This window comes from Eubacterium sp. AF36-5BH (genome assembly GCF_003460505.1).
Lineage (GTDB): Bacteria > Bacillota > Clostridia > Lachnospirales > Lachnospiraceae > Eubacterium_G.
The window spans coordinates 115,344-173,014 of sequence record NZ_QTVG01000006.1 but is presented as its reverse complement, the minus strand read 5'-3'; the positions used below and the strand labels follow the sequence as shown (position 1 = coordinate 173,014).

Annotated in this window: 49 protein-coding genes, 1 other RNA gene and 2 riboswitches (2 of these 52 cut by a window edge); of the genes, 8 read left to right on the top strand and 42 right to left on the bottom strand. The window is 34.0% G+C overall.

The window, feature by feature from the left end:
- From recR to DW006_RS07840, 7 genes are all read right to left on the bottom strand, one after another.
- On the bottom strand, window positions 1-295 hold the start of the coding sequence (gene recR, locus DW006_RS07870) for a recombination mediator RecR (RefSeq protein ID WP_022164848.1). It extends 302 nt beyond the left edge of the window; 295 of the gene's 597 nt are visible here — the first part of the coding sequence; its start codon is at window positions 293-295; its stop codon lies beyond the left edge, outside the window.
- Window positions 295-633: a YbaB/EbfC family nucleoid-associated protein gene (locus DW006_RS07865; protein ID WP_117999774.1), complete on the bottom strand. Its 339-nt coding sequence runs from the start codon at window positions 631-633 to the stop codon at window positions 295-297. Before DW006_RS07865 ends, recR begins: the two co-directional genes overlap by 1 nt.
- Window positions 634-2,199: a DNA polymerase III subunit gamma/tau gene (gene dnaX / locus DW006_RS07860; RefSeq protein WP_117999773.1), complete on the bottom strand. Its 1,566-nt coding sequence runs from the start codon at window positions 2,197-2,199 to the stop codon at window positions 634-636. It lies immediately after the preceding gene.
- Window positions 2,200-2,332: 133 nt separating this feature from the next.
- Window positions 2,333-4,282: a DUF6273 domain-containing protein gene (locus DW006_RS07855; RefSeq protein ID WP_117999772.1), complete on the bottom strand. Its 1,950-nt coding sequence runs from the start codon at window positions 4,280-4,282 to the stop codon at window positions 2,333-2,335.
- Window positions 4,283-4,489: 207 nt separating this feature from the next.
- Window positions 4,490-4,750, bottom strand: an RNA gene (ffs, locus tag DW006_RS07850) — signal recognition particle sRNA large type.
- A 60-nt stretch (window positions 4,751-4,810) separates the two neighbouring features.
- On the bottom strand, window positions 4,811-5,272 hold the full coding sequence (tadA, locus tag DW006_RS07845; RefSeq protein WP_117999771.1) for a tRNA adenosine(34) deaminase TadA: 462 nt from the start codon (window positions 5,270-5,272) through the stop codon (window positions 4,811-4,813).
- Window positions 5,273-5,380: 108 nt separating this feature from the next.
- On the bottom strand, window positions 5,381-7,168 hold the full coding sequence (locus tag DW006_RS07840) for a glycosyl hydrolase family 18 protein (RefSeq protein WP_158561090.1): 1,788 nt from the start codon (window positions 7,166-7,168) through the stop codon (window positions 5,381-5,383).
- A gap of 486 nt (window positions 7,169-7,654) precedes the next feature.
- Between DW006_RS07840 and DW006_RS07835 the strand changes: the two genes are divergently transcribed.
- On the top strand, window positions 7,655-8,368 hold the full coding sequence (locus tag DW006_RS07835) for an adaptor protein MecA (RefSeq protein WP_117999769.1): 714 nt from the start codon (window positions 7,655-7,657) through the stop codon (window positions 8,366-8,368).
- 177 nt (window positions 8,369-8,545) lie between these two features.
- On the opposite strand, the gene DW006_RS07830 is transcribed toward DW006_RS07835, so the two are convergent.
- From DW006_RS07830 to ftsH, 12 genes are all read right to left on the bottom strand, one after another.
- Window positions 8,546-9,328, bottom strand: a complete 783-nt coding sequence (locus tag DW006_RS07830) for an RNA methyltransferase (RefSeq protein ID WP_117999768.1) — start codon at window positions 9,326-9,328, stop codon at window positions 8,546-8,548.
- 38 nt (window positions 9,329-9,366) lie between these two features.
- A complete protein-coding gene (locus DW006_RS07825; protein WP_117999767.1) occupies window positions 9,367-12,852 on the bottom strand; it encodes a DNA polymerase III subunit alpha in 3,486 nt (1,161 codons plus the stop codon).
- 176 nt (window positions 12,853-13,028) lie between these two features.
- Window positions 13,029-14,324, bottom strand: coding sequence for a putative ABC transporter permease (locus tag DW006_RS07820; RefSeq protein WP_117999766.1), 1,296 nt, complete (start codon window positions 14,322-14,324; stop codon window positions 13,029-13,031).
- Between the two features lie 488 nt (window positions 14,325-14,812).
- Complete coding sequence (locus DW006_RS07815; RefSeq protein ID WP_117999765.1) at window positions 14,813-17,290, bottom strand: beta-1,3-glucanase family protein; 2,478 nt, start codon at window positions 17,288-17,290, stop codon at window positions 14,813-14,815.
- Window positions 17,291-17,631: 341 nt separating this feature from the next.
- The gene (locus tag DW006_RS07810) at window positions 17,632-17,886 is read right to left on the bottom strand and encodes an HPr family phosphocarrier protein (protein WP_117999764.1); all 255 of its coding nucleotides are present in this window, start codon (window positions 17,884-17,886) and stop codon (window positions 17,632-17,634) included.
- A 22-nt stretch (window positions 17,887-17,908) separates the two neighbouring features.
- Window positions 17,909-18,853 carry a DNA-binding protein WhiA gene (whiA, locus tag DW006_RS07805; RefSeq protein ID WP_022164682.1) on the bottom strand — a complete coding sequence of 315 codons (945 nt, stop codon included), beginning with the start codon at window positions 18,851-18,853 and terminating at the stop codon, window positions 17,909-17,911.
- A 26-nt stretch (window positions 18,854-18,879) separates the two neighbouring features.
- Complete coding sequence (gene rapZ, locus DW006_RS07800; RefSeq protein ID WP_117999763.1) at window positions 18,880-19,743, bottom strand: RNase adapter RapZ; 864 nt, start codon at window positions 19,741-19,743, stop codon at window positions 18,880-18,882.
- Window positions 19,744-19,761: 18 nt separating this feature from the next.
- Complete coding sequence (gene murB / locus DW006_RS07795) at window positions 19,762-20,652, bottom strand: UDP-N-acetylmuramate dehydrogenase (protein ID WP_278286613.1); 891 nt, start codon at window positions 20,650-20,652, stop codon at window positions 19,762-19,764.
- A gap of 21 nt (window positions 20,653-20,673) precedes the next feature.
- Window positions 20,674-21,612 (bottom strand): ROK family glucokinase, encoded by a 939-nt coding sequence (locus DW006_RS07790; protein WP_117999762.1) that lies wholly within the window; start codon window positions 21,610-21,612, stop codon window positions 20,674-20,676.
- Between the two features lie 23 nt (window positions 21,613-21,635).
- Entirely contained in the window at window positions 21,636-22,577 is a 942-nt protein-coding gene (gene hprK / locus DW006_RS07785) for an HPr(Ser) kinase/phosphatase (protein ID WP_347475104.1), read from the bottom strand.
- 74 nt (window positions 22,578-22,651) lie between these two features.
- Window positions 22,652-24,574, bottom strand: coding sequence for an excinuclease ABC subunit UvrC (uvrC, locus tag DW006_RS07780; protein ID WP_117999761.1), 1,923 nt, complete (start codon window positions 24,572-24,574; stop codon window positions 22,652-22,654).
- Window positions 24,575-24,787: 213 nt separating this feature from the next.
- Window positions 24,788-26,845, bottom strand: coding sequence for an ATP-dependent zinc metalloprotease FtsH (gene ftsH / locus DW006_RS07775; RefSeq protein ID WP_117999760.1), 2,058 nt, complete (start codon window positions 26,843-26,845; stop codon window positions 24,788-24,790).
- A 327-nt stretch (window positions 26,846-27,172) separates the two neighbouring features.
- On the opposite strand from ftsH, the gene DW006_RS07770 reads away from it, so the two are divergent.
- The gene (locus DW006_RS07770; RefSeq protein ID WP_117999759.1) at window positions 27,173-28,771 is read left to right on the top strand and encodes a CTP synthase; all 1,599 of its coding nucleotides are present in this window, start codon (window positions 27,173-27,175) and stop codon (window positions 28,769-28,771) included.
- A gap of 195 nt (window positions 28,772-28,966) precedes the next feature.
- On the opposite strand, the gene DW006_RS07765 is transcribed toward DW006_RS07770, so the two are convergent.
- The 15 genes from DW006_RS07765 to DW006_RS07695 all read right to left on the bottom strand — a co-directional run bounded on the left by DW006_RS07765 (window position 28,967) and on the right by DW006_RS07695 (window position 43,760).
- Window positions 28,967-30,070, bottom strand: a complete 1,104-nt coding sequence (locus DW006_RS07765) for a hypothetical protein (protein ID WP_117999758.1) — start codon at window positions 30,068-30,070, stop codon at window positions 28,967-28,969.
- A gap of 268 nt (window positions 30,071-30,338) precedes the next feature.
- The gene (locus DW006_RS07760; protein ID WP_117999757.1) at window positions 30,339-30,887 is read right to left on the bottom strand and encodes a transcription repressor NadR; all 549 of its coding nucleotides are present in this window, start codon (window positions 30,885-30,887) and stop codon (window positions 30,339-30,341) included.
- 70 nt (window positions 30,888-30,957) lie between these two features.
- Window positions 30,958-31,812, bottom strand: a complete 855-nt coding sequence (nadC, locus tag DW006_RS07755) for a carboxylating nicotinate-nucleotide diphosphorylase (RefSeq protein ID WP_022164672.1) — start codon at window positions 31,810-31,812, stop codon at window positions 30,958-30,960.
- A 127-nt stretch (window positions 31,813-31,939) separates the two neighbouring features.
- Window positions 31,940-33,262 (bottom strand): L-aspartate oxidase, encoded by a 1,323-nt coding sequence (locus DW006_RS07750; RefSeq protein ID WP_117999756.1) that lies wholly within the window; start codon window positions 33,260-33,262, stop codon window positions 31,940-31,942.
- Window positions 33,263-33,359: 97 nt separating this feature from the next.
- A complete protein-coding gene (locus DW006_RS07745) occupies window positions 33,360-33,827 on the bottom strand; it encodes a DUF2752 domain-containing protein (protein WP_117999755.1) in 468 nt (155 codons plus the stop codon).
- Between the two features lie 3 nt (window positions 33,828-33,830).
- A complete protein-coding gene (locus DW006_RS07740; protein ID WP_117999754.1) occupies window positions 33,831-35,279 on the bottom strand; it encodes an aminoacyl-histidine dipeptidase in 1,449 nt (482 codons plus the stop codon).
- 240 nt (window positions 35,280-35,519) lie between these two features.
- Window positions 35,520-35,861: a hypothetical protein gene (locus DW006_RS07735; protein WP_117999753.1), complete on the bottom strand. Its 342-nt coding sequence runs from the start codon at window positions 35,859-35,861 to the stop codon at window positions 35,520-35,522.
- Window positions 35,861-36,223 carry a PqqD family protein gene (locus DW006_RS07730; RefSeq protein WP_117999752.1) on the bottom strand — a complete coding sequence of 121 codons (363 nt, stop codon included), beginning with the start codon at window positions 36,221-36,223 and terminating at the stop codon, window positions 35,861-35,863. The genes DW006_RS07735 and DW006_RS07730 overlap by 1 nt, the downstream gene beginning before the upstream one ends.
- Before the next feature lie 170 nt (window positions 36,224-36,393).
- Window positions 36,394-38,316, bottom strand: a complete 1,923-nt coding sequence (locus tag DW006_RS07725; RefSeq protein WP_117999751.1) for an oligopeptide transporter, OPT family — start codon at window positions 38,314-38,316, stop codon at window positions 36,394-36,396.
- 332 nt (window positions 38,317-38,648) lie between these two features.
- Complete coding sequence (locus DW006_RS07720) at window positions 38,649-39,530, bottom strand: zinc ribbon domain-containing protein (RefSeq protein ID WP_117999750.1); 882 nt, start codon at window positions 39,528-39,530, stop codon at window positions 38,649-38,651.
- Window positions 39,531-39,708: 178 nt separating this feature from the next.
- Window positions 39,709-40,167, bottom strand: coding sequence for a hypothetical protein (locus DW006_RS07715; protein ID WP_117999749.1), 459 nt, complete (start codon window positions 40,165-40,167; stop codon window positions 39,709-39,711).
- Window positions 40,168-40,303: 136 nt separating this feature from the next.
- Window positions 40,304-40,813: a CarD family transcriptional regulator gene (locus tag DW006_RS07710; protein ID WP_117999748.1), complete on the bottom strand. Its 510-nt coding sequence runs from the start codon at window positions 40,811-40,813 to the stop codon at window positions 40,304-40,306.
- 336 nt (window positions 40,814-41,149) lie between these two features.
- Entirely contained in the window at window positions 41,150-42,172 is a 1,023-nt protein-coding gene (locus tag DW006_RS07705) for a DegV family protein (protein ID WP_117999747.1), read from the bottom strand.
- A 13-nt stretch (window positions 42,173-42,185) separates the two neighbouring features.
- Window positions 42,186-43,109 (bottom strand): homoserine O-succinyltransferase, encoded by a 924-nt coding sequence (metA, locus tag DW006_RS07700; RefSeq protein WP_022164662.1) that lies wholly within the window; start codon window positions 43,107-43,109, stop codon window positions 42,186-42,188.
- A gap of 183 nt (window positions 43,110-43,292) precedes the next feature.
- Complete coding sequence (locus DW006_RS07695; protein WP_117999746.1) at window positions 43,293-43,760, bottom strand: CinA family protein; 468 nt, start codon at window positions 43,758-43,760, stop codon at window positions 43,293-43,295.
- Between the two features lie 180 nt (window positions 43,761-43,940).
- Here DW006_RS07695 and DW006_RS07690 point away from each other — a divergent pair, with 180 nt between their 5' ends.
- The gene (locus DW006_RS07690) at window positions 43,941-44,846 is read left to right on the top strand and encodes a CorA family divalent cation transporter (RefSeq protein ID WP_158561089.1); all 906 of its coding nucleotides are present in this window, start codon (window positions 43,941-43,943) and stop codon (window positions 44,844-44,846) included.
- 19 nt (window positions 44,847-44,865) lie between these two features.
- On the opposite strand, the gene DW006_RS07685 is transcribed toward DW006_RS07690, so the two are convergent.
- The 4 genes from DW006_RS07685 to DW006_RS07670 all read right to left on the bottom strand — a co-directional run bounded on the left by DW006_RS07685 (window position 44,866) and on the right by DW006_RS07670 (window position 48,235).
- Window positions 44,866-45,702, bottom strand: coding sequence for a phosphatidylserine decarboxylase (locus DW006_RS07685; protein WP_117999744.1), 837 nt, complete (start codon window positions 45,700-45,702; stop codon window positions 44,866-44,868).
- Between the two features lie 66 nt (window positions 45,703-45,768).
- Window positions 45,769-46,485, bottom strand: a complete 717-nt coding sequence (locus tag DW006_RS07680) for a CDP-alcohol phosphatidyltransferase family protein (protein ID WP_022164658.1) — start codon at window positions 46,483-46,485, stop codon at window positions 45,769-45,771.
- Window positions 46,482-47,519 (bottom strand): lysylphosphatidylglycerol synthase transmembrane domain-containing protein, encoded by a 1,038-nt coding sequence (locus tag DW006_RS07675; protein WP_117999743.1) that lies wholly within the window; start codon window positions 47,517-47,519, stop codon window positions 46,482-46,484. The genes DW006_RS07680 and DW006_RS07675 overlap by 4 nt, the downstream gene beginning before the upstream one ends.
- A gap of 50 nt (window positions 47,520-47,569) precedes the next feature.
- A complete protein-coding gene (locus DW006_RS07670) occupies window positions 47,570-48,235 on the bottom strand; it encodes a phosphatidic acid phosphatase (protein ID WP_117999742.1) in 666 nt (221 codons plus the stop codon).
- A 182-nt stretch (window positions 48,236-48,417) separates the two neighbouring features.
- A riboswitch (ZMP/ZTP riboswitch) is annotated at window positions 48,418-48,503 on the top strand.
- Between the two features lie 44 nt (window positions 48,504-48,547).
- On the opposite strand from DW006_RS07670, the gene DW006_RS07660 reads away from it, so the two are divergent.
- From DW006_RS07660 to DW006_RS07650, 3 genes are all read left to right on the top strand, one after another.
- Window positions 48,548-49,261: an IMP cyclohydrolase gene (locus DW006_RS07660; protein WP_117999740.1), complete on the top strand. Its 714-nt coding sequence runs from the start codon at window positions 48,548-48,550 to the stop codon at window positions 49,259-49,261.
- Window positions 49,262-49,417: 156 nt separating this feature from the next.
- Window positions 49,418-50,593 carry a phosphoribosylaminoimidazolecarboxamide formyltransferase gene (locus DW006_RS07655; protein WP_022164654.1) on the top strand — a complete coding sequence of 392 codons (1,176 nt, stop codon included), beginning with the start codon at window positions 49,418-49,420 and terminating at the stop codon, window positions 50,591-50,593.
- A gap of 737 nt (window positions 50,594-51,330) precedes the next feature.
- A complete protein-coding gene (locus DW006_RS07650; RefSeq protein ID WP_117999739.1) occupies window positions 51,331-51,753 on the top strand; it encodes a CBS domain-containing protein in 423 nt (140 codons plus the stop codon).
- Between the two features lie 403 nt (window positions 51,754-52,156).
- Here DW006_RS07650 and DW006_RS07645 read toward each other — a convergent pair whose 3' ends face one another.
- Window positions 52,157-53,587, bottom strand: a complete 1,431-nt coding sequence (locus DW006_RS07645; protein WP_117999738.1) for a sodium:alanine symporter family protein — start codon at window positions 53,585-53,587, stop codon at window positions 52,157-52,159.
- Window positions 53,587-53,712, bottom strand: a riboswitch (glycine riboswitch). Its footprint overlaps the gene before it by 1 nt.
- Window positions 53,713-53,807: 95 nt before the next feature.
- Window positions 53,808-54,590 (bottom strand): ZIP family metal transporter, encoded by a 783-nt coding sequence (locus DW006_RS07640; RefSeq protein WP_117999737.1) that lies wholly within the window; start codon window positions 54,588-54,590, stop codon window positions 53,808-53,810.
- 280 nt (window positions 54,591-54,870) lie between these two features.
- On the opposite strand from DW006_RS07640, the gene DW006_RS07635 reads away from it, so the two are divergent.
- Complete coding sequence (locus DW006_RS07635; protein ID WP_022165992.1) at window positions 54,871-55,056, top strand: hypothetical protein; 186 nt, start codon at window positions 54,871-54,873, stop codon at window positions 55,054-55,056.
- A gap of 85 nt (window positions 55,057-55,141) precedes the next feature.
- Window positions 55,142-55,411, top strand: a complete 270-nt coding sequence (locus DW006_RS07630) for a spore coat protein (RefSeq protein WP_022165993.1) — start codon at window positions 55,142-55,144, stop codon at window positions 55,409-55,411.
- A gap of 355 nt (window positions 55,412-55,766) precedes the next feature.
- Here DW006_RS07630 and DW006_RS07625 read toward each other — a convergent pair whose 3' ends face one another.
- Together DW006_RS07625 and DW006_RS07620 are read right to left on the bottom strand one after the other, a co-directional pair.
- Window positions 55,767-56,303 (bottom strand): histidine phosphatase family protein, encoded by a 537-nt coding sequence (locus DW006_RS07625; protein WP_022165903.1) that lies wholly within the window; start codon window positions 56,301-56,303, stop codon window positions 55,767-55,769.
- Window positions 56,303-57,671 carry the 3' portion of a glycoside hydrolase family 16 protein gene (locus DW006_RS07620; RefSeq protein WP_117999735.1) on the bottom strand. The gene runs 551 nt beyond the window's last position, so the window shows 1,369 of its 1,920 coding nt (coding positions 552-1,920); its start codon lies off the right edge, out of view; it ends in the stop codon at window positions 56,303-56,305. Before DW006_RS07620 ends, DW006_RS07625 begins: the two co-directional genes overlap by 1 nt.

Below are 57,671 nucleotides of genomic sequence, written 5' to 3'. Positions count from 1 at the left end.
CTATTTTTTCATAGGCTGCCATATCCTTTGTTGTTTCAACCACCATAATTGTCTTGTGGTCTCTTTGATTACTGCTACAGATTGGACATACTTCCTGATCTGTAAGGGTACAACAGATTTTACAATATTTTACATTATTCTTTGCCTCTACAATTGCAGACGCTAAATCATGTACCTGTTCGCTAGGCATGTCTAATATGTGGAATGCAAGCCTTCCTGCTGTTTTGGGACCAACTCCCGGCAAAGCTGAAAGCTCTTCTATTAACTTTGTAATGTAACCACTGTAGTAATCCATTAGAATAGACCACCCATTCCACCGGTAATTTTAGACATTTTCTGTGCTGATACTTCTTCGATTTTTCTAATAGCTTCATTAACTGCTGCCATTGTTAAATCTTCAAGCATTTCAATATCATCTGGATCAACTACTTCCGGATCAAATTTAATACTTGTAATTTCTTTCTTACCTGATATTGTAACTTCAACGGCACCGCCACCTGATGTTGCAGTGTAGCTTGACTCTTCAAGCTGAGCCTGTGCTTCTTCCATCTGCTTTTGCATCTTCTGTGCCTGCTTCATTATATTATTCATGTTTCCAGGCATGCCTCCCGGAAATCCTCCTCTTCTTGCCATTTAGAAATCCTCCTCTTCAACTTCCATTTTTATTTTTGAGACTACTTCCATAAAATAATCACTAAAACTCTGATTATTTTCTAATATAGTCATTTCAATTCTTACCTGTTTTTGTATTTCTTCACTAATCACATTAGTAAGCATCTCTATTACCTCAGGTTTATTACAACCTTCATAACCAATTGAACCTGCGTTAAATACAATTAGCAAGGTGTCTTCACCTTTGACGCTAAATCTTGCATCATTTAAATAAATCTTATATGGATTAGAAATGTGTCTCTTGATTCTTCCCCAGTTATCCACAACTGCCTGTATGTCAGCCGGAACCGGTTTATCAAATACCTTCTTTTCCTTTGGTTTCTCCTGTGCCTGAACAGTAGGTTCAGAGGCCACCTGCTTTGAAACAAAATCACCATTTTCTATTTTCTTCTCCATTAAAGCAATTCTGTTATTTAATGAACTTATGTCTCTTTCCATGGCAGGTTTAGTTAATTTAATAAATGCAATTTCTATTAACACACGTTTCTGTGATGAATATTTGATTTGTCCTGCCAATTCAGAAAAAATTCTAATATATCTCATAATTACATCTGTATCCACCATATCCGCTTCTTCTTTAAGAGACTGTATTCTCTCCTGGGAAGCATCTATAATTTCACTTGCTTCATCAGATGTTTTAATAAGCATCAAATTTCGTAAATACCAAATAAAATCATTAACAAACTGTCCTAGTTCTCGTCCCTGCATAATTATTTCATCTAATAAATTAATACATGAAACAACATCACCGTTAATGATTTGTCTTGTAAGTCTGCTGAAAATCTCGTTATCAACAGCCCCTAAAACCTCTAGAACATTCTCGTATGTTAACTTCTGTCCTAAATAAAAGGCTATGCACTGGTCCAAAAGACTAAGTGCATCACGCATGGAACCATCTGCAGCTTTTGCCACATATCGAAGTGCCTTTTCTTCAACTTCAATATTTTCTTTTTCCATAAGTTCCGCAAGTCTGTTTACAATAGTATCGATGGAAATTCTTTTAAAATTATATCTTTGACATCTTGATAAAATTGTAATTGGGATCTTATGTGGTTCCGTTGTTGCCAATATAAACAATACATATGATGGTGGTTCTTCCAATGTTTTAAGCAAAGCATTAAAAGCTCCAATTGACAGCATGTGAACTTCGTCAATAATATATACAGTATATTTTCCACTTGACGGAGTATACTGTATTTCATCTCTGATTTGTCTTATGTTATCTACACCATTATTTGAGGCAGCATCAATTTCTATTACATTCATGGAACTGCCTGAATTAATCCCCTTACATACATCACATTCATTGCAGGGACTACCATCAACAGGATGTTCGCAGTTTACGGCTTTTGCAAAAATCTTTGCCACACTGGTTTTACCTGTTCCTCTTGTTCCACAAAATAAGTAAGCATGTCCTATTCTGTTTGCATTTATCTGATTTTTTAAAGTTTGCACAATATGATCCTGACCCTTTACTTCATCAAAAGATGTTGGTCTGAATTTTCTATACAATGCTGTGTAAGACATGTTTTCTCCTTTGCTGTAATATTTTTGGGCATAGTACACCCATTTGCACCTTTGGATACTATTATAAACTAAAAAAGTTTTCCATACAAGATGTTGGAAAACTTTTCTTTTTATAAAATATTTTAATTATAAATTAATACATTACATCAAGCCATGCAATATATCCCAGCTGTGTATGGGCAAATCCAAATTTGTTATTCACCTTGCCGTCCACTACCATTTTTAACATAACTTTTTTTGCGTCATTGTTTGACTTACATGCAGCAATACAATTTTTAAGTCCGGACTTTAACTGTCCACCTAAGACATAACCTAATCCATACTTACAGAAAAATTCTGGTGTTTTATTTGGCTTTTTCTTATAGTATCCAGATTTTTTATTGCCTGCATATTTTAAGAAAGCTTTTACTAATGAGTTTTTCCCCTGTACTCCGAATCCATTATATTTCGCTTTGCTCAGTTTCTTAAACTTCTTCTCCATTGATTTCTTTTTTGATTCTGTCAAAGTTATATCTACACCATATCTTTTGTATCCCCATTTCTTTGGTGCAACTTCTGTTACAAAATCTCCCGGATTTAAATAATTAAAAATATTCTCATATCCTTTTTTCTTTGCCAAGACAGATACTCTTGGTGTTGCAAATGTATATGCATACACGTTATTTTTTCCTACTACGCTATTCATATGTTTTGCAAATAAATTAGCTACCGCTGCTCCTCTGCTATGACCTGTAATCCAAACCTTCGTTTTAGAATTTTTATTCAGCCCTACTTTGTTGCTTGATAAATAACTTTTTATTTCTTTATACATCTTTTCTTCGGCAATGGAAAAACCTGTATGAGTATTTCCTTTTCCAAGATTCCAATTGCTAACCCACTCATAATCACCACCGGTACCTTTTACCCAAACAGCCACAATATTTGTGCCATCTACATTTCTAATACCAACTTCATATGATATGGTATCATTGTTATTTTTCTTTGGAGTCTTTTTTACATATTTGTATTTATTAAACTTGCAGGCTTTTATCAGCTTATTGGAATAATTTTTGTTATAAACTGAGGATGCCGCAAGCATTGACAATTTTGCAAGGCCTCCCTGAATTTTTGAGCTTGATTTTGTAAAATATCCATCTGAATACTTTTCCGTATCCCTTAACACTTTCTTTGTCTGACCATCTTTGTATGTTCCAGTTACATTTAATGTAATACTGTTACTTTTATTTGTAACATTCTTTACCTTATCTCTGTCAAATGGCTGGTCAGATAAAAGTACTGAATTTGCTTTTACTTTAATAACCGGTCTTACACCATATGAATATGTAAAATACTGGGTATTTATTTTTCCAGTAACTGAAACAAAACTTTGAACCATGTTTCCATAATGCCAGCCACCAGGACCTCGAAGCCACCATCTTACTGCCGGTTCATCATATCCTGCATATTTTGTTGTATATGCTATTCTTGTATCTGTGTCACTGTCTGTATCATCAAAACCATAATCTAAACTTTGAACTTCATCACTATCAAGTAAAGATACTTTGTCCTGTGTTTCAATATACTGCGCCGGTTTTTTATCTATATAAGCATCGTTATATGGATGGTATTTTGTAACATTTACAATTGCTTTCATATCTTTTTGTTCGTTTTTTGTAAATGCTGTATTATAAAAGTCATCGTTTAATTTGTCTCTTAATTGTGATTCTGACCAAAATCCCTGGTAATCACTCATAAACAAAACTTTCTTTGAAATAAGTGTGTAATATCCACCACTTTCACCTAAAACAAGCCATTCTATTGAATCATTTGCCTTGGCATAGTGAAATCTACCATAAGCTTTTGCTCTGGCATATTTTACACCTTTGTAGGTAACTGTGCCGTCTTTGTTAAAATCCGTATCATCTAATGTATAAATGATATCTTCATTTGTAATGAAATTCTGATAATAAGCACCAAAATATACAGATGTTCCAACAGCATATCCTGATGCTGCCTTTACGGAAACATTCCATAAATCAACTCCCGAAAACATTGACATAACCATAGTCAAAATCATTACCATACTTAAAAATTTTTTCTTCATTTTGCCCTCCTTTTTTCTTTTGTGTACTATTTATATTGTATTATATTCTGTAATATTTTTAAACTATTTTATATAAATGTATATTTTATATAAATCACATTGTCTCAAATTATCACTTTATTAAAGTTAAAACTTCTAAATTCAATTTGGAATAAAAAAGAAGCTGAAACTTCTAAATTAAAAGTTTCAGCTTCTTTTATTATTAATCCGCGCGATTTGCTTTGTGAATATCCCATAAGCGTTACCTTTACAGTTAGCTCGGTCTAGGCTTCCTCATGTCACACAAAACGATCTGCTTAGTGCTGCTTCATTCCTGACCTGACACGGTTCACAGGATTCTGTTGCATAAGACCCAAACGTCAACACCACTTATAAAGGGCAGCCCTACAAAATATCCCCTAGGCAAATCATCACCCCTGCTGTAGCGGATTGCAGGTACAGGGCGCCGCTATCTCCCCGGCTGCGCGGAAGTGTTATATCGTATTTTTTTACAATCGAGTTTAAGCATACCCTACAGGCATTTTTTTGTCAACCGCGATTCCTTAATTTTTTAAAAAAATCTTTCAACAATGTACTACATTCTTCTTTCATTATTCCTGACTCAATTTCAACCTGGTGGTTAAACTTATCTACCTGAAGAAGATTCATAATGGAACCTGCACAACCTGCCTTTGGATTCATGCAACCAATATAGACTTTTTTAATTCTAGCCTGAACTATTGCACCTGCACACATTTGGCATGGTTCAGTTGTTACATACATTTCGCAATCATCCAGTCGCCAATCATCCAGTTTCTTACTTGCCTTCTTTATGGCATTTAGTTCGGCATGACTTAATGTATTCTTATCTGTCATTCTTCTGTTGTAGCCACGTCCTATAACCTTACCATCATAAACAATAACACAGCCTATAGGCACTTCTCCAATTGCCAGGGCTTTTTTTGCCTGATTAATTGCCTGTTTCATATATTTTTCTTCCATTTGTAACATTCCTTACAGTTGTAATATTCCTTGCAGTTGTAGCATTCCCTACAGTTGTAATACTCCTTAAAGCTTATCCCAACATTCTCATGTGTAGTTTAATTACTTACGTTTAGGTTATTCAAAATACTGGTCTATTATGTTCCATATATCAGCTTTCTCCTGACCCAATGACCAATAAGCTGCTCCTGCTAAATTATATTTTTTCATCAATTCAAGTCTTGATTTAACTGATGTTTCATCTTCAAGCCAAATTGAAACTGTCGTATGTCCCTTTTGATATGTTACAAAATTCTGACCTGTTGTTTTATCAAAAGACGGCTTAACGCCTGCTCTATTATATGCTTTTTCTGCCGCTTCCATTCCAAGAGCCTCACTTGCCAAATAGTAATTACCATTTGCCGCATCTTCTACAAAAATGCCTGTTCCGTCGCTGTACTCTTCAGGAGTTTCCTTCCAAGCTCTTGTGTAAAATGGTATTGCCCCGACAATTCTTGAAGAATCCTTTGCCTGATTAATAGTCTCTTTAATTGAATTCTCAGCGTATGACATAGATGACACTGAACCTGCTTCTTTACTGCCTGAAGTATGTTCATCATAATTCATTATAATAAGATAGTCAGCTAATTTCAGTTGCTGTTCCCTGTCAAAATAACCACTCCACTCTGATGGTGCATAATTATCAATTGACAATACAATCTTATTTTTTCTACATTCTACTGAAAGTTCTCTTAAAAACTGCAAATAATCATCGATTATATCTTTTGATATATATTCAAAATCAATGTTGACTCCATCAAGTTCGTAACTGTCTACATAATACATAATGTTAGTTACAAGTCTTTGTCTAAGTTTTGTAGATGTAAGCACCTTTTTTGTTAAATTTCTATCTGTAAAATCATTAAACAATGCCCACACCTGTATATTTTTCTTATGAGCTTTTTCCACATAATCCAAATCTGCCAATGTTGATAAATTACCGTTTCTATCTACAAGAGAAAACCATGTAGGTGAAACTACATTTATATCTTTTGTTTTAGAAAGAAGTGATTCTAAATTCTTATTAGCTGTCTGGTTATATATCTGATTCCAGGCTAAACTTACTTTTCCATCCATAGCGATATGTTTATATTCACTGTCATCATTTTTGTAAGATACCTTTTTCTTACTTTTATCAGTTAATTCCTTAACCGGTACATAACCAATATAGCCGTCATCTGTTCTTACTTTATCCCAGTTTTTTCCTGAACCAAGAAGTGTAACAGTTGTGCCTTTTGAAAGTGTCTTAACAATAAGATTCTGATAATCACCTTTTGTTCTCATTTCAATTTCGCTATCTGTCTTAAAAGTAGTCTTCTCACCGCTTGTATATTTCAAACTGATAATTGCCGGTGCCTTGCCTGACTTCTTTGTTATCTTTGAGTCTAAATCAACGAACTTCTGGATAAACTGTAAATTAACATAACATTTCTTCTTTTCTTTTAAAAATACTTTGTAATTCACTGTTTCATCTGTATTGCCATGAATAACTGTGGGCTGGTTTTCATCTACATAATATACTTCTGTTGCATTTGTAAAAAACAGTTTCTTATCTTTCTTGTCCCAATAAAATCTTTTATCAATATTTGACTTAACAGTGTCAATATTAACATAAGCCGATGTATCCTTGATGATTCCGTATTCATCGCTGTATTTATCTTCCAAAGCTACTGCTACTACCTGGTCACCAACAGATGTCTTATAGGCAACGTCGTTCTTGCTGTCATCTTCATATGTAAGTCCCATGTACCATTTCAAGTCAACGCTTCCTTTATTAGTTTTTATAAATAAATCACATCCGCTTACTACAAACATAGACAAAGTTACAAGGGATGTAAGCAAAATCACTTTTATGTTTCTTTTCATTTCTTCCTCCTTCGTCATCCTACGTTTGTTATCATAACACATCAGCTAATGTATGTGAAGAAAATAGCTGTGGACAAATTGTAAAGATTCTTGAAAACTTTCTTAACATTCTCTTAAATCTATTCATGACAATCTGCTCACAGCTATAGCTTTCATAGGGAAACTCAACCTTATTAATTATTTAGTCAAGTTATGCTTTTCGTGAAAAATCCCCTAATGTATATGATGTTTTTTCATTATAACATATTGTTTTAATATTTCAACATATTTTTTTGTTATTTTGCTTTTTATGCTTTTTAATAATTATTTTTATAAATTTGTCATATTTTATACACTTTTAGAATATATATTGTATACTGTTATTTGTTATAATTTTTTATATACAAAGTAACTGTTATATATTACTAATTGAAAAACTTTACACTTCTAATTTTATTGGATATACTATTAGAAGGAATATAAGTAATCAAATGTGAGGTGATTTTTATGAAGATTGAAAAAATAAATGAAAATCAGATTCGCTGTACTTTAACAAAAGAAGATCTTGCTGACCGCGATATAAAAATTAGCGAATTAGCATATGGTTCGGGCAAGACCAGAGAGCTTTTTCAGGATATGATGAAACAAGCCAATGACGATTTTGGTTTCGACGTAGGTGATATTCCACTGATGGTTGAAGCAATTCCTGTTTCACCGGAAAGCATTATTTTGGTAATTACCAAAGTTGAAAATCCTGAAGAGACAGAAGAACATCTTTCAAAATTTTTCTCAAAAGAATTTAAAGATAGTTTTCTTTCTCACCTTGATGACTTAGAAATCGATTTAAACGAAATTGAACAGATTAACGACCCAAGTGATGGCGAGACACAAAAACCATATTCAGAAGAAAACGGCGATGATGATTCATTACTATATAGTATTTATTCTTTTGACAACTTAAGAGATGTAATTTCTGTGGCTAACATGATAGCTTCTGCATATAAGGGTGACAGTTCATTATACAAATCACCTTTTAACAATAAATATTATTTGTCTTTATGCATGCCGGCAACGGATGAACATATTCTTAACAAGATATGTAGCATCTTAACAGAAAATGGACACAGAGAGACTCCAACATACGCAAAAGAATTATTCTACATGGAACATTTTGAAGAAATAGTTGCAAACAAAGCAATAGAAAAATTAGGAAAAATATAACACATAAGAAAATGGAAGGTTTGTTTATGAACCTTCCATTTTCTTATCTTATCAACTATCTATTCTGTTTTTTTAATTATGTTTAATATACGCATTCCTAACAGCATACCTTTTTGTAGCAGTATATTGGCTTTCAGCAATATACTTCCAACTCTAATTACCATCTATACAAAATAATTATACATCTATACATTGATACATTAAAATTGCTGTAGCAATGGCTGCGTTTAAAGACTCAACTTTTCCTTCCATTGGAATCTTTATTAATCTATCAGCCTTCCCTGACACTTCATCGCTTAAGCCTTTAGCTTCATTGCCAATTAAAAGGGCAACGTTTTTTTCAAAAACTCCTTTATTGTACTCTTCACCTTTTAAGTGAGCTGCATAAGTTGTAATACTGTTTTCTTTTAAAGTTTCAATTGCCTCAGGCAAATCTGAAACAACAGTAAAAGGCACTCTGAAAATTGACCCCATTGTTGAACGGATTACTTTAGGATTATAAATATCAGCACACCCTGAGCTCATAATTATACCAGAGATTCCTGCGCCTTCACCTGTTCTTACAATTGTACCCAAATTTCCCGGATCCTGTAATCTGTCTAATACTACAACACAGCTACGACCTTTTTGAGTAATATTATTGTTTACATTTTCAATAATATCATCTAATGTGTAAGCATTCTTCTCTACAATTGCCATAATGCCCTGTGGAGTTACTGTATCTGATATTTTCTTAAAAACACTATCACTTACGACTTCAAAGTTTTCTCCCTTAAAGGCATATTTATTTTCTTCTGCAAAAGACTCCGACACATAAGTTGCTACAAGCTGGTCATCAGGAATTTCTGAAAACATCTTGATTCCTTCAACAACAAACTGATTCTTCTGTTTTCTAACTTTCGATTTTTCTTTCAACTGTATTATTTGTTTAATCTGCTCATTTGACGCGGATGTTATCACTTATTTCACCTACCCTTACAAATCTGTCCCATATACGATTACTGTCTAACCTTTACAAAGTCATCACCGTACTTTTCTTTTAATAACTTTATTAATCCTTCTGTAATGTTTACAGAATATTGTGGTGGCATCATTTTTCTTTGACGCTCTTTTGCCAAAGCAACAATAACCTTATCGTTGCCATGGTTAGCAAGAATTATTTCTGTTAATTCCTGTGCTTTTTCCATGTAAGTTTCCTTATCCTTAAAAGCTATCCAAAGCTCTGAAGGCACTTCACTAAAATCACGAATCTTATTTGCCATTACTTTTCCTGCAGCATTTTCCTCAATGCTCACCTGACCTTCCACAAATACTTTTCGTCCTTCTTCAAGAAGCCTTCTACTGTTGTCAAACTGTCTTGGAAATACAATAACTTCAATTGTACCAACCAAATCTTCCAAAGTAATAAATGCCATTTGAGCACCTGTCTTTGTAAACTTTCTGGTTACATTACTAATAATTCCACCAACTACTACTTTACTTTTATCCTGAACTTTTGACTCTTCGCCCTCTTCCGGTTCTGCAAAGTCCAAAGTCATATTCGTTATAACTCTTCTCCACTTTTCTTCCTGGTCCTGAAGCGGATGTCCACTGGCATAAATTCCTATAACCTCTTTTTCGAATTCTAACTTCTGTGCTGTATCATATTCCCCAACATTTGGCATTTGAACCTTGTAAGTCTCTTTAGCCTCATCATCAATAAAATCAAAAAATGAAGTCTGACCTGCCATGGCATCTTTTTTCTCCTGATTTACACCATCCATAATCTGAATATAAACCATCATCATCTGTTTTCTTGTGGCTCCAAGAGAATCAAAAGCCCCAGCTTTTATAAAGTTTTCAATAGCTCGTTTATTAACACCTATTGAAGATGTTCTTGTGATGAAATCTTCTAAGTCTTTAAACTTGCCATTTTTTTCACGTTCTTCAACTATGCCATCAATAACTGCCTTACCCACATTTTTGATAGCTGTTAAACCATAACGGATACATTTATCCGCTGCTGAAAAGCCACTCTCTCCTTCATTAATATCAGGCGGTAAAATCTTAATGCCCATTGAACGACAGGAATAAACATATTCAGCTACCTTGTCTGAGTTGTCCATTACCGACGTAAGCATTGCTGCCATAAATTCTTCGGCATAGTAATACTTCAAATAAGCTGTCTGATAAGCAACTACTGCATAAGCCGCCGCATGAGATTTGTTAAAAGCGTATTTTGCAAAATCAGTCATTTCATCGTAAATTTTGTTTGCGATTTCTTCACTGATTCCATTATTTATACAACCTTTTACTCCTTCTGCCTCGTCGCCATATACAAACTTCTGGCGTTCCTTTGCCATTACATCAGCCTTTTTCTTTGACATGGCTCTTCGTAGCAAATCGCTTCGACCTAATGTATAACCTGCCAAGTCCCTAACAATCTGCATTACCTGTTCCTGATAAACAATACAGCCATAGGTTGGCTCAAGAATTGGCTCTAACTGTGGGCAATCGTATGTTACACTGTCCTTATTATTTTTTCCTTCTATATACTTTGGTATAAAATCCATTGGACCTGGTCGGTACAATGAAATACCCGCAATTATATCTTCAAGACTTTGTGGTTTTAACTCCTTCATGAAGTTTTTCATACCGGCACTTTCAAGCTGGAATATGCCTTCAGTATTTCCTGTTCCAATATAATCCAAAACTTTTTTATCTGAATAATCTATTTTGTTTAAATCTAAATCTATGCCTCTGTTTTTCTTAATATATCTTTGAGTATTCTGAATAACAGTTAAGTTTCTAAGGCCAAGGAAATCCATTTTCAAAAGCCCCAGTTCTTCCAAGGTTGTCATAATGTACTGAGTTGTTATTGAACCGTCTGCTGCTCTTGAAAGCGGTACATATTCATCTACAGGTTTTGCACAAATAACAACACCTGCCGCATGCATGGACGCATGTCTTGGCAGACCTTCAAGTCTCATTGACATGTCTATTAAATATTTAACTTCAGGGTCTGTGTCATAGAGATTCTTTAATTCTTTATTTTGTTTTAAGGCAAGTTCCAAAGTCATGTGTAAATCATTTGGAATCATTTTTGCAATCGCATCTGCCTGTGCGTATGGCATATCAAGAACACGCGCCACATCTCTGATTACACCTTTTGCCTTTAATGTACCAAAAGTAACAATCTGCGCCACATGGTCTTTTCCATATTTTCTTCCTACATAATCAATTACTTCCTGACGTCTTTCAATACAAAAGTCCACGTCAATATCGGGCATAGATACACGCTCCGGATTAAGGAAACGTTCAAACAGCAAATTGTATCTCATTGGCTCAATATCTGTTATTTCCAAGCAATAAGAAACAATACTGCCGGCTGCTGAACCTCTACCCGGGCCTACTGCTATACCATTTGATTTTGCATAATGTATAAAATCCCACACAATCAAAAAGTATTCTACATACCCCATACTTTTAATTGTATTTAATTCATAATCTAATCTTTCCTGTAACTGCTCTTTTGTTAATTTACAGTGTTCATCTACTTCTCCGCTAAAAACAGGATATCTTCTGTGAAGACCATCCTCGCATAATTCTTTTAAATAAGTCCAAGGCGTATAGCCTTCAGGCACTTCAAAGTTAGGAAGTTTTGTAACACCAAATTCAAATGTTACATTACATCTCTCAGCAATCTTGTGAGTATTTTCCAATGCCTGTGGTGCATATTTAAAAAGAGAAGCCATCTCTTCTTCTGATTTTAAATAAAACTGGCCCCCTTCATAACGCATTCTATCTTCATCAGATTTTTTCTTACCTGTCTGGATACACAGCAAAATATCATGTGCTTCCACATCATCAGCGTATGTGTAATGAACATCATTTGTACAAACTAAGTCTATATCTAATTCCTTGCTTAATCTTAACAAAGCCTGATTTACTGTTTTCTGTTCAGGAATTCCATGGTCCTGTAATTCCAAAAAATAATTATCTTTTCCGAAAATATTCAAATGACGAACTGCTGCCTCTTTTGCCTTCTCGTACTCGTCTCTTGCAAGATATCTTTGAACCTCACCTGCAAGACAGGCACTAAGACAAATAATACCTTCAGAAAATTTTTCAAGAACTTCATAATCTACTCTAGGCTTATAATAAAATCCGTCTACAAACCCTTTCGATACAATTCTACAAAGATTCTCGTAACCTGTATTATTTTTCGCAAGCAAAATAAGGTGATAGTATCTGTCCTCACCTGCATTTGCCTCTTTATCGAAACGGGAGCCCGGAGCCACATAAACTTCACAGCCAATAATTGGTTTAATATCATTAGCCAATGCAGCTCTGTAAAAATCAATCGCCCCATACATAACTCCATGGTCTGTTATGGCAAGGCTATCCATACCAAGCTCTTTTGCTCTTTTTGTTATTTCTTTTATTTTACTTGAACCATCCAACAGACTGTATTCTGTATGGACATGTAAATGTGTAAATGCCATCTTTTATCCTTCTCTATAATCTATATGGAACCAATACTGTTCCTTACAACGTTCTCATCTGATGAGCGTTATCTCTCAACTGTTTTCTTTTCACACCAGAATGTATACATATTGAAACATTCATTACTCTATAGGGAAATTCTAAATCATTCCATTGCATAACAGTAATTATACTTCTATTTTTTGTTTGTTACTATGGCATTTGGATAAATTCTCATCATTTTTTCGTCGTCGTAATGTTTATCCAGCCAAACCTGCCATGACTGTTTAGCATCTATACCCTTTTCTCTCTGGTCATATCTTGTTAAAGCAAAACATGACATAAGTACATTTGCAATCATAAAAACAACCAAAATCCAAGTTGTTATTTTACCAAACTTAACAGGAATTTTTTCTATTACTTTTGAAAGTCTTGTGTAAATCAACTTAAACCACACTACCGCTGCGATTCCCCAAAAGAAACAATAAAGTAAATTAATTCTACCACCTAAATTAAAAGGTATATCGCTGTAATCCCAAAAAACTTTTCCAAAAACTATTTCTGTAAACACGCTGCACAAATACTCATAAGCCCCACCTAATCCGGTTCCTATAAGAAAAAGAAAACCGTCACTTCTGTCCTTATACTTGTAAAGCATAAGAGTAGCTGCTGCAATTGCCAGTCCCCACACAATACTAAAAGGGCCCCACACAACACTACTTCTGCTCATCCATTCTCCCATGGTAATTCGGCAAAAAATAGTTTCTATAATGTCTCCTACAAAGGCACCTACAAAAAACAAAACAACCAACTTGTAAAAACCACACCCATAGGCAAATACTGTTTTGTCCTTTGCTTCCTTTTCAACTTTTACAGTTTTAGGATAAGCCTTATTCTTTCTATTATTAACTCTACTTATTAACCATTTTTCAAGTTTTCTGCTTAACTTAGTAAAATTATTGTTTGCACTCTTAACCTTCTCAATTCCTCTACCATTATAGTAAAGAATCAGAAGTGAGAAAATCATATCCGCTGCTAATGCCACAACTACAACAATCAATATAATTCTTACAACCATAAAAGGTATAAGTTTATAAGCATCAATTAACAGGCTATTCGTAAAAGTAACCGCTATAAATCCTAACACTCCCCAAAGCACCGAAGTTTGAAGAGAAATATAGCCACCTAAGTTAAACTTATTATTTTCATAGTTCCACCATCTTTCATGGCAGATTTTTTCAATAATCTTTCCTGCTACCCATTCAATTACAGAAGCATATATAGCTGAAAAAAGAAACAACCATACACCTGACAAATCTTTAAGTGCAACAGTAATCAGCACTCCCGTAAAACCATAAACGGTACAAAACGGCCCATTAATCAAACCTCTATTAATAATTTTTCTCTGCTTGGTAATTGCAAAAATTGTTTCCAAAATCCATCCCACAAAAGAATAAATCAGAAACAACCATAATAATTGGTATATTGACATTACTTAATCCCTCTTCAGTATTTCTATTTTTAACTTCTATTTATACATTATAGTTTCTAGCAACTTCTCTTAAGTACAAATTATAGTTCAGCTCTTTTAATAATCTAAATTAATTTCCATCATTTCTAAAACGTACTAAAAAGTATATTTTAAATTCAACACATTTGTCAACACCTTCGGCGTCATTCTCTACTGTTGCCGGGCTGACGGTTAAATTAGAACATGTTGTATTTCTATCTTCCCTGCGCCGCCTATTAACAATCGCTATCGATAACTCAATCGCTACACGGTTTCAAACAATCTCTCGCGATTGTAGCTAGGCTAGCTCAGATAACAAAATACTGCCTATCGTTCTAATTTAACCGTCAGCTCGGCAATAGGAAAGAAGCCTGGCAACAGAAATGAAGCTACTCCACCAAATTGATGAAGTAGCTTCGCCCTATAATATATTGAGAAAAACATCGAAAGGTTTGTGTCTGTCTATATTATTACCATTTAAGGTCAAGTATCAATGCTGTTGGGTTTGTGTAATGAAGAAGTGTACTCTGATCATTTACATCATCATAACAGAAACCATATGAGAAATTATTTACAGAATGTTCATGTAAGAACCTGCTGTAATAATTGTATGTTCCATTTTTGTAATAAGCACTTGGATTCTGATAATTTGCAGGATCTGTTGCAACACCTCTGTTAAATGCTGCACAAAGCTGTGCTTCAATTACTAATTCTGTTGAATTTCCTCTGTTAAAGTTTCCTTTTCCTTCTAACACATCCTGTGTTGTTGGTTTGTAAATTGTGTATGTTCCACCGTCACCATCTTTTGTAAATGTCATGTGATCTCCACTAACTCTACCTCTAAATGTTCCGGCATCACACCTGAATACTAATGTTTCATTTGAGTATTTATTCCAAAATTCATTAATATAGTTGTCAAAGTAATGTCCGTTTTCTTTTCCTTCATTGAAAGTTGTCTTACATGGAGCCATAATTCTCTTTCCGTCGTAAAGACTCTTCCATGCTGCAGGTGCACTGTTCTTCCATGCATTGAAAATCTGATCTCTTGTTCCTATATCACCAACTGTCTTATCATATGTTGGGTAATCTCCCGGACGGTTATCAAATCCACCCTGTCCTACTAATCTTGTTACAACTGGAAAACTAAAGAAGTCAACTCTTGTTGTATTGCCCCAATATTCTTTATTTGTTACTGTAAATTCTGCAAACTCGAATAACACATCACTATTAGGATCTGATGCATTGTTTAAGTCAGGTCCTGCATAACCTACTTTTCCATCAGCACCATTAATGAATGTTACGTAAACAGGTTCACCGTAACTTAAATACATTCTTCCTGATTCAATATCCGGCAAATATACATATTTTGCTTCTGCCATAGAATGGGCAACATTTGCACATTTTCTACCATTCTTTGTAACTGTATTAAGTGATTCGCTTGCTTTAACAAGGTTTCCCTGTGCGTCTAAATAACAAATTTCATGATTTTTATTTCTTCCAAGTACAATCCAATAGATTTCACTATCTTTGTACTTTCCATTTGTTTTGTTATTAAGCTGTAAGAACATCTTATCACTTCTTACAGGAATACTTGAATCAAGCTGTGGCACATCTGTTCCTATGTTAGTACTTGGTGTTGTTGTTGATGGCTTTGTTGTAGCAGGTTTCTTATTTGGAGTCTGACTTGAGCCCTGTGAAACATTAACTGACATTGTTGTTTTTTCTGATTCTTTGTCACCTGATACTGTAGTAATTGCTACTGTATGTGTTCCCTGTGAATAGCCTGTATATGTATAGTACGCACAACCAACTTTACTTGCTACTTTCTTTCCATCAATATATACATTGTATGAATTAATATCTCCACGTCCCCATACAACTCCAATTGTTCCTGCTGATGGATTGCTTACTACCAAGCCAAATGGTTTAGCAATACTTGTATCTGTATTTTCTTTTTCTGTTGCCTTAACTGTTGTAGTTGTTTCAACTGTCTTTTTCTGTACAATAATTGATGATGTTCTGTCGTTAAAATCTGAACCAATCCAAGCAGTATCCGACGTAATTCTTCTTGACTCTCCCTGGAAGTTGTCATCATAATAAAGAATTGCTTCATATCCACTTGCAACCTTTAATGAAGATAAATCATCATTTTTAAATCCTTTTGCCTGTAATGCTGCAAGGTTGTATCTTCCTTCATTTAAAGCTGCAACTCTACCGCCATAATTAATATCCTGATAAATATATACAACACCTTTTTCTGTTGTTGTAGTTGGTGCTGCTGTTGTCACCTGCTGTGTCTGTCCTTTTACAGTTACTGATAATGAAGTCTTTGCTGATTCCCTTGAACCTGAAACTGTTGTAACTGAAACTGTATGTGTACCTGCTGAAATATTGCCATATTCGTAGTAACCGCAAGTTACTTTGTTTGCAACCTTGTCGTTGTCAATGTATACATTGTATGAATCAATATTTCCACGTCCCCATACAACACTAACTGTATTATCTTTTGGACTGTTTACTACTAACCCAAAAGGGGCCTGTATGTTAGCATCTGTAGAACTTGTACTACCTGTAACATATGTCATTTCACTTGTGTCATACTGAGCATTGCCCTTGTTATATGTAAATACACATGTAAGCTTATCGCCTTTCTTTAAACCGTTAATGCTGTACTGGAACTGCTTATCACTTCCACTCATTGTTACATTCTGCTGTGCTCCATCATTAACTTTATAATGAAGAATTGCATATGCAGCATAGTTTTTACTGTTAAAATTTATTTTACATACGCTAGAAGAAACCTCTTCAGCTGTTACCTCATAATCCCCACTGCTTCCAAGAGAAGCTGCTTTTGTTGTCTTACTTGTGTTATTTATGCCAAATCCCGTTACTACCATGGCAATAGCTAACACTGTTGCTAAAAGTTTTTTTGAAATTTTAAATTTCATAAAAAAAATCCTCCGTTCTTTTTTACATTAATCTAAACCGTTCTTCCTACTATTATATTTTTACAATATAAAAACAGTTCAAAAAAGGAGTGTTTTTTTATAGAAGGTACACTTTTTCATAAAATTATTTTTTATGGTATTTTTATTCAAAAAATAAAAATAGCTTTATACATTTCTTATTACATAAAAAAGTCATAACAAATAAGTTCAGATTGCAAAAAACTTATCATTGTTATGACTTTTTATAAAAATATATTAGATTTTTCTATAATTAAAATTGTTATATTTTTCTCAATTGGAAATTTCTAAATTATTTATTCTCTTTCTAATAATTGTACTAACTATTTGTTTCCTAAATATTTTTCAATACTGTCAATAGCCTGTGCCTCATCTTCTCCGTCTGCTGAAATTGTAACTGTCTGTCCTGCTGCAATTCCTAATGCCATCATTCCCATAATGCTTTTAGCATTAACCTTCTTTGTTTCGTACTCCACATAAATCTTGCTTGTAAACTGGCTTGCAACCTGTACACATTTTGCTACCGGACTTACATCTGATCCCTGTTTGATTTCAATTGTAACATCTCTAGTTGTCATTTTAAATCTCTCCTCCTTAGGGCTATCCCCTTAATTCCTGTGCAATCTGACAAATTTTTCTCAATCGATGGTTTACTCCTGACTTTCCAAGGGGAGGATCTAGCATTTCTCCCAGCTCCTGCAAAGATGCATCAGGATTCTCTTTTCTAACCCATGCGATATCTTGTAGTTTCTCCGGCAAATAATCTATGCCCTTATTTTGTATAATAAAGTCGATATCGTCGATTTGTCTCACCGAAGTTGCCACGGTCTTCTTTATGTTGGCGGTTTCACAATTAACCTGTCTATTATAATAATTGCTCATACCTTTAAGTATTCTTACATTCTCCATTTCCATTAAGGAAACATGGGCTTCCATAACATTTAACACGTCAACGATGCCTTCGCCTTCTTTGATATATACCACATAACCACCTTTTCTTGCAACCATTTTTCCATCAATATTATAATTTTCTAGTAATTCTATAAGCTGCTTTGCCTTTTTTTCACTGTTACATTTGATTTCAAAATGATAAGATTTATTAGGATCACTAATGGAACCTGCCGCCATAAAAGCCCCTCTAATAAAGGCTCTTTTGCAGCAATCTTTCATAATTACAATATTATTTGTAATTGAAAAATTCTCTCCAATTTCATTATTTTCGTTAATTAGCTTAGTAGCCTGTAGTATTTTAAGTGCCTGCTGGTGGTCGCCTACTAATAAAGTATATGTTCTTCCCACTTTTGAATATGCATTTTCTCTGGTAGAAATATCAACATCTACTTTAAATGTTTTCCACAACAGCTTTTTAATTTTTTCTGCTGTAGGTTGTGTTTCTGTTTTTATTCTTATTTTGTAATTATTATTTTCGTCAATTATAACACTACCACACATGGAGATTAGTGCAGCTAATTCTGCTATTCTACAATGTGTGGCATTGCTTATATGATTGGCTAATTCATTTTTTACTTTTATCGAAAAACTCATATATTTAACTTTCTATTCTAGTCCCTTTAGTTTCTTAAAATATCCCTATGAGATATTCGTATGCCGTAATTTGCATCCATATTGTTTAACTGTCTATACAGTTCATTTGCTACAGTAACAGATCTGTGATGACCACCTGTACAACCAATACCAATTACTAACTGATTCTTTCCCTCGTCAATATAATTTGGTATCAGGAACTTAATCATGTCGATTAATTTCTCTAAAAACTCTGTTGATACAGGAGATGCCAAAACATAATCTCTTACTTCCTGCTGCTCGCCTGTCTTATGCTTAAGTTCAGGTACATAGTACGGATTTGGCAAAAATCTTACGTCAAAAACCAAGTCGCAATCTGCCGGTACTCCATATTTAAAACCAAAAGACATTATTGTTACAAACAAGTTTCTGTAATCTTGATTCATAACAAATATTTTTTCCACTTCTGCTCTTAAATCGCGCACTAAAAGATTACTTGTATCAATTATATAATCTGCATTTTTTCTAAGATATGCAAGTTTCACTCGCTCTGCTTCGATTTCATTTTCCACGCTGTCTGCATCACCCATTGGATGACTACGTCTGGTTTCCTTAAATCTTTTAATCAAAGTGCTGTTATTGCAGTCCAAAAATAGTATTTCATAATTTTGTTCCTTTTTCTTCATGTGAGTAAGCACTTCATTTATACGATCTAAATTCTCACCACTTCTAATATCCACACCTATTGCCACCTTGTTTTTTTCACTTGTTTGTGCAAACAATAGGTCTGCAAAATTTTCAATTAAATCTATTGGAAGATTATCTACACAATAGTAGCCGTTATCTTCGAATATTTTAAGTGCTGTTATTTTTCCTGCCCCTGACATTCCTGTTACAATAACAAAACGCATACTGTTTCCTCCAACTAGCTATATAATTTTAACTTCAGGTTCTAATTCTACATCAAATTGTTCTTTTACTGTTGCTTTTACATCGTCCATTAACTGTAAAATATCTGTTGCTGTTGCATTGTCATAGTTAATTACGAAACCACAATGTTTTTCTGAAACCATTGCGCCACCAACCTGATAGCCTCTAAGACCTGCATCTTCAATTAATTTGCCTGCAAAATAACCTTCAGGTCTTTTAAAAGTACTACCGGCACTAGGATATTCAAGAGGTTGCTTTGCTCTTCTTTTCTGCATGAACATTTGCATTATAAGTGCAATTTCTTCCTGACTTCCTAAATCTAACTTAATACACATTTGAAGAACTATCATGTTCTTCTTTTGAACAATGCTTGTTCTATAACCTAATTCTAATTCTTCTGCATTAAGTGTAACAACTTCTCCATCTTCAGTAAGGACTTTTGCCCATTTTATAACATCCTTTATTTCTCCACCGTAAGCACCGGCATTCATTACAACTGCACCACCTACATTTCCCGGTATGCCATGAGCAAATTCAAAACCTGCCAGGTCATTTTCATAGGCTGCCATTGCCACACTTGACAATTTAGCCCCGGCATCAGCAACTATTTCATCACCAATTACATCAACTGAATTAATTCTGTTATTTACTTCAATAATTGCTCCCTTATAGCCCTGGTCCTTTACAAGAATATTACTTCCATTTCCTATAACCATAAATGGATAATCATTTTCTCTACATGCCTTAACTGCTGAAGATAACTCCTCAATTGAACCGGGCATTACATATAAATCTGCATTACCACCACATCTGAAAGTGCAATGCTTTCCCATTGGTTCATTTTCTCTTATATAATCTTCACCAACAATATTTTTTAAAATTTCAAACAATCTAACACACTCTCTTTCAATTTATTTTACAAGAGCTGCTGCTCCATACATTCCTGCATCATTTCCAAGTTCAGCTAAACATACTGCTGCTTCTGAACAGGCTTTAAAACTTACATTTCTATATGTATCAGTAATTGCATCAATAAGGAACTGACCGGCTTTACTTACACCACCACCGATGATAAATGCCTGTGGATTAACAGTTGCCGCAATAAAGCCCATTGCTTTTCCTAAATATGTTCCCATCTGTTTTACAACAACATTTGCTCCCTGGTCTCCTTCTTTTGCAAGGTCAAATACATCTTTAGCTGTAATATTGTCGCCAAATTCTTTCATCTTTGTGTCATCATTGTCTGCCATGTATCTCTTGGCAAGTCTTACAACACCTGTAGCTGATGCGTACTGTTCAAGACAGCCTTTCTTACCACAACCACATACATCTGTTTCTTCATCGTTCATATGGAAGTGACCGATTTCTCCTGCACCACCATTGTATCCTGTTAAAATATTGTTTCCAATAATAACGCCACCGCCTACACCTGTTCCAAGTGTAATCATAACAACATCATCGTAATCTTTTCCGCCACCTTTCCATGCTTCTCCTAAAGCTGCAACGTTTGCATCATTGCCGGCTTTAACAGTAACTCCATGGAACATAGATGAAAGTTTCTCTTCCACATTTAACTTGCCCCAGCCAAGATTTACACACTGTAAAACAGTTCCATCTGAAATAACAGGTCCCGGAAGACCAATTCCAATTCCTTTTACTTCATCTATCTGAATGTTTTCTTTTGCTAATTTATCATCAAGAGACTTACAAATGTCTCCTAAAATAGCTTCTCCACCGTTGTCTGTATTTGTTACGATTTCCCATTTGTCTAACATAGTGCCATCTACGTTAAAAAATCCGATTTTTACTGTTGTTCCTCCAACGTCTACTCCAAAACAATATTTTTTCATTATATATCCTCCATTTAAAATTATTAATCACCTTTTTCCATGTTTTCCTGTACTCTCTTGTACAATTCTCTTGCTGCATTGTATCCCATACGCTTCTGTCTGTGGTTTACAGCAGCCGCTTCAACTATAACAGCCAGATTTCTACCTGGTCTGATAGGTATTTTATGGCAAATAACCTTGTTCCCTAAGAACTCTGTATATTGGTCATCCAAGCCCATTCTGTCGTAGTCCTTGTCTCTTCTCCATTCTTCTAACTGAATAACCATGTCAATACTTGCAGAATCCAAAATACTTTCTACACCAAACAAAGCTTTTACATCAATAATTCCAATACCTCTTAACTCAATAAAATGCTTTGTAATGGCAGGTGATGTTCCTATAAGCGTCTCTGCACTTACTCTTCTTATTTCTACAACATCATCTGTTACCAGACGGTGTCCACGCTTAATAAGTTCAAGTGCTGCTTCACTTTTTCCGATTCCGCTTTCACCCATTATTAAAACGCCTTCACCGTAAACATCAACTAAAACACCATGTCTTGTAATACAAGGTGCAAGTTCAACATTTAACCATCTTGAAAGTTCTGCGTTGAATCTTGATGTGTCAAAATGTGTTGACATAATAGGTACGCCATGTCTAAGTCCTGCTGCCACCATATCTTCATCAGGCTTGTTTCCTCTACATAAAATAAGACAAGGTATACCGCTACTCATTAATTTTTCGTAAACCCACTGTCTGTTCTGACGCTGCATGTTATCCAAAAAAGCATATTCAACATTTCCTATAATCTGAACTCTTTCCTTGTCAAAATGTTCAAAGAAGCCGGCAAGCTGTAACGCCGGTCTGTTTACTTCCGGAATATTAATTCTGATTTCATCTGTGTTAATTTCCGGTGTATGGTTAATTAATCCATAATTATCAACAATTTTGGTTAATGGTATATATATATCCTGATTTGTTACCATAATCTACCTCCTTATAGGTCTTTTTATTTTCGTTCTCTCTACGCAAAAATGCGCAATTATCCACTGCTATTCTATCATTTGTGAAAAAATTTGTATATATCTTTCGCCACTTTTTCATTAATGGAAGTCACTTTTAATAATTGGTCTACATCAGCCTCTCTTATTGCCTCTATTGATTTAAAATAAAGCATTAAAGCTTTTCTTCTTGATGGACCAACTCCCGGTATGTCATCTAATATTGATTTTACCTCTTTTTTGTTTCTAAGGCTTCTATGATACTCAATTGCGAACCTATGGGTTTCATCCTGAATTCTTGTTATCAGTTTAAAAGCCTCAGATCTTGTATCTATTGGTATTTCCAAATTATTGTAATATAAGCCTCTAGTTCTATGATTATCATCCTTTACCATACCACATACAGGTATGTTTATTTTAAGTTCATCTAACACACGAAGTGCCACATTTACCTGACCTTTTCCACCATCCATTAAAAGAAGGTCCGGAAATTTTGAAAAGCTTCCCAGCTCATAATCACTGTTGCCTTCCATATCCATTTTTTCTCTTTCATCCAGACCATGTTTAAACCTTCTTGTTAAAACTTCTTCCATACTTGCATAGTCATCAGGTCCCTGTACTGTTTTAATTTTAAATTTTCTGTAATTATTTCTTTTTGGTTTTCCATCTTCATAAACAATCATGGATGCAACTGACTCGTATCCGTTGGTGTTAGATATATCGTAAGATTCCATTCTGTGAATGTTGTGAACATCTATTAACTGTTCTATTTCTTTTACAGCGCCAACAGTTTTCTTCTGTTCTCTTCTATATTTTTCTTTGTTTTGTTCCAAAAGATTTTGTGCATTCTTTGCAGCCAATTCCACAAGTTTTTCCTTGCTTCCTTTTTTAGGATTAACAATTTTAACTTTATAATTCTGATTTCTGCTTAACATTTCAGACAATAGCTCCGGTTCATCCACTTCTTCTTGAACAAGCAACTGATTAGGAATAAACGGCGTGCCAATATAATACTGCTTGATAAAACTTGTAATAATATCTTTTCCCGTATCTCCCGGGACTGTTGTTAAATAAAAATGTTCCCTGCCTATGAGCTTTCCGTTTCTTACAAAGAAAACCTGTACTACTGCATCATTTCCTTCTTCTGCGTATGCAATAATATCTCTGTTTTCAAATTTGTGGGTTGTAATTTTTTGGTTGCCGGCTACGTGATTGATGCTGTTAATTAAATCTCTGTATTCCATTGCCTGTTCGAAATCTAATTCTGCTGATGCAGCCTGCATTTTTTCTTCAAGTTCCTTGATTGTCTCTCTGTAATTGCCTTCAAGAAATTTAATTGCCTTATTAACATTTTCCTTATATTCTTCCACTGAAATGTAACCCTGACATGCCCCACCACATTGTCCCATGTGGTAGTAGAGACATGGTCTGCCGTTTACAGTTGGTATTTCTTTTGTTGCTGTATTATTTGAATTTGCTTTATAGTTTTCATCATGTTTTACTATAATTGATTTTCTACAGCTTCTAATGTGATACATTTTTTGTAGCAAATCAATAGTATCCCTTACTGCCCCGCCACTTGTAAAAGGTCCAAAATATTTGTTACCATCTTTTTTCATTCTTCTTGCCATGACAATCCTTGGATAGTTTTCGCTTGTGGTTACCATTACGTATGGATAAGTTTTATCATCCATAAGCATTGTATTATATTTAGGGCGGTATTCTTTTATAAGGTTACACTCTAAAATCAAAGCCTCTAATTCTGAGTCAGTTAGGATATATTCAAAGCGGACAATCTGTGTTACCATTGACTGAATTTTCAGACTTTTCTTTGTGCTTTGCCTAAAATAAGAGCTTACACGTCTTTTTAAATTAATCGCCTTCCCAACGTATATTACATCATCATGCTTATTATGCATTAAATATACTCCCGGTGTATCCGGCATTTTCTTCAATTCTTCCTGTATGTTAAAACCACTCATTTCTTACCCTTCCATCAAATGTTTTACTTTTATAATTGTATCATATATAGCTGTCCTAACAAAGATTAATAAGGTGGTCCCAAACATATACTATTGTTTGCAACCACCTTATTTAATTTGCCCTGGAACATCTGATTATTAAATTAACATAATTTTGCTAATTTTTCTTAATGTTCCTGTTGTGGGCTATTATCTTTTTATAATTATTTGTTATTACTTTTCTGTAATATCTTCTTTTGCATTTTCAACAGTTTGTGTAGTCTCTTCCCTTGTAGTAGTTTCTTCTGCTGGCTGTACCGTCTCTTCCTTTGCTACAGTTTCTTCTGTAGGCTGTACTGCTTCTTCCCTTGCATTTTCAACAGTTTCAACAGTTTGTGTAGTCTCTTCCCTTGCTTCAGGTTCATCACATTTATGGTAAATATCCATAAACTGTTTTCCGGTAATTGTTTCCTTTTCATAAAGGAACTTGGCTATTTTATCAAGCTTATCTCTGTTTTCCAGAAGAAGTTTCTTTGCTTCTTCGTATTTCTGTTTTAGAAGAGTCTTAACTTCTTCTTCAATTTCTGTTGCAGTCTTATCGCTACAGTTTAACTGAGAATGACCACCTAAATATGGGTCACTAATCTGTTCAAGACTCATTAAGCCAAATTTTTCTGACATACCATACTGAGCAATCATTGAGCGGGCAATCTTAGTTGCCTTCTCCATATCATTTGATGCTCCTGTTGTTACTGAATCAAACACGATTTCTTCTGAAGCTCTACCTGCAAGCAATGTTACAAGTTCTGCACTTAATTCATCTTTTGACATTAAGTATTTTTCCTTTTCAGGTGCCTGTATAACATAGCCTAATGAACCCATTGTTCTTGGAACAATTGTAATCTTCTGTACAGGTTCTGCATGTTTTTGTATTGCTGCAACCAGTGCATGTCCAACTTCATGATATGACACAATCTTCTTTTCTTCTTTACTTAAGATTCTGTCTTTCTTTTCTCGACCGGCAATTACAACTTCAACAGCTTCCATTAAGTCATCCTGTGAAATTGCTTTTCTGCCACATTTAACAGCATTGATTGCTGCTTCATTTACCATATTTGCAAGATCAGATCCTACTGCACCGCTTGTAATGTTTGCAATAGCATCTAAATCAACTGTCTCATCTAACTTAACATCTTTTGAATGTACCTTTAATGTTTCAAGTCTGCCCTTAAAATCAGGTGTGTCAACTATAACTCGTCTGTCGAAACGTCCTGGTCTTAAAAGTGCCGGATCTAAAACTTCCGGTCTGTTTGTTGCTGCTAAAATCAAAATACCTTTTGATGAGTCAAAACCATCCATCTCTGCAAGTAATGCATTAAGTGTCTGTTCACGCTCATCATTTCCACCACCGTATCGTGAGTCACGACTTTTACCAATCGAGTCAATTTCATCAATGAATACAATACATGGTGCGTTTTCTTCCGCCTGCTTAAATAAATCTCTAACTCTTGAAGCACCAACACCTACAAACATTTCTACAAAGTCAGAACCTGAAAGCGAGAAAAACGGTACCTTTGCTTCACCGGCCACAGCCTTTGCAAGAAGAGTTTTACCTGTTCCCGGAGGTCCTACTAACAAAGCTCCCTTTGGAAGTTTTGCACCAATTGCTGTGTACTTGCCCGGATTGTGTAAGAAATCTACCATTTCCACTACTGATTCCTTTGCTTCTTCCTGTCCTGCAACATCTTTAAATGTAACACCTGTTTCTTTCTGTATATAAATCTTTGCATTTGACTTTCCTACGCCAAATACACCGCCACCGCCTTTTCCGCCTGTGGTCTTTCTCATTATGAACATTAGCATTGCCCAGAAAAATACAAGTGGCAATACCCCTTCAAGTAGCATATATAAAATACTAGTACTTGCACTTGACGCTTCTGCCTTAAATGACACGCCGGCATATTTATCCTTTAAATCTGTAATTAAATCAGGATCATCTAATTTTGTTGTCCAAAATGTTGTCCTAATAAGGGGTGTTCCATCTGTTTTTGGAACTATATAAATCTTGTTTGCATCAAATGTAACTTTCTCTACCTGGCCCTGATCCAGCAAATCAATAAACTGATTATAAGTTATTTCTTTCTTTGTTGCTGAGTCAAACATATAAGACATTAAACTTGTAAAAATCAATGCCACTATAAAAGTTACAACTACTGATATTATTTTATTTTTCTTTTGATTGTTAGGTCCACCCTGATTATTACGAGGGGGTATGTTTCTGTTGTTATCCATTTAGTCTGGTATCCTTTCCACCTTTGATATTTTTTGTCATAGATTTCCGTATAAATTACAATATGCTACAGGTGTTTTATTTTATACTTAACAATATACCATATCGTGCTTAATTTATGTTAAATTTTGTTTAATATTTCATTAATTTTTAACAAAATTTATTTTGTTATGGAATCTGAATCTTGATTGTAGTACACTATTATGGTGTGTTTTATAATACGAAATATTAATTAAAATCAATATTTTGGTTATACTACATATTTAGGAATTTATTAAAAAAACAATTTTTAAAAAAATTTATAAATAATACAATGGAGGAAAAATCACATGGCAGTGAAGTACGTTTTTGTAACTGGTGGTGTAGTTTCAGGTCTTGGTAAAGGAATTACAGCCGCTTCTCTTGGAAGACTTCTTAAAGCTCGTGGTTACAAAGTAACTATGCAGAAGTTTGATCCATATATTAACATTGACCCGGGTACAATGAATCCTGTCCAGCATGGTGAAGTTTTCGTAACAGATGACGGTGCTGAAACAGACCTTGACTTAGGACACTATGAAAGATTCATTGATGAAAGCTTAACAAAAAACTCAAATGTAACTACCGGTAAGGTTTATTGGTCTGTTCTTGAAAAAGAAAGACGTGGTGATTTTGGTGGTGGAACAGTTCAGGTTATTCCTCACATTACAAACGAAATTAAAAGTCGCTTCTACAGAAGTTTAAGCGAAGAAACAGAAATTGCAATTATTGAAGTTGGTGGTACAGTTGGAGATATTGAATCTCAGCCTTACATTGAAGCCATTCGACAGTTCCAGCATGATGTTGGTCGCGAGAACTGTATTTTAATTCATGTTGCTCTTATGGTTTACTTACCTGCATCTGAAGAAATGAAAACAAAACCAATTCAGATGAGTGTTAAGGAGCTTCAAAGACTTGGTATACAGCCAGATGTGGTTGTTTGCCGTACAGAACATGAAATTGATGACAACTTAAAAGACAAAATCAGCTTATTCTGTAATGTGCCTGCAAGTAACGTTGTACAGAACCTTACAGTCGACATGCTTTATGAAGCACCTCTTGCAATGGAAAAAGAACATCTTGCAGAAATCGTTTGCAACAGCTTAAAGCTTGATTGTCCTGAACCTGATTTAGATGACTGGAAAGCAATGGTTAAGGCTGCTAAGAATCCTACAAGGGAAGTTACAGTTGCCTTAGTTGGAAAATATATTGCTTTACACGATGCTTATATCAGTGTTGTTGAATCATTAAAGCATGCAGGCTATCCAAACAGTGCTACAGTAAATATTAAATGGGTTGATTCTGAAACAGTAACAAACGAAAACGCTGCTGAAGTATTTTCAGATGTTTCAGGAATTTTAGTTCCCGGTGGTTTTGGAAGTCGTGGAATCGACGGTAAGATTGCAGCTATTAAATACGCAAGAGAAAACAATATACCATTCTTAGGACTTTGCCTTGGAATGCAGTTATCAATTGTTGAATTTACAAGAGATGTTGTTGGATACAGAGATGCACACAGTATTGAACTTGATCCTTCAACTACTCATCCTGTTATCAGCCTTATGTCTGATCAGGAAGGTGTAACAGATATTGGTGGTACATTAAGACTTGGTTCTTATCCATGTAAACTTGACAAGAACAGCAAAGCTTATGAATTATATGGAGAAGAATTAATTCATGAACGTCACCGTCACAGATATGAAGTAAACAATGACTTTAGAAAAGTTTTAACAGATAATGGTATGATGCTTTCAGGTATTTCTCCTGACGGCAGAATTATTGAAATGGTTGAAATACCATCTCATCCATTCTTTATTGCAACTCAGGCACATCCTGAACTTAAGAGCCGTCCTAACAGACCTCATCCATTGTTCTTGGGATTTGTTGAAGCTGCATTAAATAACAAATAACCAAAAAATACAAAAGTAGCGATAATGTAATGGGAACATTTCCAAATTATCATTATCGCTACTTTTTTTGTGTATTATTAACATTATTTCCATAATTATTCATCTGTGTTAATAATTATGATTAATTACAACATCTACTGTTAATTATCCCGGTTGTCCGCCGGCTATTGTTAGGGAATTTTTATGCTCAACTTTCTATAATCCCTTACCTGACATCTGTGATGAAAGCATTGTTATAATAGAAGTTAAGTCAGTTACATTTTCTGTTGGAACTAAATCCTTAACTGAAGGCTTTCCTTCTGTTATGTTTGATGTTAATGAAATATTCATTGATGCATCATCATTCTTGATTTCTCCTGTTTCAATAGAGATAGTTCCTTTTCTGCTACCCTTGTCACCTGTTACTTTTGCCTTTGATACAATATTAGCATTTGAATCTTTAATTGCACTTACAATTTTATCTTTGTTGTCTTTAACTTTCTTAATTGTATTGTCAACATCCTTTGTGTCTTTTTTCATGTTAGCATACTGTTTTCCAATAGTTGAATCTGCACCAAATGCTTCAATGTAAACGTCCATTAATTCATTATAAATATCCTTTAATGAATTGTCACAGAAGCTTACTAAAGCTGTAACTGCTGCATCAGCGTTTTCACCATTTACTGTAAGCGTATAGTCATTTCCGTCTTTTCCCTGTAATGATGAGAAATCTTTTTCTAATGAATCATATACCTTTGTATTAATCTTTGTAGATGATGTCACTGCCTTAGCGAAAGCTTCCTTGTCTATTTCTAATAAATCCGCAACCTGATTTAAATTAAGTGAAACATATCCTGTGGCACCAATCTGCTTTAAGGCGCTTTCAAACTGTTTTCCTGACTCACTGTCAATTTTACTTATGAATTTAGATATTGAACCCATATTCATATATAATTTTGAACCATCAATTACAACTGTTGTCAATTCTTCATAAGTATCTGTTAAATATTGAAGTGAGATTTTAGCAGCAAGCTTTGATGTTGATTCTGTTGTTGTCTCAACTTTTAACTTGCCCTGTATCTTGCCATCCTTCTTGAACTTGGCAGGTATAGTTTTATCTTTCTTGATTGAATCTGCACTTACATCAAATGAAAGTTCTACTTCCCCTGTTCCTGTCCTAATTTCCTGCATCTTCTTTACTTCTTTAAAGTAAGAGCCATTATCTTTAGTCTTTGCGTTTTTGTTGCTTCCGCAACCTGTGAATAGTGCCATTATCATAACAAGTGATAAGGCAATTGATAAGATTTTCTTCATATTCATATCCTTCTCCTTTTTGATATTTACAAGTAGGTAATATGAAATATAGATTATTAAATCGGTATTTTATTAAGATAAAATAGTTTTTGTTTTTCATATTTGCCTCTTTGTCTAAGTTTAAGTATAGCATAAAAGTTACATAAAGTGTGAAACTTTTACAATTTTTCTGTTTTTTCGCACTTCATGTAACTTTATTATATGCATTACTATTTATTATTTTTATAACTTTAAGTTCTTCTATCTTAATTTCAAAACTAACTGCTATTTATAGTTATTCTTCTTCTCCCCAAAAGTCTACAGGTTCATAATCCCTTAATGCAACCAAATATCCATGTTCCTGCAATTGCTGTTGAATTATGTCTAAAGTTTCCTCTGAATCTGCCACTACTGTGTGATAATGATATTCAGATGTTATCTGCTCTAGGGGAACCGAAACGCCCCCTTTAATGGACTCAACGTATTTTTTTGCATCCATTCTTGACTTGATGTTCATTGGCACACGCACAACATTATATAGTTTATGATAAACAAACACATCTTCAACTTTTCCACCACAATCCACAATAAGATTTAATTCATCAAGCATTTTCTCTTCACTGTGCTTTACCTTAAACACTCGTGAAATATGATCTTTATCTTTTAAAACATAGCCTTTGTGCGTAGAAACAATATCATGATTTGATGCACGAAGTAAAGCAATATCCTGTACAACAACCTGTCTGCTAACCTGAAATTTTTCAGCTAACTTTGTTCCTGAAACCGGCTTATGGCTTTCCTGCAAAATCTTAAGCAAATTTTCCCTTCTTTTTTCTCCGCTCATTTGTTCCTCCTAATGAGTTCAATACTATATTACTTAATTAATGCCACTTTACTATATTTTCTATTACAAATTAGATTCTGTGTAAATTCTTAAGAGATATATCAAGAATTGGAGATGAATGTGTTAATGCTCCACTTGAAATATAATCAACACCTAAATCAATTAATTTAGCAATGTTTTCTCTTGTAACATTTCCTGAGATTTCAATTTCAGCTCTTCCATCAATAATGTCAACAGCTTCTTTCATTACATCATGTTCCATATTATCTAACATAATAATATCAGCCCCTGCTTCAACAGCTTCCTTTACCATATCAAGATTTTCTACTTCCACTTCAATCTTTCTAACAAATGGAGCATAATCTTTAGCCATTTTTATTGCTTCCTTAACACCACCTGCTGCTCCAATATGGTTGTCCTTTAATAAAACTCCGTCTGTTAAATTGTATCTATGGTTGTTTCCACCACCAACTCTAACTGAATATTTTTCAAAGATTCTGTTGTTTGGAGTTGTCTTTCTTGTGTCTAAAAGTTTAACCTTACTTCCTTCAAGTAATTTTGCAATTGAGTTAGTATAACTTGCAATACCACTCATTCTCTGTAAAAAGTTAAGACCTGTACGTTCTCCAACTAAAAGAACTCTAATGTCACCTGTAACAGTTCCCATTAGCTGACCTGCCTTAACCTGGTCACCATCTTTTACAAAAAGTTCTATCTTTGTATTTTCATCTAAAAGCTGGAATGCTCTTGAGAAAACCTGTAATCCACAGATTACACCATCTTCCTTACAAATTAAATCTACCTGTCCCATACATGACTCAGGCATTACTGCATTTGTTGTTACATCCTCGCTTGTAACATCTTCCTTTAAAGCACTTTCAATAAGTGGGTCTACTGTTAATTTTAATGTTATTGGATCAAACATATTTTCCTCCTCTTTTCTGGTTCTTTTCTTGTTTATTCCTTTTCTAATTAAGCATCTGTTTGTATTTGCATATATTTTTTATCTGCTATTTTTCATAGCTTTGCATCTACTTTTACTCTATTTTTAATTAAGCGTCTGCTTTCTCTCTTTGCTTTTTGCTCTCTTCAATTAAGTCAAGTATCATCTGTTTATTTTCTTTATTCCATGCATGAAGATCTTTGTATTTATCAAAATCTACAGTCTCTTCGTTTCTGTCGAATTCTCTATCATTAAACTGTTCAGACATTTCCACCGCTGCACGTTTTGCAAAAACCATACTTTCAAGTAATGAGTTACTTGCTAATCTATTTCTTCCGTGAACGCCATTACATGCTGTTTCACCAACTGCATAAAGTCTGTCCATTGAAGTTTTACTTTGAAGGTTTACTTTTATGCCACCCATAAAATAGTGCTGTGCAGGCACAACAGGTATCATTTCTTTTGGCACATTGTAACCATGTTCCTTACAGTGTTTTACAATGTTAGGAAAATGATTTGTTAACTGCTCCTCATCAATTGGTTTCATTGAAAGCCAAACATGATTAGTGCCATCCTTCTTCATCTGCTCTTTAATTTTTCCTGTTAAAATATCTCTAGGTAGAAGTTCATTTGTAAAGCGTTCCTTATCCTTGTCAAACAACTGGGCGCCCTCACCTCTTACAGATTCTGAAATTAAGAAACTTCTGTCTTCTTCTTTTTCTGAATAAAATGTTGTTGGGTGAATCTGAACATAATCAATATCTTTTAACTCTATATTATGTCTTATTGACACTGCCACTGCATCACCTGTTAAATGTCTGTAGTTAGTTGAATATCTATAAATTCCACCAATACCACCACTGGCAAGTACAGTATAATCTGCGTAAATAGTATCTAAAGTTACGTCATCTTTCTTTACTACTATACCAAGGCATTCATTTTGTTCTTTGCCATTTTCAGTTTTTGGAATAATATCAACCATGGTCCAATGTTCCTTGATTGTAATATTATCTCTCTTCTTACATTGTTCGTAAATATGGCTTGTTATTTCCTTGCCTGTAATATCTTCGTGATAAAGAATACGATTTCTTGCATGAGCACCTTCTCTTGTGTAAGCCAGATTTCCATCCTCATCTCTTGCAAAATCAACACCGTAACTTAATAAATCTTTTACAAGATCCGGTGATGAGTTAATCATAGTTTCAACTGCTGCTGTATCATTTTCAAAATGACCGGCTTTCATTGTATCGTAGAAATAGCTATCAAAATCTTCTTTGTCCTTCAACATGCACATACCACCCTGTGCTAAAAATGAATCGCTATGTTCTACAATGTCTTTTGTAATAATTAAAATATCTTTGTTTTTTGGCAGGTTTAATGCACAATACATACCTGCGCATCCGCTTCCTACAATTATAATATCTGTTCTCATTTTAATTTCACTTCCAGTGTAAAAACACTGCCTTTTCTTATTTTTGTGTATATTTGCTTTTTTTTACAAACATTGCTTGAGATTATAGCACATGTTTTTACATCTGACAAGACAGTTGTAAATACAATATTTTCACCAAGTTTAACAGATTATTTTTGTCATACACCATAGGTTCTTTGTTTGGATAGCAGAAAATCATTCTGTATATGTAAACAGCAATGACTACAGCTATTGTTGTAAAAATCATTATATCTATAAGCTTCAAAAGCCTTTTTCTTTTTTTGAATGCCATTTCTACATAACGATAAAAAAACACCATTACTATAATTACCAAAAGAAAAATCCATATAGGATTAACCATTGCCGCCTCTGTTATTTTTCCTTTTAATAAAAGACCTACTGCTCTTGTGGTTCCACAGGTTGGACATGGAATTCCAATGAGCATTCTTAAGGGACAAATTTTTCCAAACTTACTATTAATTATTATTATAAACAAAGAAATAGCGACTATAGGAATCGCTATTTCTTTTATGTCTTTTTTTAATTTTTTTATATCAAATTTCATTTTCTATTTTAATTTTTCAAGAATCTTTACAATAAGTTCCCATGTTCTTTCAGTTGATGAGATGCTTAACATTTCATCTGTTGTATGAACATTTTTCATTGTTGGGCCAAATGAGATTGCATCTAAATCTTCAATCTTGTCTGCAAACATACCACATTCAAGACCTGCGTGAATAGCTTCGATAACAGGTTCTTCATTGTATAATTTCCTGTAGGCTTCCACTGCAGTATCTCTTAATTTTGAGTCTTCTCTGTATGCCCAACCAGGATATTCTCCTGAAACAACAATCTGACCACCAAAGATTTCTGTAAGTGAACGCATCTTTTCAATTAGGGAATTCTTCTCGCTTTCAATTGAACTTCTTACTGAATATGATAATGAAACGTTGTCTTTTTTGGTTCTTAAAATTCCCAAGTTAAGAGAAGTCTGTACCATGTGTGGCATTTCAGGATTCATTCTCTGAATTCCATTTGGCATATTAACTAAAGAAATAATTGTTGCCAATGTGGCTGCACCCGATAATGCTTCTGAAATTCCTTCATCCATAACATTGATTTGAAGCTTCATGTCAGGATCTGTAAACTTGTATTCTTCCTTAACATCTTCAAAAGTTTTTTCGATAATTTCTTTTGTTTTATCTACAACTTCAGGTAATACTGCAATTGCAGCTTCGCTTTCCTTTGCAATAATGTTATCTTTTTCGCCACCGTTAACTGCCATTATACGCATACCAACATTTTGAAATACATTTAATAAAATACGACCTAAAATACAGTTTGCATTAGCTCCCCATTTAATAATTTCCATACCGGAATGACCACCGGCAAAATCTGATAACCTAAGTTCAATAATTTTTGCATTAATAGGTTCTGTGTTATAAGGTAGTAAACATTCTACTGTAGCACCACCTGCACAACTAATTGTAAAAATTCCTTCGTCCTCAGAATCAAGATTGATTAACTCTTTGCCTTTTAAATCTGATGTATCAATGAAGTCTGCACCTAAAAGACCAATTTCTTCATCAACTGTAAATACAGCTTCAATTGGTGGATGTGCAATGTCGTTGCTATCTAAAACTGCCAAAGCATAGGCTACAGCAATACCGTCATCACCACCAAGTGATGTACCTTTTGCACTTAAATAGTCTCCATTAACTTCCAAGTCAAGTCCATCTTTTGTCATGTCCTTGTCACAGTCATTTGTTTTTACAGCAACCATATCCATGTGTCCCTGTAAAATAACAGGCTTTGAATTCTCGTAGCCCTTTGTGCCACCTTTCCAAATGATTACATTTTTCTTTTCATCCTGACGGCACTTTAATTCCCTATCATTTGCAAACTTTACTAAATAATCACTTATCTGTTCCACATTTCCTGAACCATGAGGAATAGATGCTATCTCTTCAAAAAATTTTAATACATTTTCAGGTTTCTTTCCTTCTAAAACTGACATATCCTTACACCTCGCATTATATATTTTAATTATTATTTATTTTCAATCATTAATTTATAATAATGATATTTAAAACTCTGTTATTCTTATACTTTTAGTCAAAACATTTCTGCTTTACTTTGTAACTATATTTATTATTTTTACATTTACCCTTCTAACATTTGTTATGTGTTTAATTTCTATTAACTTAGCCTTCTTTAATCTTTTTATTAACTTTGGTTTGCTCAATACTTAATTCAATTACTTTGATTTTTTATAGCTTCCGTTTTCTTCTTCCACCTGGCCGGTTTTAACCATATACTGCATAAGCTGTTTTGCAAAATCATTTTTGTCTTTTACAATTGCCTTGTTTTTCGAAAAAGGAAGCTTCGCCTCTATGCCATCACAAAGTTCTGCAACCTGTGGCAATGTAATATACTCATTTTTCTTTAAATATTTTTTTACTTTACTATTGCCCTTACTAAAAAGCATGTTCATCAAATCAGATGACTGGTTCTTCTGTTTAACCAGTCCCCAGCCATAAATAATCATTGTAGCTATGGCAAATAAAATTATCCCAATAACGACTGTACTAATTTCCATTATTTTTCCTTATCTATAAATCTTATATATTTATTATGTTCTAATATGCCAAAAAATTTTGCCAATCTTTCATATAACTGTGTTGAAGCTTTTTTGTGCTGTTTCTTTAAAACGGCTCCAATTTCATACAATGTTTTCCTGCCGTCTATCTGTTGCCACACACAACTGCCATACTCATCTAATTCAATAAAACTATATCTTGGTTTCTTAAATACTTTCTGTGCAATTACATTGAAGAACCCAGTATTTTCAACTGTAACTTCAACTAAACCTTTTTCATTTACTTCCCATTTTTTCTGTATCACCGGCACTTTATCCAAATAATTTTCCTGTGATTTTTGATTTTTATTTTCTTTTTTCATTTAATACCGCCTTCTTTAAATCTAACCATTAGTATACCACATTTGTTTATACAAGCACAGTATAAATCTTTCTATAGAAGAAAGTGGAAGCACCAAAAATCAGCACTTCCACCCCTCTAAAAAACATTCTAAAATTATAAAATGTTTAAATTATTATTCATATCAAAAATTTATTTGTCTGATGTTTTCTTTCTTCTGCAGAATAAGAAAAGTGAACCTACTAATAAGGCGAATGCTACAAGAGCAACCCAGTTACCAACTGTGTTGAAGTTGTCTCCGTAAATTCCTGATAAATTAATTTTGCCATCTAATTTTGCTACTGCAAATATTGCAAGTAAAATTCCTACGATTCCTTCACCTGCAATCATACCTGCAGAGTAAAGTACACCCTTGTCAACAGATTCTTTCTGTTCTTTTTCTGATGAATATTTTCTCTTTTCAATAATCCATCTTACGGCACCACCAAGCATAATTGGTGTGCTTAAGTGAATTGGTAAATATAAACCAATTGCAAATGCTAATACAGGGATTCCAAGGATTTCCACGACGATTGCAATAAATGCACCAACGATAATAAGAACCCAAGGAAGAGTTCCACCCATAACACCTTCTACTACCATTTTCATCAAAGATGCCTGAGGAGCTGGAAGCTGTGCTGAACCGAATCCACCCCATGCCTTGCTTAAAATGTATAATACGCCACCGATTGTTAAAGCTGCAACAACTGCACCAAGTAATTCACCGATCTGCTGTTTTACAGGTGTTGCACCAACAATGTAGCCTGTTTTTAAATCCTGTGATGTATCACCAGCCATAGCTGCGATAATACAAATAACTGTACCAATTGAAATAGCTGCTATCATTCCTGCTGAACCAGTTGAACCTGTAGCCTTTAATACGAAAGATGTAAGTATTAAAGTTGCAATTGCCATACCTGATACAGGGTTGTTACTACTTCCTACAATACCAACCATTCTTGATGAAACTGTAGCAAAGAAGAAACCAAATACAACTATTAATAATGCGCCAAGTAAGCTAACAGGAATTTCAGGGATTAACCACATTCCAGCAGCGATTACTAATGAACCAATTAAAACTACAGATATTGGTAAATCCTGCTGTGTTCTATCTCCACCTGATACATTTTTTCCAAAACCTTTAATAGCTGACTTAAATGTTCTAAACATAGTTGGTAAAGTTTTAATTAAACTAATGATACCACCTGCTGCTACTGCACCGGCACCAATATATCTAATATATTTGCTCCAAATTGTTCCCGGATCTAACTGGTTAAATGGAAGTAAATTTCCTGCATCATCTGCAACAGATGATAAGCTGTCTCCTCCAAAGAACGCAATTGCAGGCATAAGCACTAAGTAAGATAAAATACCACCTGCAAAAAGGTAACTTGAAACCTTAGGTCCGCAAATATAACCTACACCTGATAATGCCGGTAGCACATCCATACCAACAGCACATGTGTAGCTTCCCTTAAATGAGAAGTCAACTTCACTTGGGAATAAACAAAGACCGTCTGCGATAAATTTATATACAGCTGAAATTCCTAATCCTGAGAAAACAAGTTTTGACTTACTTCCTCCTTCTTCTCCCGCAAGAAGTACCTCAGCACAAGCTGTTCCTTCAGGATATGGTAATGTACCATGTTCTTCAACAATTAATGCTGTACGAAGTGGTACCATGAAAAGTACACCAAGTATACCACCACATAATGCGATTAATGCAATTGTAATAAATGATGGTGATGTTGCCTTTCCTTCTTTTGCCCACATAAAAATTGCAGGTAATGTAAATACTGCTCCTGCTGCTAATGACTCACCAGCTGAACCAATAGTCTGTACCATGTTATTTTCAAGAATAGAATCCTTCTTCATAATAACACGAATAACACCCATTGAAATAACAGCTGCCGGTATAGAAGCAGAAACTGTCATACCAACTCTTACACCAAGGTAAGCATTGGCTGCACCAAATATAACTGCTAAAATAAGACCGATAATTACAGATGCAACTGTAAATTCAGGCATAACCTTATCAGCAGGAATAAATGGCTTAAACTCTTTCTTGTTATCCATTTTTTCTCTCCTGTTCTTTTTTATTTTGTGTTAACACACTTTGTTACCAAAAAAATACAGATGGCGCGTATTTTTCCCGTAATGTATTTCATACTATTTTACTTAACTTGATTAGTATACCTGAAAACTGAAAAAAAATAAATGGAAATTTAATAAATTAAAGTAATAAATTAATTTTTTTAACAATTTATGGAAATAAGAATGTCGCCTGCGACATTCTACACACCGAGTGCGAGCCCGTATGCAACTACTTTCTTTTCCCACGAGTGTGCATCCCTTTCAAGATTATTATTTAATCTCAAAAGGGATGTTTATGTTTCTTTTATAAACTTTTATTCTCCTGCTGTTTCTCCACCATCTTCATTGTTGTCCTGTGGTGCATCTGTTTCAGGTGCTGCTGTCTCAGGTTCCGGTGCTTTTGTTTCCACTACTTTCTTTGTTGTTGGAGCCTGTGTCTTTGGTGGCTTTGTTTTTGGTGGATTAGTTTCCGGTGCGTCTGTTTCAGGTGCATCTGTTTCAGGTGCTGCTGTCTGTGGTGCATAAGTTTCAGATGCTCTTGTGTATTCTTCTGTGTGATTATTATCGTCGTCATTATTTGCTTTTTCTTTTGTAGTTTTATCAACAGTTGTTGTTTCCTCTGCTGTTGTTTCTTCCGTCTTTGTTTTACCAAATGTACTTGATAAAAATATTGCTGCCACTACAACCACAATAATAATTCCTGCTGAAACCGCTATTGCAATAATGTTCATTTTTTTATTTTGATTAATTATCTGACTGTCCGGTATTTCCGTATCATATTCATCCGAATCATCATCATAAAATTCTTCATCTTCGTCAATTTGATTCTCATCTTCAAAAACGAAATTTTCATCTTCCATTTCTTCTGGGAAGTCAAAAGAATCCTCTTCTTCATATTGGATTTCGTCAGGCAAGTCTTCAAACTCATCATCCACTGTATCTATTCCGTCGAAGTCATCTGATACTGTTGGTATTTCTTCAGCATTGTCATCATCAATATCCAGATTTCCAAAGATTTTAGTTTCTCCAAAATCTTCTTTTGGGTCATCAAAAATCTTAGTTTCTCCAAAATCTTCTGACGCATTTCCTGTACCATTGTCAGCCTGATTATTCACAGTATCTTCCATTATTTCTCCACAATATGGGCATTGTTTTTCAGTTGGCTGTACATATTTACCACACTTTTTGCAAAACATATTAATGTCCTCCTTGTTTTTTCTTTTCGTTTTATGTGTTATATAAATTCACAGGTCTTATTTTCCCTGTTTAATATATAACGTATATTTTTTATCATTTATTTCACATTATAATTCAATTTTTATAATCAATGCAAGTAAAATGTAATTCTATTGGTGTTTTAAACTTTTATACACATTATAGTTTTATCAAAATTCCTTCTATCACGCTATCATTTAGTGCCACGAAAATATTTCCTGCAATTCTATAATACTCATCTGGTAAACTTTTCCTTGCCAGTGGTAAAATGCATATATATCTATTAAATTTATCATACATAATCTCATACTCTAAATTTATACCATATCCTATCCCTGCCATAAACGCTTCATCTGCATCCACTACTAATTTTGCATCGTATTTTGTATTAACATTAGAAACTTTTACAGATTTTAAATCAGCTAAATTGCCTACAAATCCGGATATTCCCTTGACTTCTTGTGTCTTAATATCGAAATCTAAACAAATATATGTTCCATTAACAACTAGGCTACCATCAGTGCTACAATCTGATGTGTATAAACTCAATTCGTCCATGTCGTATATACACACAAATTCGTCCTGATGCGAATTATATGATTTAAGCGCAAACTTCATATTTTTCTATTCCTTCATTCTAATATTCATTTTTTATACAGCATAAATAATTATTTTTGCTTTGCACATAAATATGAAAAAGCCTTGCCGACTTCAAAAAATCAGTAAGGTTTTTTCCAAAAATCTAATATTTTATTTAAGCTTCCTGTTCTACAATCTGAGCTTTAATGTATTTTTCAACTTCTCTTGGTTCAATACCAAGGGCAATTGAAAATTCGTCATTTAAATTCTGCTTTGCCTCTTTTAAATATCTGTCATCCACGTATGTGATTCTTTTTCCTTTGGCAATACGCTCTTTGTTTCTTGCATACATAGTTTTGATAATGCAGATAAGCTGTTTGCAGTCACATGAAACTAACGCTTCTTTATACTTTGCCTCACGCTGTCTGTCGTTTTCAATCCTCATTGGCTCAATGTCTTTTATTTCTGAAACTAAGTCTTTAGCCTGGTCTTTTGTTACAACTGAACGCATAACTACTTTGTCACTGTCCACAGGATAGAAAATTTTGCTATCCTCGGATTTCATTGGAACTAAAGCATAATATAACTGGTCTTTATCAACTCCTGACATATCCAGATGTGTTATGTCAACCACTTTACATACACCATTTCTTCCATGCACAATATAGTCTCCAACTTTAAACAATTCCAACACCTCTATTCTTTTTTTACTATTAGTGCAATACAAAACTTCACGTTTTTACGAAAATATTCAGTCATTGAATTTAACATCGTTTTAAGTGACTCAAAATTCTACAACAATGCATAAAATAATTTCCTACTATACTAAGATATTATCTCAATATATGTTGTTTTGTAATACTATTTATGTATAAATATATAGGTACAAATTTAAGCTGTACCTAAACCGATTTTCCCACAATATAATTCTACTACTTTTGAAAATAAATTGTTATAGGCAGAATAAACAAGATTTTTAGGTGTGTAATTGTCTAAATCCGTCAACTTTGATTGATATATTTTATTCTCCAGAGAACATTTCCTGGTCATCATCATCTTCTTCTGACTCATTGCTATCCAACTTTTCTGCTTCAACCATATGTCTTATATACGCTGATTCAGCAGCCTTTTCGTCCTCATCTATAATTCCATTATGGTTGTAGTCAAAGTCTTTATCGTATGGTCCGTAAGAATCCCCACCTGCAATGTACAACACTCCAAGTGTTCCCGGTCCACAATGACTTGATATTACGCTTCCCGCTCTTGTTTCAACAATCTTCTTAAATCTGTTAAGACTTTGAAGATATTCTCTTACAGCCCCCACGATTTCTGCGTCACAACCTGAATGCGTAATAAAAACCCTGTCTTTTTTAGCATGTCTTAGTTCCTGCTCCTGGTCTTTTACATAGTCGAGAATTACCTTCTTTATTGGACCACGATATTTCTTATCAGCATCCATCTTACCATTTTTAACAACAATACAAGGTTTTACCTTAAGAATACTGCCGAATAATTTTGATGTTGCTGAACATCTTCCACCTCTATGAAGATAAGTTAATGTGTCCACAACAAAGCTTGCTCTTACATAAGGCTTAAGAGTTTCAATTGTTTCAACTATCTCTTCCGGCTGATATTTCTTTCTTGCCAAAATAGCTGCCTCAACTACTAAATGTCCAATACCTGTTGAAAGGCTTTCTGAGTTAATAACAAAAACGTGTTCTTCGTAATAAAGCTCTTTTGCTGCAAGTCGCATTACATTTGCTGTTGTTGACATGTCTTCTGAAATAGCAAACATAATTACATCGTCGCCTGCTTCTTTGTATGGTTTTATCGCATTAACCGCATCTTCAATTGATGGTGCCGCTGTTTTTGGTGTTGTTTTATTTTCATCGCTCCATTTATAAATATCATCCGGTGTAATATCCACACCATCCTTATATTCATTGTCACCCATGTGAACATACAGCGGTAAAACATCAATATTGTATCTTTCTAATATTTCCTTTGTTAAATCACTTGTACTGTCTGTAATAATTTTTACCATAGTTCCTCCGTTGTTATTCGTTCTCTACCTCATTAATATTGTAAGGTGTTGTCTGGTATACATAATAGTTAATCCAGTTTGTCCACAAAAGCTGACCTGCCGCACGCCAGTTAACAATTGGCTCTTTTGTTGGATCATCGTCTGGGAAATAATTTACCGGAATAATCGGGTCCATACCTTTTGCTAAATCTCTTTCGTATTCCAACTTCAATGTATCTGCATCATATTCTGAATGATATAAAACAAAGAACTGTCTGCTGTCTACTGATTTTACAACACCAACTCCTGCTTCATCTGACTCTGCCATTAATTCAAGGTCCGGACATTCAAGAATCTGTTCTCTTGTAATTTCTGTTGCTCTTGAGTGTGGTGCATAATACACATCATCAAAACCTCTAAACAATGGTGACTTTTTATTTAAAATATGATGTTTGTAAATACCTGATAATTTAGGCACTCTGTCTCTTTTCTGTATTCCATAATGATAATATAAGCCTGCAAAAGCTCCCCAGCATAAATGGAACGTACAGTGAACGTGTTTCTTTGACCACTCCATTATTGTACAAAGTTCATCCCAATACTCCACATCTTCGTAAGCTACAAAGTCAAGTGGGGCGCCTGTAATAATTAAGCCGTCAAAATGATGGTCTTTTACTTCATCAAATGTTTTGTAAAATTCATCCATATGACTTGGATCAGTATGAGTTGAACGGTATGTTGCTGTCTGCAAAAATTCCACTTCTATTTGGAGTGGTGTATTTGATAATTTTCTTAAAATCTGTGTTTCTGTTACTATCTTTGTAGGCATTAAATTCAATACCAACACCTTTAGCGGACGAATGTTCTGAGTCATTGCTCTGTTCTCCGTCATAACAAATATATTTTCATTTTCTAAAATATCCCTAGCAGGTAAATTTGATTTTACTTTTATTGGCATGTTTATATCCTCTTTCCTACATTTAGTTTAATAATATGAAATAATACGTGCAAATTTCGTAATTCTACATTATGTATTGTGCAATTATATTTCATAATTTTCTCTTAATCAATCGTAAATTTCATTTTAACATAATAGTGAGATTTGTTCAAATTTTTGTATTATACATATTTATACATATTTTTACAATATGCTTATTAGCATATCTAAAACATGCTCCACGCTTTTCTCCCTGACCACGTTTCTTCCAAGATTGCCAAAGTGTACTGTCTCCGTTTTTGTTTCACCATTAATTGTATAGCCAAAACATACAGTACCAACAGGCTTTTCCACAGTGCCACCTGTAGGACCGGCAATTCCTGTAATACCCACTCCTACATTTGCCTGATTAGCTTTTGCTACGCCCTCAGCCATTTCCTTTGCTGTCTGTTCGCTTACTGCACCTAATGTATCAAGTGTCTCCTTCGAAACATTTACATATTTCATTTTTGCCGCATTTGCATAAGTGACAAAACTTGCGTTTAAAACCTTTGACGCATCTGCCACATCAACGATAGTCGCTGCCATCTTTCCTCCGGTGCAGCTTTCTGCAAAAGATATTGTATATTTCTTCTCAATTAATTTTTTTACAAGTATTTCCTGTTTGTTCATTATAAAAACTTCCTTTCTCCCAAAGTCTTTAATCCACTTTTGTTCAAACACAAGTGATTACGAACTTTTTTGATTTTGAGTTTTGATTCTGGGAATTGTTTCGCAATTCGCACTCCCACAATGATTATACCTTATTTTTCTATGTTTAAAACATTATTTTTCGGACAATATACTAATACTATGTTTTATAAATTTAATGATTTTAAAAATAAGTTAGATATACAGCCTGAACATAACTTCGTAGGGATTATACCACTATCTTCTGCTAATAATTACCACATTATTAATAAGTATGTACCAAAAATACCTAATTTATTTATGGATTTCCATTTTTCTAAATTAGAGAACTCTAAAGATTTTATCTATGGGTACATTAATATACCGGATATTCTTGTTACGACCCGTTCTATTATTTCTTTTATTTTGACTCGGGACTATGTTGTGTTTATTGACAGAGACGAGTATGTTGCCCAGGCTTTTCAAAAAATATCTGAATCCAGCAAGAACCAAGATGCTTTTCGGGATAGCGGGTGTGTTTTGTATTTTCTTCTTGATTATATTATGGCTAAGGATTTAGAGAAGATTAACAGCCTTCAACAAAATCTTGTACAGTTGGAGTTGGAAGTTTTAAATGAAAAAAATTTAGATATTATAAAAGAAATTACAAATTATCGGAGCCGCACCATGAAGCTTCACCATTACTATGTACAACTTGAGGGAATTCTTCAGGATTTGGAAGATGATATTTCTGATTTAATTAGTAATGAAGCAAAAGAATATTTCAATATTCTTATAAGAAAAACTACAATGTTTGGTCACGAATCGGAACAGATATGGGAATACACGTCACAAATAAGAGATATTTATCAGCAACAGTTGGACGTGCATCAAAATGCGGTTATGAAATTTCTCACTGTTGTAACCACGCTATTTATGCCTTTAACTTTAATTGTTGGCTGGTATGGTATGAACTTTGAACATATGCCTGAGCTTGAATTCAAATACAGCTATCCTATAGTTTTTGGTTTTAGTCTTCTTCTTGTTATTATTATGTGTGTAATTTTCAAAAAGAAAAAATGGTGGTAATATGCCACCATTTTCTAAATTACTCTTTATATTTTGTGCCTATTTTTCTGCCATATAGAACTCTTGTCTCAATATCTTTTGAAGTGTTATAGAAATATGTTTCAGGAAGTTTTACTTTGTCCTTTTCAACTAAAACAACAATAGTTGAACCGCCATATAAAAACATACCCTTTTCTTCCCCACGTTTTATCAAACCTGATTTTTGGTGGTTTTTGATTTTTCCAATCATCATTGCACCCACTTCTATTTGAGCAACTGTTCCAAAATTCTCAGTTTCAATAATTGAATATTCTCTGCTATTTTGTGCAAACACCGGATATTTATTTACGGCAATAGGTCGCACTGTATGAAGTATTCCCTTAACCGGCTTATTTTCCACAATCTCGCCATTGTCAACATAGCCGTATCTGTGATAGTCATCCACACAAAGTCTGAACACCATACAAATTCCACCATTATAGTCAGGCGCCTTCTTACTGTCCGGTATTAAATCTGCCACTTTGTAATGACTTCTCTTAATATTAAAAGTTGACTTTTCATCAATCCTATAAACTGACAATCTGCTGTCGCAAGGCGAAATAAAAGCATCGCTACTGTATTCCACCGGTCGCTTCTCCGGCAAAATCTTTCTTGTAAAACATTCATTAAAAGAATGGTATTTTGCCTTTTCATAATCCGCCATGTTTATACCGTTGTTTTTGATGAAATTTTTAATATGAATTTTAGATATTGGAGAATCCATATAAGCCCCACCAATTTTTGAAATGATGGGGCTTGTAAGTATTTTCAGCACCACACGACCTGGCACTGTATTATATAAAAATTTTAAAATTCCTGATTCGTTATTATTTTCCATGTTACTCTCTATTATTAATAAACTAATCTATTTGTTCTATGCTTACCACATTAACTCATTTATAAATTATCTTGCAAAATGTTTTACAACTATCATAGCTATAAATTCTAATGCACCTAAAAATACCATAAAATACAACATTGCAGTACCCGGTTTCTTAAGCTTGAATTTCAAAACAAATAAAACCGCTACAATTATAAGAACTATGTAGTATGCAAAAGAAATATTAACACTGTTAATATATAAAATATGTCTTAGTAAAAGAAATGCTGGGAAAATAAGTGCTGTAGATGTAACAGGTAAACCATAATAATACTTGTTATCTCCTACGCAATCTCCCTGTGTTTCTTCAACAGTAATGTTAAAATACGCAAGTCTGATTAACGCTGCTAATACAAAAAATGCACTTACAATAACGATAACTGCTTCAGGTATTGTGCATAAAACACTAGGTTGCTTAACCATTGTTGCACCAGCCACTCTGCCTGCGTCAAACATATCTCTTTTCCAAAGTCCCATACCTATACAAACCGGTAAAACACCAAATGCTACCAAATCTGACAATGAGTCAATCTGAACACCAAAATCTTTTTCTTTTTTTGTTCTATTTTTCTTTGATCTTGCCACTCTACCATCAAAAGTATCAAACAATCCACATAAAAGCAGAAACAATACTCCAAAATATGGGTGACCATGTCCTGAAAGTGATACTAAGATTCCCATTACTGCAGAAAGTAGTGAACCGTATGTAAGTATCACAGTATAATCCCAAATTCCTATCATTTTATCTTGTGTTTCATTCCTTTCATTCCTCTTAACAAATATGCAACTAAAGTAATCAATCCACAAATTAGTATACAACAGTAGAAAGAAATTCCTCTACTTAAAAGTTCAATGCTAATACTGTCTTTAACCAAATGTCCAAATCCGTCAATGAACAAATAATCTGCTGCTCCAACTGCTCCCGGTATTGGCACGCTGTTAGAACCGATTACAACAAATCCCTGAGCTGCAAAAGCATCTACCACCTTTGTTCCACCAATTCCAATAAACACACAAATAGAAACACCAATCAGTGACAATCTTTGTAATAAGTTGTAAATAAATGCCACGAAAATGTGTTTCTTATGACTGCTTATTGCCTGAGCACACTCTTTATATTGCTTTTCAACATGCTTTAATTTTTCCTGTCTTTCCTTAATGTTTTTAACTAAATGTAGTTTTTTAAACAATCTTAAGAAAAAGTCAGCGCACTTTGTAATGATTTTTTCCTTATAAACTAACAACAAAAAAGTTGTTAATAAAACAAATTGTACTAACGCTCCAATAAATATCATAATTTTTGAAACGATACTAAAATGCACAACCATAGTTGGTCTTAAAATGAAGCAAAGTACTCCTATAACAATAATTGAAACCGTATATAATGTCAAGTTTACCAGCAATATGATAGTAGTTACAGCCCCTGGAACCTTGTCCTTCATCATAAAATATGCTGATGCCGGCTGTCCACCTGTTGCTGATGGAGTAATTGCTGAGAAATAAATGTCAGATGATGAATATACAAGACATTTTCTAAAAGGTCTTTTGTAACCAAATGTTCCACACAAAACCTTAAGTGCCATACCTTCGAATACAAAAAATCCGCACATACACACAAAAGCCCCAAAAATCCAGCCTGGGGAAGCTGATTTGATATAGGAAATAAATCCATCTATTGTAAAAGATTCATTTGTTCCAACAATTGCGTATATTGTTAATCCAATCAGTGCTAACAATACTAATGACCATAGCACTTTACTTTTCATATCTTTCATAAACACCTTTTCTATTAATAGTAAGCCTGCAAAGGCTTGTTTACAGTTACCTAATTAGTTTTTTTGAAAAGCCTATCTTCTATTATAAAATAAATCTTTGATAAATTAAACCTTCTTGATAAAAACAATCCAAGTTCCACTACCACAATGGCTGCCACAACATCTAAAACTACATGCTGTTTAACCATAAGTGTTGAAGCAAACACAAGAATTGCTGCTACAAACGTAAATATTTTGTAGCCCTTTCCAACCTTTTTGCACTTCATTGCTCCTCGAAAACAAATCCAGTTTTCAAGACAATGTACTGATGGCAATAAATTATCAGGACTGTCCATACTATATATTAATCGTGATAACCACTGAAAAAATCCTGTTCCTGTTACCTCCGGTCTTATAATTGTTGTAGGTATTGCAATGAAAGCAACTAAACAACATAACTTTGCAATCTGCTCTGCCGTCAAAACTTCATAACAGACCTCTCTGCTCTCTCTTCCTATTACAATAAATCCCACAATCCAAACCACGTATGCCAACACATAAACTGACATCATAAACGGTGTAAACGGAATCATATAATCTATTGGTAAACTTAAATCATAATGATACAAGCCCGTTGTAAACAATCTGGTACCAAAATATGTAAACGCATTTAATCCTAAACATATTATTAAAGGTAAAAACGCATATTTTGGCAAAATCTTATATATTCTTTGCAAAATCCAAACCTCTTTCCTTTTAGTTTATACTTCTAAGTTTTTGCCCTTATGGTAAAGTAACACACTTTATCTATAACCGCAAGAAACTTAAGAATTTGTTTACAATTTATTAACTTTTCAAAGTGGCAAATTTCTAGTTGAAATTCCCCTAAAAATATTGTATTCTTTACTTGTAAATTGAAAATCGTCCATGCGACTGGCGGATAAGTGGAGTTCACCACAGGGAGCATGGTTTTAAGAATGTAAGTCGACCGCCTGGGCAACCTCTCTGGTTACCCAGGTGGTTTTGTTATTTTAAGGAGGATTTATTAAATGGAAATGTTATCTCTTGAAAATGAATTAAAAGAAAATTCATATCCGGGACGTGGAATTGTTATTGGAAAGTCTCCAAATGGAAAGTTTGCAGTAACAGCTTATTTTATTATGGGTCGTAGCGAAAACAGCCGTAATCGTGTTTTCGCAACTGAAGGTGAAGGAATTAGAACACAGGCTTTTGATCCTTCAAAGTTAGTTGATCCAAGTCTTATTATTTACGCACCTGTTCGTGTTCTTGGAAATAAGACAATTGTAACAAATGGAGATCAGACAGATACTATTTATGAATTAATGGACAAGCAGCAGACTTTTGAACAGTCACTTAGAACTCGTGAATTTGAGCCTGATGGTCCTAACTACACACCTCGTATTTCAGGAATTATGCATGTTGAAGACGGAAAGTATAACTATGCAATGTCTATTTTAAAGAGCAACAACGGTAATCCTAATGCTTGCAACAGATACACTTTTGCTTATGAAAATCCTGTTAATGGAGAAGGACATTTCATTCACACTTACAAATGTGATGGTAATCCTCTTCCTTCATTTGAAGGTGAACCAAAGTTAGTTCCTATGATGGACAATATGGACGAATTCACTAACATGCTTTGGAACAGCTTAAATGAAGACAACAAAGTTTCTCTTTTTGTAAGATACATTAATATAGAAGACGGAACTTATGAAACAAAAATTATTAACAAAAATAAATAATCAATTATGCTTATTATCATAAAATTATAATTTATTAATATTTTGTTCAGGCTCTTTTTGAACAAATGCTGTTAATGATTATAATTATTAGTAGCCATTAAAATTGTAACTAAAGAATTTAATAATTATAACTAAAGAATTTAATTAGGAGTGCTTATGAAAGAATTAGAATTAAAATATGGATGTAACCCAAACCAGAAACCTTCACGTATTTATATGGAAGAAGGTGAATTACCAATCAAGGTTTTAAATGGAAAACCTGGATACATTAACTTCCTTGATGCTTTTAACGGCTGGCAGTTAGTTAAGGAATTAAAGAAAGCTACAGGTCTTCCTGCTGCTACTTCTTTTAAACATGTTTCACCAGCCGGTGCTGCTGTTGGACTTCCTTTAAGCGAAGTTGAAGCTAAAATTTACTGGGTTGATGACCTTGGAGAATTATCACCACTTGCATCAGCTTATGCAAGAGCCAGAGGTGCTGACAGAATGTCATCTTATGGTGATTTCATTGCTTTATCAGATGTTTGCGATGTTTCTACAGCACAGGTTATTAAGAGAGAATTCTCAGACGGAATTATTGCACCAGGCTATGAACCTGAAGCTCTTGAATTATTAAAGGGTAAAAAACGTGGTGCTTATGCTATTATCGAAATTGATCCTGACTATGTACCTAAGAAGCTTGAAAGAAAAGAAGTTTTCGGTATTACTTTTGAACAGGGACGTAACGAATTAAACATTGATGATGATTTCTTTAGCAATGTTGTTACAGAAAATAAAGAACTTACAGAACAGGCAAAGATTGACATGGCTATTTCAATGATTACATTAAAATATACTCAGTCAAACTCAGTATGTTTTGTTAAAAACGGACAGGCTATCGGTGTTGGTGCCGGACAGCAGTCACGTATCCATTGTGTAAGACTTGCTGGACAGAAGGCTGACAACTGGTTGCTTCGTCAGTGTCCAAAGGTTCTTAATCTTCCATTTAAAGAAGATATGAAGAGAGCTGATAGAGACAATGCTATTGACCTTTACATTGGTGATGAATATATGGATATTTTAGCTGATGGCGAATGGGAAAGAGTATTTACAGAAAAGCCTGAAGTATTTACTAAGGAAGAAAAGCAGGCTTGGCTTGCACAGGCTGAAGGAATCACATTAGGTTCTGATGCATTCTTCCCATTTAGCGATAACATTGAAAGAGCTGCAAAGAGTGGTGTTAAATATGTTGCTCAGCCAGGCGGTTCTATTAGAGACCAGGATGTTATTGATGCATGTAACAAACATGATATGGTAATGAGCTTCACAGGACTTAGATTATTCCACCACTAAATCACTAAGATTTGATTAATTTATAGCTATTTATAAAATTCCACCCCTTTAAGATTTTATCAGTCTCAAGGGGTGGAAAATTTTGTTTTTGCGTTTTTCTGTTTTTATTTGGTCTGAATTTTTCCACCCCTTTTAGTTTTTATCATGCTCAAGGGGTGGAAATTTTTGTTTTTGCTTTTTTCTGTTTTTACTTTGTTTGAATTTTTCCACCCCTTTTAGTTTTTATCATGCTTAAAGGGTGGAAAATTTTGTTTTGCCATTTTCTGTTTTTATTTGGTCTGAATTTTTCCACCCCTTTAAGATTTTATCATGCTCAAGGGGTGGAAATTTTTGTTTTTGCGTTTTTCTGTTTTTATTTGGTTTGATTTTTTCCACCCCTTTTAAATTTTATCATGCACAAGGGGTGGAAAATTTTGTTTTTGCGTTTTTCTGTTTTTACTTTGTTTGATTTTTTCCACCCCTTTTAGTTTTATCATGCTCAAGGGGTGGAAAATTTTGTTTTTGCGTTTTTCTGTTTTTACTTTGTTTGAATTTTTCCACCCCTTTTAGTTTTATCAGCCTCAAGGGGTGGAAATTTTTGCTTACTTATTTTTCAAACTTTTCTTTTGTCTAAATTCGTTAATATTTTCCATTTATTTCTTAATTCTTTGTTAACTTTTTGTGTATTGTATGGATTTACCATTGTTTTTTTGGTATGATGTTGTTCGGTATGAAAAAGAACTACGGAGGGATTTTATATGAATATTTTATTTTTTTTAACACCAAAAGAAAAAGTTGCACATACAGATACTGATGATACATTACGTCAGGCTTTAGAAAAAATGGAACATCATGGCTACTCAGCCATTCCACTTTTAGATTTAGATGGTAAATATGTTGGTACTATCACAGAAGGTGATATGCTTTGGTATATTAAAGATAATGATTTTCCAAGTTTAAAAGATATGGAAGATATTTCGATTTTGGATGTGAAACGTAAAAGAGATAATGAAGCTGTTAATATTTCAGTTTCCATGGATGAGCTTGTAAACAAGATTACTAACCAGAACTTTGTACCGGTAGTAGACGACCACAATGTATTTATAGGCATTATTACCCGTAAAGACGTTATTCTTTACCTTGCCAACAAGGAAATGATTGAAAACAAAATCGTCAGCTAATAATTCGAAAAGATAATAATTTGAAAATGCTGATTTAACCTGATGCTTCAATATGATAATAGCTAAACAGCTATTACATAATTTAATTTATGGATATTAATAAGTAAAAAGTTGAACAGCTTATATAATTCAGTTTATGAGTACGAATAAACAAAGAGCTAAAATTTGTTTGAATATGATACGCAACCTATGCAAATCTATGCAGGGGCAATATCAAATTATCAAACATTTTTAGCTCTTTTTTTAACAACTTAACAATTTATTTTAATTAATTTATTTTTTATTTATCTTATTTTTTTCTATTTGTTTGTATTTATTATTTTTCTCTTGTATCTTTTTAGTGTCTTTCTTTTTTAAAAAACTCTCAGATCACGTTAATATTTTTATAAATTATAAATGATTATTATAATTCTTTATGCTTTTTGAAATACTCTTTTGTTTCTTTTGCCACAACACCACTTAATACAAACAATGCGATTATGTTAGGAATTGCCATTAAACCATTAAAGATATCGGCAATTGTCCAAACTGCTTTGACAGTCATGTATGGTCCAATGAATACTGCAAGTATGTATAACCATCTGTATACTTTTACTGCTTTTTGATTTCTATTTGTTAAATATTCTAAGCATCTTTCACCATAGTAATTCCAACCAAGGATTGTTGTAAAAGCAAAGAATACTAAACATACCATCAATACAAATGCTGAAACTTCTGCAGGTAAGAAGCTTAAGCCCTTCTGGAATGCATCAGTTGTAACCTGTACACCTTCGATTCCTTTTACCTGATATGAGCCCATCATTACAATTGATAAACCTGTTAAAGTACATACAATAATTGTATCAATGAATGTACCTGTCATTGTTACTAATCCCTGACGTACAGGTTCGTTTGTTTTTGCTGCAGCTGCTGCGATTGGTGCTGAACCAAGTCCTGCTTCATTTGAGAAAATACCTCTTGCAATACCTTTCTGCATTGCAATACCAATTGCTGCAAGCACACCACCTGCTGCTGCTTTTGCACCAAATGCATATTCAACGATTGTTGCTAATGCACCAGGTAATTTTTCTATATTTGCAATAATTAACACAAGTACAGTCACAATATATAAAACAGCCATAAATGGAACTACTACCTGTGATACTTTAGAAATTCTCTGAATACCACCAATTACTACCAAACCTACTACAAAAGCTAAAACTAAAGCTGTAATAACTGTTACGATTGAATAATCCTTTCCAAGTATATTAACTGCATGTTCTTTGTTTGGATCAAAGAATGATAATGTTGCTGATGCAATTCCGTTTACCTGTGTAAATGTTCCGATACCAAATAAACCTACGCAAGCTCCAAAAAATGCAAAGATTTTTGCAAGCCATTTCCATTTGTGTCCCATACCACTTTCAATGTAGTAGAAAGGTCCACCAAGAACATGTCCTTCCTTATCAATTGTTCTGTATCTTACTGCCAAAAATCCTTCTGCGTACTTTGTTGCCATTCCAAAAAATGCCGCAACCCACATCCAGAATAATGCACCGGGACCACCAACTGCTGTTCCAAGTGCTGTACAACCAATGGCTGTAGCTACACCAACAATGTTACCTGTTCCTATAGTCGCTGATAAAGCTGTACAAAGTGCTCCAAAACTACTTACTTCCCCTTCACCTTCCTCTTCATTTAAAAACATAAACCTAAGTGCCTTTGGCAAATGCACTATCTGTAAAAGTCTTAAACGAAAAGTAAGGTAGATGCCTGCTGCGAGAATTAACACTATAAGTGGAACTCCCCAAACCAAATCATCTACCTTAGTTAAAAAGTCTCCTATTGCGTTCATAACGTCCTCCTGTCCTTTTGCCTGAGAGATTAACAGAATTCATAAAAGATTTAAATTCTGCCGTACACCTTCGGCGTCTGAGTCAACAAAAATCTTTGTCATCAGACCTCTCCAGTTGTTGTCTATATTCCTTTTTGACAACGCACTTTCTATTGTAAGACTATAGAGGAATTAATGCAATAACATTTTTTACATTTTTTTCATATTTTCGACACAAACGCTAACCTAATGCTACATCTAATGTCATCATTACCGTAAATCCTAATGCGAAAAATATTGTTCCCCAGTTAGAATGTTTTCCTTCCGCCATTTCCGGAACAAGCTCTTCCACAACAACATACATCATTGCTCCTGCTGCAAAACTTAACAAATAAGGAAGTGCCGGAATTATAAAGCTTGCCGCCAATATTGTAATTACTGCCGCTATTGGCTCCACTGCCCCGGATAAAACTCCATACAGAAAAGCCTTTCTTTTTCCATTACCTTCTGCTTTCAAGGGCATTGACACAATGGCACCTTCCGGAAAGTTTTGAATTGCAATTCCAATGGAAAGTGCTAAAGCACCCATTTCAGTAATGCCACTTTTCCCTGAAAGCACACCTGCAAAAACAACACCGACTGCCATTCCCTCAGGTATGTTGTGAAGAGTTACCGCTAACACTAACATGGTTGTTCGCTTAATCTTCACTTTGGGGCCTTCTGTTTCATTACTGCTTACGTGTAAATGGGGAATTATTTCATCTAATAACAATAGAAACAGGATTCCTAACCAAAAACCTATAAAAGCCGGTAAAAAAGCAAATTTTCCCATATTTTCCGACTGTTCAATTGATGGAATAATAAGACTCCATATTGACGCTGCCACCATTACGCCTGCTGCAAAACCTGTTAATATTTTTTGAATTTTTATATTCAAATCTTTTTTCATAAACAATACACAAGCTGCTCCTAAAGACGTTCCTAAAAAGGGTATTAATATACCCTGAATGATTTTTAAATCCATATTTTTCTCCTCATATAAGTTATTGATTTAATACACTAAAATACACTTATACTAACCTGTATTAATTTCTACTTACATAAATTACATTAATTTATTTTTTAATCCTTTTATCATATAAGTTTTTATAGTATATGCATTTTATTTCATTCTTTTGTATAAAACTTATATGATTTTACATTTATTAGCATACCACATTATGGAAATTTTTGTTTTGAGTTTTTTGTATGATTAATTATTTTTTTGCAATACTAATATAGAAATTTATTTTTAGGAGGTCATTATGGAATTATCAGAAAAAGAATTATCAGTAATTCAGGATTTATTAAATGAAGAAGAGCTATTAGTGAAAAAGTTTACAATGCTTGCTAATCATAGTCAGGACGAAACAGTAAAACAGCAAATGCTTGATATTGCCCAGAAGCATCAGGGACATTTTAATGGAATTTATTCTTATTTGAATAACTAATCAGGATTTGTTTGATACTCAAGCAGAATTTATTTTGATGGCTAATCAAAACTTATTTCACTAGCTAAATAGTCAGGAGGTTTTTATGGAAGAAATTTATACAGAAAAAGAAATTTTAGGGGATGCCCTTAACACTGAAAAGAACGCAACTGCATTATATAATCTTAGTGCAAATGAATGTGTACACGAAAATTTAAGATCCACAATGATGGATTTGTTACAGAAGGAACATGAAATCCAGACAGATGTATTTAACCAAATGCATACAATGGGCTTTTATCCTACACCTGCTGCTGAGTCAAAGAAAATTCAGGAAGCAAAAACCAAATTCCAGTGTGGATATAAAGCTGTGTAGTAGATGATAGCATTGTAATTGCAAAACTATATTGCATATAAACAGTCTAATAATTCCAAAGCTACATGGCATATCAGCTGTAGCATAATTAACAAACTATACAGTAGCTATAAACTACATGGTAATTACAAAATATATAATAAAAAGAAACCTTCTCATATATTCCCGAAAAATCATTACTGTAATTTTTCAGAATTGCTATGAGAAGGCCTCTTTTTTATTTTTAAAATCTTTTATGCCTTTATGGCTCTTTTATGCTGTTGTGATATCATCTGCTAGCATTATGGTCACTGCATTTTGTTGGGATGTCATCTGCTGGCATTGTGGCTCCTGTATTCTGTTACCATAACGTCCACTACCATTCATATTCTACAATCTGGCAGTTTTTAATTCCAAAAGCTGCGAATTCTTCATTACTCATATTATAAAAATATGACTGCACAATTCTTGAAATTCCATTATGAGCAACCAACAAATATGTTTTGTCTGTCTGTTCCTTTAGTTCATCCAAAAGACTATATATTCTTGCTGCCATTTGTAGCATTGTCTCTCCACCATCAAAATCGTAAATAAAATTTTGTTTTGCCTCTTCAAACTCTTCTCCATGTCTTGGAGTTGATTCATACTTGCCAAAATTTTGTTCTTTCAAACGCTGTTCTACACGTAGTGGCACACCTGTGATTTCAGCTATGTGTTTTGCAGTGTCAGCCGCTCTTGACAAAGGAGAACATAGAATTTCATCTATCTGTAAATTTTCTGATTTAATTTTTTCTCCAAGTTCAATTGCCTGTTTGTGTCCTAATTCTGTTAGTGGACTGTCTGTTGCTCCACAAATCTTGTTTTCAACATTCCAAACTGTCTGACCATGTCTTGTAAAATATATATGCGCCATTATTTTTTAATCTTCACTTTCTTTGGTTTTGACCATTTATTGCTGCCTACAGCTTTTACTCTAACATAAAGTTTTGATTTATTTTTCAAAACTTTCTTCTTAATTGTAAGCTTTGTCTTTTTAACTGTCTTCTTTAATATTATCTTTTTAAACTTTTTGCTCTTAGAAAACTGTACCTGATACTTTTTAGCGCCTTTTACTTTCTTAAACTTTAAGCTTACTTTTTTAGAATTTTTCTTCTTTGTCGCCTTCTTTACAGTAGTTTTTCCTAACTGTTTCTTTGTAGCCTGTATGCCCTTAGCAGATGTAACGTTATTTGTTGTACCTTCATTTGATGTAACCTTATTTGTTGTACCTTCATTTGATGTAACCTTATTTCCGTTACCTGTAGTTGTTGGACGATTAACTGTTTCTGATTCAATTACTTTTCTTGTTGTTGAAAAGCTTACATTTGAAATGCGAATTGTATTCTTTGCATTAGAATCTACAGTTTCTTCGTTTCCTTTTCCAAGACCGTAGTATAAATACAACTCTGAAGTATAATCCGCAGGTATTGTCACGTAAAGACTTAAATGGTAAGGGACACCTGCTTTTACATTAATTGTTCTGTTTTCTAATACAGGTGAGTCATGCTGTCCATCATCATTTCCTACTACTTTAACTACAAGCGTTCTGTCTATGTCTGATGTAATAGTTGCATTGTATTTGTATGTATAGCCCGGATAATATTTAAGAGTTCCCAGTGATGCCTGTGCTGCCCATCTGTTAGTTCCTAATTTATCCAAAGCAACTGTTATTCCTTTGTTTGTTGCGTCAGTAATTGTACCTGTAACTCCGCCACCCCAGCTATTATTTTCTGTATCAAAATAAGTTCCGAATTTTTTATCTGTATTAGCGACTAAGTCTGTATCTTCGTATAAAACTTTTGTAATTGTTTCAACAGGACTTGTTGCAGGCGCCTTAGTAGTTGTAGCCGGCTTTGTTGTTGTATTGGCCTTTGTTGTTGTACTAGGAGTAGTTGTATTTGTTCCATTTCCCTGCTGATATACTCTTAAATAATCAACATACATTGTTGCTGTCTTAAATGTTGCATCGTTAGCTGTAACATTGTTAGTAAATCCTGTATCCGGTCCGGCAATAGCAAGGTTAAATAAGAAAAATTGTTCTTTCTGGAAGCAATATGCATTATTACTTGTAATTGACTGACTTAAGTATGTCTTTCCGTCTAACTGCCATTCCATATGATTAGCATCCCATATTAGTGTATATGTATGCCAACCGTTAATTCCATTATTTTCATTGTCAGTGTAATATCCAAAAGCTTTTTCTGCACCATCAAAACCACTTCCGTATGAGCCATGTGAATAC

Bases quoted from the DNA above. Each gene is read 5' to 3' on its own strand.
- DW006_RS07865 (WP_117999774.1), bottom strand. From the start codon at position 633: ATGGCAAGAAGAGGAGGATTTCCGGGAGGCATGCCTGGAAACATGAAT.
- dnaX (WP_117999773.1), bottom strand. From the start codon at position 2,199: ATGTCTTACACAGCATTGTATAGAAAATTCAGACCAACATCTTTTGAT.
- DW006_RS07855 (WP_117999772.1), bottom strand. From the start codon at position 4,282: ATGAAGAAAAAATTTTTAAGTATGGTAATGATTTTGACTATGGTTATG.
- tadA (WP_117999771.1), bottom strand. From the start codon at position 5,272: ATGTTACAAATGGAAGAAAAATATATGAAACAGGCAATTAATCAGGCA.
- DW006_RS07840 (WP_158561090.1), bottom strand. From the start codon at position 7,168: ATGAAAAGAAACATAAAAGTGATTTTGCTTACATCCCTTGTAACTTTG.
- DW006_RS07835 (WP_117999769.1), top strand. From the start codon at position 7,655: ATGAAGATTGAAAAAATAAATGAAAATCAGATTCGCTGTACTTTAACA.
- DW006_RS07825 (WP_117999767.1), bottom strand. From the start codon at position 12,852: ATGGCATTTACACATTTACATGTCCATACAGAATACAGTCTGTTGGAT.
- DW006_RS07820 (WP_117999766.1), bottom strand. From the start codon at position 14,324: ATGTCAATATACCAATTATTATGGTTGTTTCTGATTTATTCTTTTGTG.
- DW006_RS07815 (WP_117999765.1), bottom strand. From the start codon at position 17,290: ATGAAATTTAAAATTTCAAAAAAACTTTTAGCAACAGTGTTAGCTATT.
- DW006_RS07810 (WP_117999764.1), bottom strand. From the start codon at position 17,886: ATGACAACTAGAGATGTTACAATTGAAATCAAACAGGGATCAGATGTA.
- whiA (WP_022164682.1), bottom strand. From the start codon at position 18,853: ATGAGTTTTTCGATAAAAGTAAAAAATGAATTAGCCAATCATATAAGC.
- rapZ (WP_117999763.1), bottom strand. From the start codon at position 19,743: ATGCGTTTTGTTATTGTAACAGGAATGTCAGGGGCAGGAAAAATAACA.
- DW006_RS07790 (WP_117999762.1), bottom strand. From the start codon at position 21,612: ATGAAAAAATATTGTTTTGGAGTAGACGTTGGAGGAACAACAGTAAAA.
- hprK (WP_347475104.1), bottom strand. From the start codon at position 22,577: ATGGTAACAAATCAGGATATATATATACCATTAACCAAAATTGTTGAT.
- uvrC (WP_117999761.1), bottom strand. From the start codon at position 24,574: ATGAGTGGTTTTAACATACAGGAAGAATTGAAGAAAATGCCGGATACA.
- ftsH (WP_117999760.1), bottom strand. From the start codon at position 26,845: ATGGATAACAACAGAAACATACCCCCTCGTAATAATCAGGGTGGACCT.
- DW006_RS07770 (WP_117999759.1), top strand. From the start codon at position 27,173: ATGGCAGTGAAGTACGTTTTTGTAACTGGTGGTGTAGTTTCAGGTCTT.
- DW006_RS07765 (WP_117999758.1), bottom strand. From the start codon at position 30,070: ATGAATATGAAGAAAATCTTATCAATTGCCTTATCACTTGTTATGATA.
- DW006_RS07760 (WP_117999757.1), bottom strand. From the start codon at position 30,887: ATGAGCGGAGAAAAAAGAAGGGAAAATTTGCTTAAGATTTTGCAGGAA.
- nadC (WP_022164672.1), bottom strand. From the start codon at position 31,812: ATGTTTGATCCAATAACATTAAAATTAACAGTAGACCCACTTATTGAA.
- DW006_RS07750 (WP_117999756.1), bottom strand. From the start codon at position 33,262: ATGAGAACAGATATTATAATTGTAGGAAGCGGATGCGCAGGTATGTAT.
- DW006_RS07745 (WP_117999755.1), bottom strand. From the start codon at position 33,827: ATGAAATTTGATATAAAAAAATTAAAAAAAGACATAAAAGAAATAGCG.
- DW006_RS07740 (WP_117999754.1), bottom strand. From the start codon at position 35,279: ATGTCAGTTTTAGAAGGAAAGAAACCTGAAAATGTATTAAAATTTTTT.
- DW006_RS07735 (WP_117999753.1), bottom strand. From the start codon at position 35,861: ATGGAAATTAGTACAGTCGTTATTGGGATAATTTTATTTGCCATAGCT.
- DW006_RS07730 (WP_117999752.1), bottom strand. From the start codon at position 36,223: ATGAAAAAAGAAAATAAAAATCAAAAATCACAGGAAAATTATTTGGAT.
- DW006_RS07725 (WP_117999751.1), bottom strand. From the start codon at position 38,316: ATGGATAACAAGAAAGAGTTTAAGCCATTTATTCCTGCTGATAAGGTT.
- DW006_RS07720 (WP_117999750.1), bottom strand. From the start codon at position 39,530: ATGTTTTGCAAAAAGTGTGGTAAATATGTACAGCCAACTGAAAAACAA.
- DW006_RS07715 (WP_117999749.1), bottom strand. From the start codon at position 40,167: ATGAAGTTTGCGCTTAAATCATATAATTCGCATCAGGACGAATTTGTG.
- DW006_RS07705 (WP_117999747.1), bottom strand. From the start codon at position 42,172: ATGGTAAAAATTATTACAGACAGTACAAGTGATTTAACAAAGGAAATA.
- metA (WP_022164662.1), bottom strand. From the start codon at position 43,109: ATGCCAATAAAAGTAAAATCAAATTTACCTGCTAGGGATATTTTAGAA.
- DW006_RS07695 (WP_117999746.1), bottom strand. From the start codon at position 43,760: ATGAACAAACAGGAAATACTTGTAAAAAAATTAATTGAGAAGAAATAT.
- DW006_RS07690 (WP_158561089.1), top strand. From the start codon at position 43,941: ATGTTTTATAAATTTAATGATTTTAAAAATAAGTTAGATATACAGCCT.
- DW006_RS07685 (WP_117999744.1), bottom strand. From the start codon at position 45,702: ATGGAAAATAATAACGAATCAGGAATTTTAAAATTTTTATATAATACA.
- DW006_RS07680 (WP_022164658.1), bottom strand. From the start codon at position 46,485: ATGATAGGAATTTGGGATTATACTGTGATACTTACATACGGTTCACTA.
- DW006_RS07675 (WP_117999743.1), bottom strand. From the start codon at position 47,519: ATGAAAGATATGAAAAGTAAAGTGCTATGGTCATTAGTATTGTTAGCA.
- DW006_RS07660 (WP_117999740.1), top strand. From the start codon at position 48,548: ATGGAAATGTTATCTCTTGAAAATGAATTAAAAGAAAATTCATATCCG.
- DW006_RS07655 (WP_022164654.1), top strand. From the start codon at position 49,418: ATGAAAGAATTAGAATTAAAATATGGATGTAACCCAAACCAGAAACCT.
- DW006_RS07650 (WP_117999739.1), top strand. From the start codon at position 51,331: ATGAATATTTTATTTTTTTTAACACCAAAAGAAAAAGTTGCACATACA.
- DW006_RS07645 (WP_117999738.1), bottom strand. From the start codon at position 53,587: ATGAACGCAATAGGAGACTTTTTAACTAAGGTAGATGATTTGGTTTGG.
- DW006_RS07640 (WP_117999737.1), bottom strand. From the start codon at position 54,590: ATGGATTTAAAAATCATTCAGGGTATATTAATACCCTTTTTAGGAACG.
- DW006_RS07635 (WP_022165992.1), top strand. From the start codon at position 54,871: ATGGAATTATCAGAAAAAGAATTATCAGTAATTCAGGATTTATTAAAT.
- DW006_RS07630 (WP_022165993.1), top strand. From the start codon at position 55,142: ATGGAAGAAATTTATACAGAAAAAGAAATTTTAGGGGATGCCCTTAAC.
- DW006_RS07625 (WP_022165903.1), bottom strand. From the start codon at position 56,303: ATGGCGCATATATATTTTACAAGACATGGTCAGACAGTTTGGAATGTT.